Raw genomic sequence first — 57386 nt, forward strand, 5'->3', positions numbered from 1 at the left:
GCGTGCCGAAGCGTCCGGCATCTTCGAGTCCGTCCGCGGACTGATCGATGAGCACCGGCAGGTCGAGCTCGAGCTCAACGACCCGGCCGTCCACGCCGACGCCGCACGCGCCAAGCGCGTCAACCGGCGGTACGCCGAACTGAACCGCATCGTGCACGCGTACGAGGCCTGGGTCTCGGCATCCGATGATCTGGTTGCCGCCCGCGAGCTCGCCCGAGAAGACGAGGCGTTCGCCGACGAGGTTCCGGGGCTGGAGGGGCGGGTCGCCGAGACGCAGGAGCGTCTGCGGCGCCTGCTCATCCCGCGCGACCCCGACGACGCGCGCGACGTGATCATGGAGATCAAGGGCGGCGAGGGGGGAGCGGAGAGCGCGCTCTTCGCGGCCGACCTGCTGCGGATGTACCTGCAGTACGCGGCATCCATGGGGTGGAAGACGGAGCTTCTCGAACGCACCGAGTCCGACCTCGGCGGCTACAAAGACGTCCAGGTCGCGATCAAGGGGTCGTCGAGCGACCCCGCGCAGGGCGTGTGGGCCCACCTGAAGTACGAGGGCGGCGTGCACCGCGTGCAGCGCGTGCCGGCGACCGAGTCGCAGGGGCGCATCCACACCTCGACGACCGGGGTGCTCGTCTTCCCCGAGGTCGACGAGCCCGAAGAGGTCGCGATCGATCCGAACGACCTCAAGATCGACGTCTTCCGCTCGTCGGGCCCCGGCGGGCAGTCGGTGAACACGACCGACTCGGCCGTTCGCATCACCCACGTGCCGACGGGCATCGTCGTGTCGATGCAGAACGAGAAGTCGCAGCTGCAGAACCGCGAGGCCGGCATGCGCGTCCTGCGCGCCCGCCTGCTCGCCAAGCAGCAGGAGGAACGCGATGCCGTCGCCGCCGACGCGCGCCGGTCGCAGATCCGCGGCATGGACCGCTCGGAGCGCATCCGCACGTACAACTTCCCCGAGAACCGCATCGCGGATCACCGCACCAGCTACAAGGCCTACAACCTCGACCAGGTGATGGACGGCGCCCTCGGCCCGATCATCGAGTCGGCGATCAGCGCCGACGAAGAGGCCCGCCTCGCCGCCCTCGCCGACGGCTGACCTCGCCGCGCCCCCGCTCCCTCCCTCCGCCCGTCGCGCTCGCTCCGCCCGTCGCGCCTGCTTTGCCCGTTGCGCTCGCTCCGCCCGTACGGTGACCTGCGCCTCGTGGTCGCGGGGGTGCGGCTTCGCCGGGCATACGCCGCGAGTCATCGGGGGTAGAGCGCGGGTTCTCCGGTGACTTGCGTCTTGTGGTGGCGGGGGTGGGGCTTTCGCGGGCATTGGCCGCGAGTCATCGGGGGCAGAGCGCGGGTTCCCCGGTGACTTGCGTCTTGTGGTCGCGGGGGTGCGGCTTTCGCGGGCATAGGCCGCGAGTCATCGGTGGCGGTGTGCGGTTTTCTCGGTGGCTTGCGTCTTGTGGTTGCGGGGGTGCGGCTTTCGCGGGCGGAGGCCGCGAGTCATCGGGGGCGCACGTCACAGGACGACGGGCGGGGCTGTGGACAACGGGAGCGGCGCGCGAGCGGTCGGCAGCAAGATATCGGGATGCCGCTGACTTCCTCACGCGTTTCTCTCGGCGGAGGCCCGCCGAGCCGGGGCGACGCGGCGATTCGTCGACGCGGCGGAGTGGGACCGGCCTTTCCGCGGAGTTCGGATGCCGCGATCGGACCCCGACCCGGCTCTGCACCCGGCCCAGCAGCGCGAGCACAGCATCCTTGCGAAGGTGGACGCATACCGCACGATCATGGGTGGCGGCGCGTTCTTCTCGCACACCACGGCCGCGTTGCTGTGGGGGCTTCCTCTCCCGCCGCTGGCGGACGAAGATCTGCACGTCGCCGTACCGCATCCCGCTCGAGCACCCGAGGGACGCGGGGTTCGTGGGCACCAACTGCACTCCCGAGGTGTTTCCATCGTCTCGTCGGAGTCCGGCGTCCGTCTCACCGACCCGGCGACCACCTGGACACTCCTCGGCTCGACGCTCCGGCATCCCTATGACCTCATCGCCGTCGGGGATGCGGTCGTGTCGCCCATCCGCGTCGCAGGGCCGCACGGACGTATCGTCCGCGAGGCGTTCGCCTCCGTCGCCGACGTGAGCCGCGTCGTCGAGGCGGTCACCAAGCGTCGCGGTATCGTCGCGGTCCGCGAGGCGCTTCCGCGTGTGCGCTCGGGCGTGCGGTCACGACCCGAATCGTGGACGAGGCTCACCCTCGTCGATGCCGGACTCCCGGAACCCGAGCTCAACCACGACGTCTACGACGCCGCCGGATTCGTGGCGTGTGTCGACCTCGCCTATCCCGATCGCCGCGTCGGGGTCGAGTACGAGGGCGATCAGCATCGCACGGACGCCGCGCAGTGGCAGCGCGACATCGAGCGCTATGAGCGGCTCGCCGTCGCCGGGTGGCGGATGGTTCGCGTCACGCGCGACATGCTCTTCCAGCGCCCCGCGCACGTAGCCCGCCTGGTGGCGGACGCTATGGGTCGTTAGGGCCCGGATGCCATGAGGTGCGGCTCATGTCCGCTCGAGGGGCTGTCGGTGGTGCAGAGGGCGCAAGCCACCGGGGGAGGAGAAGACGAAGGAGCGCACGCCGAGGGCGGGAAGAGCGGGGAGGAGCGTTAGGCGTCCAGGCCGGAGGGGGAGAGACGGTGGCGCGCACGCCGAGGGCGGGGAGAGAGAGGAGGAGCGTCAGTCATCCCAGGCCGGAGGGGGGAGAGACGGTGGCGCGCACGCCGAGGGCGGGGAGAGAGAGGAGGAACGTCAGTCATCCCAGGCCGGAGGGTGGGGGAGAGGGCCACGGCGCTGCTCGAGGTGCGCGGCCACCGACAACAGGGTCGCCTCGCCGCCGGGACGGCCGACGAGTTGCACCGACACAGGGTGTCCAGTGGCATCCGTCGTCACGGGAAGCGTCAGCGCCGGCAGGCCGGCGACGTTGACGAAGCTCGAGTAGGGGGCGTACTCGACCTGCATCGCGAACGTGCGCCCCGGCGAGTGACCCGCGTACGCGCCCACCGGTTGCGGGGCCTGCGCCAGAGCCGGCGTGAGCACGACGTCGAAGGCCGCGAAGTCGGCGATCGTCCGTCGCTCGAACGCCCGGGCCGCGGCCAGCCCGTCGAGCACGTGCAGAGCAGACAACCGTCGCCCCTCCTCGACGAGCCAGGCGGTGAGGGGCTCGACGAGGGTCGCGTCCTCCTGGGTGAGCGGGATCCGCGCGGCGCTCGCGCGCCACAGCACGTGGAACAGCGCGGCGTAGCCCCGTGGATGCCATTCGGCATCCGTCACGGCGTGTCCGGCGTCGTCGAGCCAACCGCGCGCCGTCTCGAAGGCCGCACGGTGAACGGAGTCGAGGCGGATGTCTTCGTCGTCGTCCCACGGCGACACCGTCGTCGTGCCGACCCGGAGCGGCGCGGAGGTGCGACGGGCCGCGTCGACGAAGGGCCCCGATCCCGGCGCCGCCGTCGCGTAGGTGAACGGGGCCAGACCGACCAGCGCGTCGAGGAGGAATCCGGCGTCCTCGACGGAGCGGGCGATCGGACCGGTCACCGACAGACCGTCGGGGGAGTCGAATCCGGAGCCGATCGGTAGGCGTCCGCGGGAGGGCTTGAGCCCGACGACACCGACGGTGGCCGACGGGATGCGGATCGACCCGCCGCCGTCGGAGCCCACGGCCGCGGGAAGCAGACCGGCCGCCACCGCGACGGCCGCTCCACCGCTGGACCCCCCGGCGCCGGCCGAGAGGCGCCACGGATCGCGGGCGGGGGCGTGGATGAGCGGTTCGGTGAAGCCGGTCAGACCGAACTCCGACGTGCTCGTCTTGCCCACGTTGACAGCACCGGCGGCGTCCATCGCCTCGGCGAGAGGGTCGGATGCCGTCGGCACATGGTGCACGCGGGACCGCGAGCCGTAGCGGGTGGGGACTCCCGCGCGGGCGACGAGGTCTTTGTCGGCGAGCGGGATGCCCCACAGCGGGCCACGCGGCGGGTGCTCCTCGAGCTCCGCGACGCGGCGCGCCGCGTCATCCGGAGTCACCGCGGCGAAGGCGCCGAGGTCGGCGTGGCGCTCGATGCGGTCGAGGTAATGGCCGACGAGCTCACCGGGCGCGAGGCGGCCGGCGCAGAGTTGCGCCACCTGCGCGGCCAGAGTCACATCGTGCAGCCGCGTCATCCCTCGAGCCTAGGCGTCACGACGCCGACGAGACCCCCGGTAGCCCCAGTCGCGCGAGGGGCCGCCGGGCCGAGGGTCAGATCCAGTACTCCGGCGTCGTCAGCAGGGCACGGGTGTCTTCGCCGGCGCGCCGCGTGCGCGCCTTCGCCGGCACCCCGACGAGCACGCTGTCAGCCGGTGCGTCGCGCGTGACCACGGCGTTCGCACCCACCACGGTCCCCGCCCCCAAGGTGATGGGGCCGAGGATCTTCGCGCCGGCGCCGACGGCCACGCCGTCGTGCAGGGTGGGATGCCTCTTGCCCCCCTCGCGCTGACGCCCACCGAGGGTGACGCCGTGATACAGCATCACGTCGTCTCCGACCTCGGCCGTCTCGCCGACGACGACACCCATGCCGTGGTCGATGAAGAAACGGCGGCCGATCGTCGCGCCCGGGTGGATCTCGACGCCGGTGAGCCATCGGGTCACCTGCGACAGGGCCCGCGCGGGGAAGCGCAGGCCCCGTCGCCAGAGGCGATTCGCGATGCGATACGACCAGACGGCGTGCAAGCCGGGGTACAGCAGGGCGATCTCCAGCCCGCCGCGCGCCGCGGGGTCGCGGAGCTTGGCGGAGGAGATGTCTTCGCGGATACGGGAGAGGACCCCCACCGTCAGTCTTCGCGCAGGTGCTCGTACAGCGCGGTCGACAGGTAGCGCTCGCCGTAGGACGGGATGATCACGACGATGTTCTTGCCCGCGGCCTCGGGGCGACGGGCGACCTCGAGGGCGGCCCAGATGGCGGCACCCGACGACATGCCGACGAGGATGCCGTCTTTGGCGGCCGTCTCGCGGGCGAGGCGGATGGCGTCGTCGAACTCGACGTCGATGACCTCGTCGAGGATGTCGCGGTCGAGGATCTCGGGGACGAAGTTGGGACCGATGCCCTGGATCTTGTGGGGGCCGGGGTGGCCCTTGGTGAGGATGGGCGAGTCGGCGGGCTCGACCGCGACGATCTGCACGCCCGGGACGCGCTCCTTCAGCACCTGGCCGACGCCGGTGATGGTGCCGCCCGTGCCGATGCCGGCGACGAAGTAGTCGACCTTGCCCTCGGTGTCGCGCAGGATCTCTTCGGCGGTGGTCTTGCGGTGGATGGCCGGGTTGGCCTCATTCTCGAACTGGCGGGCCCAGACGGCACCGGGGGTCTCGGAGACGATGCGCTTGGCCTCGTCGACGGCGAGCTTCATGCCCTTGGTGGGGTCGGTGAGCACGAGCTCGGCGCCGAAGGCCTTCAGCAGGATGCGGCGCTCCTTCGACATCGACGCGGGCATGGTGAGGATGACCTTGTAGCCGCGCGCCGCGCCGACCATGGCGAGGGCGATCCCGGTGTTGCCGCTGGTGGACTCGACGATCGTGCCGCCCGGCTTGAGCTCACCCGATGCCTCGGCTGCGTCGACGATCGCGATACCCAGGCGGTCCTTGACGCTGGAGGCCGGGTTGTAGAACTCGAGCTTCAGCAGGATCTGGGCCTCGGTGCCCTCCGCGACGCGGTTCAGCCGCACGAGAGGGGTGTCGCCGAACGCGGAGGTGATGTCGGAGTGAATGCCGGGCATGGGGCGCCTTTCGCCGTCGATCAGAACGTGATGATCCTAGGGGAGGCCTCCGACACCGGTTCTTGTATGACGTTGCGCTACTAAACTGGCTCTTCGTCATGCCCGAGACGCTCTCGCCCCCGCCTTCCCCCGCTCTCGTCAGCGACCTCGTCCGCGACACCGCCCGGCGCTTCGCCGCGGCCGGAGTCCCCGACGCCCAGGTCGACGCCGAGCTGCTCGTCGCACACGTGCTCGAGACCTCGCGCGGAGGCGTGCAGGCCGCGGCCGTGCGCGGCGACCGGATGCCGGATACCGCCGCCACCGCTCTCGCCCCCCTCGTCGACCGGCGGTGCCAGCGCGAGCCGCTCCAGCACCTGACCGGTGTGGCGCCGTTCCGCTCGCTCGAGCTCGCCGTCGGACCGGGCGTGTTCGTGCCCCGACCCGAGACCGAGATGGTGGCCCAGCTCGCGATCGACGCCCTGCGCGCCGTGGCATCCGACTCTCCGATCGCCGTGGACCTGGGAACGGGGTCGGGCGCGATCGCGCTGGCGATGGCGACGGAGGTGCCGCACGCGCGCGTCTTCGCCGCCGAGAACTCCGTCGACGCCTTCATCTGGACCAAGCACAACGTCGCGCGTGTCGGCGCGGACAACCTCACCCTCGCCTTCGCAGACCTCGCCGTGGCGTTCCCGGAGCTGGACGGCACGGTGTCGGTCGTGGCATCCAACCCGCCCTATGTTCCCGACGACGCGATCCCGCGCGATCCCGAGGTGCGGCTCTACGACCCGCCGGCCGCACTGTACGGCGGACCGGACGGTCTGGATGCCGTGCGCCGGCTCAGCGAGGTCGGCCTGCGCCTGGCCCACCCCGGCGGCACCATCGTGATCGAACACGGCGAGTGGCAGGGGGCGGCGATCCGCGAGATCCTCACGGCCGACGGGTGGCGCTCGGCGGCCACGCACCAGGACCTCACGCTCCGCGATCGCGCGACCGTCGCCGTCCGCCCCTGATCACGCACCCCGCGCCGCCCGGCTAGACTGGCGCGCGACATGTCACCCGTCTACGACTGCCGTGACGAGTCGCAGCTGCTGTCCGGGATGCGCCACGCGCGTCAGGCGATCGGCCGAGGCGAACTCGTCGTGCTCCCCACCGACACCGTCTACGGAATCGCCGCCGACGCGTTCAACGCGCGCGCCGTCGCGGGCCTCCTCGAAGCGAAGGGGCGGGGCCGCCAGCAGCCACCGCCCGTCCTCGTGGCCGGCGTCGCGACCCTTCGCGCCCTGGTCGCCGAGATCCCGCCCGCGGTCGATGACCTGGTGCGCGAGTTCTGGCCCGGCGGCCTGACCATCGTCCTGCCCGCACAGCCCTCGCTGTCGTGGGATCTCGGCGACACCCACGGCACGGTGGCCGTGCGCATGCCCGCGCAGAAGCTCACCCTCGAGCTGCTGGAGGAGACGGGCCCGCTCGCCGTCTCGAGCGCGAACCTCACCGGCATGGCGGCCGCCGTCGACATCGACTCCGCGCGCGACATGCTGCGTGACAGCGTCGCCGCCTACCTCGACGCCGGCCCCAGCGAGACGGGGATCGCCTCGACCATCGTGGATGCCACCACTCTCGTGGGCGGTGCGGAGCCGCAGGTGCGCGTGCTGCGCGAGGGCGCCATCTCGCGCGCGCAGCTGCGTGCGGTGCTCGGCGACCTGCTCGAGCCCGACCCCGTCGACGACACCGTCGCCCCCGCCGAGCCATCGATCGCGCCGACACCGGATGCCGAGGCGCCGGGTCCGTGACCCAGTATCTCCTCATCATCCTCTTCACGGCGGCGGTCACGCTCGCGCTGTCGTGGGTGGTGTGGAAGCTCGCCCTGCGCTTCAAGCTGTATCCCGGCATCCGGGATCGCGACGTGCACCAGACGCCCACACCGCGCTTGGGGGGAGTGGCGATGTTCCTCGGCGTCGTCGCCGCCTTCGCCCTCTCCAGCAGGAATCCGTATTTCGCGATCCTCTGGGCCGATCCCGTCCCGGTGCTGTCACTGCTGGGAGCGGTGCTGCTCATCGTCCTCATCGGTGTGGCGGACGACCTCTGGGATCTCGACTGGATGATCAAGCTCGGCGCGCAGTTCGTCGCCGCAGGCATCATCGCGTGGTTCGGTCAGCTGCAGATCCTGTCGCTGCCCATCGGGGCGCTGACCGTCGGCTCCAGCTGGGTGAGCTTCCTCCTCACCGTGTTCGCGCTCGTGGTGGTCATGAACGCGGTCAACTTCATCGACGGTCTCAACGGTCTCGTCGCGGGCGTCTGCCTCATCGCCAACGGCGTCTTCTTCGCCTACTCGTACCTGCTCGTGCGAGACACCGGAGCGAGCACCTACTTCAACCTCGCATCCTTCATCGCCGCGGTGCTGATCGGTGCCTGCCTCGGCTTCCTGCCGATGAACTGGACCCCGGCGAAGCTCTTCATGGGCGACGCGGGCGCGCTGATGCTCGGCCTGCTCATGGCCAGCTCGGCGATCGCGATCACCGGACAGCTCGACCCGGCCGTGCTCGACCCCGAGAAGATCGGCCGCTCGCAGCTGCTCGGTGCGTTCATCCCGATTCTGCTGCCCGTGGTGATCGTGCTGCTGCCGCTGCTCGACTTCGGACTGGCCGTGGCACGTCGGCAGTGGGCGGGCCGATCGCCGTTCTCGCCCGACCGCAAGCACCTGCACCACCGCATGCTCGACATGGGGCACACCGATCGCGACGCGGTGCTCATCTTCTACAGCTGGACCGCGGTGGTGAGCCTGGCGTTCCTGCTGATGTACATCGGCACCCAGCAGAGCTGGCCCGGTGACTACGCCATCGGCATCGTCTTCGGCGCGACCGGAGTGGCCGCGTGCGCCGTCCTGACCCTCCTTCCCTCACAGCATCGTCTGCGGCGCTTGTCCCGCCGCGTCCGACCGACCCGACCGGAGACCCCCTCATGAGCAGTACCGCTCCCGACGCCCGCCGTCCCCTCTCGAGTACGCCGGTGCTTCGCACCGCGCTGGTGTGGGGCGGTATCGTCACCGTCGTCCTGCTGGTGATCGGCGCCGTCGTCGGCTTCCTGATCGGGGGAGCGCCCGGTCTCGGCAGTGCGCTCGCCGGCGTCGCCGTCAGCGCGATCTTCCTCGCGGTCACCGCGACCAGCATCCTCGTCGCGAACCGGTGGTACGGCGACGCCCTGTACGTTCCGATCTTCTTCGGAATCGTCCTCGGCGGATGGCTGCTCAAGCTCGTGCTGTTCATCGTCGCCATCGCCGTGCTGCGCGGGCAGGACTGGGTCGACCTCGTCGTCTTCTACGTGGCGCTCGTGGTGAGCGTCCTCGCGTCGCTGGCGGTCGACGTCGTCGTGCTCATGAAGATGCGCGTCCCCAGCGCGAGCGATGTGACCCTGCCCACCGACCCGGAGGTCGGCGATCGGCGCGCGTGAGAAGCCGCGCATAGCCGACCCGCGTGCGCGTCCCCGCACGTTAGTCCGGCGCCGAGACGATCGCTCCGCCGGACGCATGGACAGCCTGGGAGTTTGATAGGGTGGCATAAGTACCCACCCGCGATAGGAACTCTCCTCCAGGTCTGCACATCGGGTACCATCACCGACCATCGTCGCAACGGTTCATACCGATGCCCCGAAGCTGGAGCCAGCGCTGACTACTCAAGCTGCGACCCTGATCACGAACTTCGCGTCCGCGGGTGCCGAGTTCCACCCGCCGTCCATCTCGGAGTTCTTCCCCGACGCGGTGCTGTTCGAGGGCACGATCTTCGCGATCACGCGCATCAACCTCACGCAGATGCTGGCGACGCTGGCCCTCGTGCTCTTCCTCGTGCTCGGCACGCGTCGCATGAAGGTCGTCCCCGGTCGCTTCCAGAGCGTCGCCGAGATGGGCCTCGACTTCGTCCGCGTCAACATCGCCGAAGACATCCTCGGGCGCAAGGACGGCAAGCGCTTCCTGCCGATCCTCACCACGATCTTCTTCATGGTGCTGTTCATGAACATCACGGGTGTCATCCCGTTCCTGAACATCGCCGGCACGAGCGTCATCGCCGTGCCCATGCTGCTCGCGATCGTCGCCTACGTCACCTTCATCTACGCCGGCATCAAGAAGAGCCCCGGTGGCTTCTTCAAGAACGCGCTGCTGCCCTCGGGCGTGCCGTGGCCGCTGTACATCATCATCGTGCCGCTCGAGTTCCTCTCGACCTTCATCATCCGCCCCGTCACGCTGACGCTGCGTCTGCTGATGAACATGGTCGTCGGCCACCTGATGCTGGTCCTGTTCTTCTCGGCGACCCAGTTCTTCGTCGTCGACCTCGGCGGCTGGTGGACCGCGCTCGGCGCCGGCTCCCTCGCCTTCGGCTTTGCCTTCACCCTGTTCGAAATCTTCGTCGCCTTCCTCCAGGCGTACGTCTTCGCGATCCTCACCGCGGTCTATATCCAGCTCGCGGTCGCAGAAGAGCACTGAGCGGCCCGGCGCACGCCGAGCCACCCAACGAAAGGAAAAAACCCGTGGACGCAACTACGGTTCTCGCCCAGGTCACCGGTAACGTCGCCACGATCGGCTACGGCCTCGCCGCCATCGGCCCCGCCATCGGTGTGGGCATCGTCGTCGGCAAGACGATCGAGGGCGTCGCCCGTCAGCCCGAGCTCGCGGGCCGCCTGCAGGTCCTGATGTTCATCGGTATCGCCTTCACCGAGGCGCTCGCCTTCATCGGTATCGCGACCGGCTTCATCTTCACCTGATCCGGCCGCTCTCGACTCACTGTAAGGAGACAGGATGCTGAACGCTCTTGTCACACTCGCCGCGGAACCCGCGGGGGAGGCGGCGCACAACCCGCTGATCCCGGCGTGGTACGACATCATCTGGTCGGCCGTGTGCTTCGTCGTCATCGCCCTCGTGGTGTGGCGCGTCGCGCTGCCGCGTATGGCGAAGCTGCTCGACGAGCGCAGTGCGGCCATCGAGGGCAACATCGCCAAGGCCGACGAGGCCCAGCGACAGGCCGAGGCCGCCCTCGAGCAGTACACCGCTCAGCTCGCCGAGGCGCGCCGCGAAGCCGGTGAGATCCGCGAGTCCGCCACCCAGGACGGTCGCAAGATCGTCGCCGAGGCGCGCGAGAACGCTGCCGCGGACGCCGCGCGCATCACCGCATCCGCCCACGCGCAGATCGAGGCGGAGCGTCAGACGGCCCTCGTCCAGCTGCGCTCCGAGGTCGGTACCCTCGCGGTCGACCTGGCCGGCAACGTGATCGGCGAGACCCTGACGGACGACGCCCGCGCGAACGCCGTGGTCGACCGCTTCCTCGCCGAGCTCGAGGCATCCGAGAAGGCGGCCAAGTAATGGGCAGCGCGACCACTCAGGCCCGGACCGCGACGTCGGAGGCCCTCGCCTCCACGTCCGGCGTCGATCTCGACGTCGCGCGCGAGCTGTTCGCGGCCGTCGCCGCCGTGAGCGGATCGTCGCAGCTGAGCGGCGCGCTGTCCGACTCGTCGGTGCCGGCCGACGCCCGGGCAGGGCTGGTGTCGGCGGTCTTCGGCCCGTCGTACAGCCCCGTCACCGTCGGACTGCTGAGCGACGCGGCACGGCAGCGCTGGTCCAGCGCAGCCGAGTTCGTCGAGGGCCTCGAAGAGCTCGCCGTCCGCGCGACCGCGGTCGCCGAGACGGGCGACATCGAGGCGGAACTGTTCTCGTTCTCCCGCACCGTGGCCACCAACGGCGAGCTCGAGCTCGCACTGGGCGGCCGCATGGGCGGCGCCTCGGCCAAGGGCACCCTGGTCTCGACGCTGCTCGACGGCCGCGCGAGCGCCGGCACCGCCCTGATCGTGTCGTCGCTCGTGGAGCACGCCCGCGGCCGTCGTGTCCGCGCACTGCTGCGCCGAGCCGAGCGGCTCGTCGCCGACCAGCGTTCGCGCATCGTCGCGACGGTGTCGGCGGCCGCGCCCCTGAGCGCGGAGCAGCAGACCCGTCTGCAGAACGCTCTCAGCGCCCGTTACGGTTCAGCGGTCACGCTGAACACCGTCATCGACCCGACGGTGGTCGGCGGACTGCGCGTGCAGGTCGCAGACGACGTCATCGACGCGAGCGTGTCCGCACGTCTCGCGGATCTCCGCCAGCGGATCGCAGGCTGAAGACTTTCCGCCCGTCAGGGTGTGGATCTGGGGGCCATGAGCCCCACGAACGAAGGAAGACAATGGCAGATCTCTCTATCAGCCCCGACGTCATTCGTGACGCGCTGAAGGACTTCGTCACCGCCTACGAGCCCACCGGCGCTGCGGCGACCGAGGTCGGCGCCGTCGTCGACGCGGCCGACGGCATCGCTCACGTCGAGGGCCTTCCCGGCGTCATGGCCAACGAGCTCATCCGCTTCGCGGACGGCACGCTCGGCCTCGCGCAGAACCTCGACGAGAACGAGGTCGGTGTCGTCGTACTGGGCGAGTTCTCCGGCATCGAAGAGGGCCAGAGCGTCACCCGCACGGGCGAGGTGCTCTCGGTCGGCGTCGGCGACGGCTACCTGGGCCGCGTCGTCGACCCGCTCGGCAACCCGATCGACGGTCTCGGCGAGATCGCGACCGAGGGCCGTCGCGCCCTCGAGCTCCAGGCTCCGGGCGTCATGCAGCGCAAGAGCGTGCACGAGCCCCTGCAGACCGGCATCAAGGCGATCGACGCCATGATCCCCGTCGGCCGCGGCCAGCGCCAGCTCATCATCGGCGACCGCCAGACCGGCAAGACGGCCATCGCGATCGACACGATCATCAACCAGAAGGCCAACTGGGAGTCGGGCGACGTCAACAAGCAGGTGCGCTGCATCTACGTCGCCATCGGCCAGAAGGGCTCGACCATCGCCTCGGTGAAGGGCGCCCTCGAGGACGCCGGTGCGATGGAGTACACCACCATCGTCGCGGCCCCCGCGTCCGACCCCGCCGGCTTCAAGTACCTCGCCCCCTACACCGGTTCGGCCATCGGCCAGCACTGGATGTACGGCGGCAAGCACGTCCTCATCATCTTCGACGACCTGTCGAAGCAGGCCGAGGCCTACCGCGCCGTGTCGCTGCTCCTGCGCCGCCCGCCGGGCCGCGAGGCGTACCCCGGCGACGTGTTCTACCTGCACTCGCGTCTGCTCGAGCGTTGCGCGAAGCTGTCCGACGAGCTCGGCGCCGGCTCCATGACGGGTCTCCCGATCATCGAGACCAAGGCCAACGACGTCTCGGCGTACATCCCGACCAACGTGATCTCGATCACCGACGGCCAGATCTTCCTGCAGTCCGACCTGTTCAACGCCAACCAGCGTCCCGCGGTCGACGTGGGTATCTCGGTCTCGCGCGTGGGTGGCGACGCCCAGGTGAAGTCGATCAAGAAGGTCTCGGGAACCCTGAAGCTCGAGCTCGCGCAGTACCGCTCGCTCGAGGCGTTCGCGATGTTCGCCAGCGACCTCGACGCCGCCTCGCGTCGTCAGCTCGCCCGCGGTGCACGTCTGACCGAGCTGCTCAAGCAGCCGCAGTACTCGCCGTACCCGGTCGAGGAGCAGGTCGTCTCGATCTGGGCCGGCACCAACGGAAAGCTCGACACCGTCGAGGTGTCGGACGTGCTGCGCTTCGAGCGCGAGCTGCTCGACTACCTGCGTCGCAACTCGACCGTGCTCGACACGCTGCGCGAGACCAACGTGCTCGGTGACGACACGCTCGCGGAGCTCGAGCAGAAGATCGATGCGTTCGCCAAGGAGTTCCAGCCCGGCAAGGACCAGAGCGTCGTCGGCGCCGAGAAGGTCGACGCCGCCGAGGCGGAAGACGTCAACCAGGAGCGGATCGTCAAGGGCCGTCGCTGATAGCGACGACACGAGAACGGAATCATGGGCGCACAACTGCGGGTCTATAAGCAGAAGATCAGTTCTGCTCAGACGACCAAGAAGATCACGAAGGCGATGGAGCTCATCGCGGCCTCGCGCATCCAGAAGGCGATGGCGCGTGTGCGCGCGGCATCGCCCTTCGCGCGGGCCGTCACGAACGCCGTCTCCGCCGTGGCGACCTACTCGACCGTCGACCACCCGCTGACGACCGAGCGCGAGAACATCCGCCGTTCGGCCGTGGTCATCTTCACCTCCGACCGCGGCCTCGCGGGCGCGTTCAACTCGCAGATCCTCCGTGAGGGCCTCGAACTGAGCGAGCTGCTGCGATCGCAGGGCAAAGAGGTCGTCTACTACCTCGTGGGTCGCAAGGCCGTCGGATACTTCCAGTTCCGTCGCATGCCGAGCGCCGCGCAGTGGGTGGGCGACACCGACACCCCGCAGTTCTCAACGGCGGAGGAGATCTCGGATGCCGTGCTCGAGGCGTACCGCGCGGGTGGCGAGAACGACGGCGTCGACGAGATCCACCTCGTCTACAACCGCTTCGTCAGCATGATGACCCAGTCGCCCGAGTCGATCCGCCTCCTCCCTCTCGAGGTCATCGAGGCGGATGCGGCACCGGCGCAGTCGGAGGTCTACCCGCTGTACGAGTTCGAGCCCGACGCCGAGACCGTGCTCGACGCGCTCCTGCCGACGTACGTGCAGAGCCGCATCTTCAACGCCCTCCTGCAGTCGTCGGCCGCGAAGCACGCCGCGACCCAGAAGGCCATGAAGTCGGCCAGCGACAACGCCGACAAGCTCATCACCGACTACACCCGTCTGCGCAACAACGCGCGTCAGGCGGAGATCACGCAGCAGATCGCCGAGATCGTCGGCGGCGCCGATGCCCTGGCATCCGGCAAGTAAGTTCCCAAGGAGAGAAGAAGCCATGAGCCTCACCGCCGAGAAGACCGACGCGGCCGTCGTCGGACGCGTCGCGCGCGTCACCGGCCCGGTCGTCGACATCGAGTTCCCGCACGACGCGATCCCCGAAATCTACAACGCGCTGAAGACCACCATCACGATCGGTGACGAGTCGACCGAGATCACGCTCGAGGTCGCACAGCACCTCGGTGACGACCTCGTGCGCGCCATCGCGCTGAAGCCGACCGACGGCATCGTCCGCGGCCAGGACGTGCGCGACACCGGCGGCCCCATCTCGGTGCCCGTCGGCGACGTCACCAAAGGCAAGGTCTTCGACGTCACCGGCGAGGTGCTCAACGGCGCCCCCGGCGAGACGATCGAGGTCACCGAGCGCTGGGGCATCCACCGCAAGGCGCCGAGCTTCGACCAGCTCGAGTCCAAGACCGAGATGTTCGAGACCGGCATCAAGTCGATCGACCTCCTCACCCCGTACGTGCAGGGTGGAAAGATCGGCCTGTTCGGCGGTGCCGGCGTCGGCAAGACCGTCCTCATCCAGGAGATGATCCAGCGCGTCGCGCAGGACCACGGTGGTGTGTCGGTGTTCGCCGGTGTCGGCGAGCGCACCCGTGAGGGCAACGACCTCATCGGCGAGATGGAAGAGGCGGGTGTCTTCGACAAGACCGCCCTCGTGTTCGGCCAGATGGACGAGCCGCCGGGAACGCGTCTGCGCGTCGCCCTGTCGGCCCTGACGATGGCGGAGTACTTCCGCGACGTGCAGAAGCAGGACGTGCTGTTGTTCATCGACAACATCTTCCGCTTCACGCAGGCCGGCTCCGAGGTCTCGACGCTGCTCGGCCGCATGCCGTCCGCCGTGGGGTACCAGCCGAACCTCGCCGACGAGATGGGTGTGCTCCAGGAGCGCATCACCTCGACCCGCGGTCACTCGATCACGTCGCTCCAGGCCATCTACGTGCCCGCCGACGACTACACCGACCCGGCCCCGGCGACCACGTTCGCCCACCTCGACGCCACCACCGAGCTCTCGCGCGAGATCGCGTCGAAGGGTCTGTACCCCGCGATCGACCCGCTCACCTCGACGAGCCGCATCCTCGACCCGCGCTACATCGGTGCCGACCACTACCGCGTGGCCACCGCCGTGAAGCAGATCCTGCAGAAGAACAAGGAACTGCAGGAGATCATCGCGATCCTCGGTGTCGACGAGCTCTCCGAGGAAGACAAGATCGTCGTGTCGCGTGCCCGTCGTATCCAGCAGTTCCTCTCGCAGAACACCTACATGGCAAAGAAGTTCACCGGCGTCGAGGGCTCCACGGTCCCGATCAAGGAGACGATCGAGTCGTTCGACGCGATCGTCAAGGGCGACTTCGACCACGTCGCCGAGCAGGCGTTCTTCAACGTCGGCGGCATCTCCGACGTCGAGGCCAAGTGGGCGCAGATCCAGAAGGAGAACGGCTGACATGTCGTTGCGCGTGAGCCTGGTGTCGGCAGACGCCGAGGTGTGGACGGGGGAGGCCTCGCTCGTCGTGGCCAAGACCGTCGAAGGTGAGATCGGCTTCATGCAGGGGCATGAGCCGGTGCTCGCGATCCTCGCCCAGGGCGAGGTGCGCATCACCCGCACCGACGGCACGAAGATCCTGGCCAACGCCGAGGACGGCTTCCTGTCGATGGCGAACGACGAACTCACCATCGTCGCCGGAAACGCAGCTCTCGTCTCCTGACGCCGCTTCATCGCCGACGCGCGTCGCCCGGTTCTCCGGGCGGCGCGCGTCGTTCTTTTCCCGGAGATCGCATGCTCGTTCTGCTTCCCCCGTCCGAGACGAAGCGCCCCGGGGGCGACGGCGCGCCGCTCGATGTCGCGGGCCTGACGTTCCCCACGCTCAGCGCTCCGCGCGACGCCGTCATCGACGCCCTCATCGCGCTGTCGGCCGACGCGGAGAACGCGGCGCGGGTGCTCAAGCTCAGCGCCAAGCGTCGACACGAGGTTGCCGACAACGCCGCGCTCCGCACCGCGGCGACGACGCCCGCGATCGACCGGTACACCGGCGTGCTCTTCGACGCCCTCGATGCGGCAACCCTCGACGCCGACGCGCGGTCATGGATCGGCGCGCACGTGGCGATCCACTCGGCGCCCTTCGGTCCCGTCGGTGCGCTCGACGGCATCCCGGCGTATCGGTTGGCGGCGGGGACGTCGCTTCCGGGCGTGCCGGCCCTTCGGCGCGTCTGGGCCGACGCCGTGGCCTGCGCGTTCGCGGAGGCCGCGCCCGGTTTCGTCCTCGACCTCCGCTCGGAGGCGTACGTTGCTCTCGGTCCGCTCCCGTCGAGCGTCCGCTCGGTCTACGTGCGTGTCGTGACCGACACGGAGGAGGGAGCGGTGCGCGCCCTCAACCACTTCAACAAGCACGCGAAGGGGGCTTTCGTTCGCGCGCTCGCCCGCGACAGGCCCACGGTCGAAGGTCTCGCCGATCTGCGTGCGTGGGCCGATTCCGCCGGCTGGAGGCTCATCGACGGACACGAGGGTGAAATCGCTCTGGTCGTGTAACGAGAAAGCCCGAGCTTTCAGGATTCTTTCAGCCTCGCTACCATGTGAGCGCACGGGGCGCACGGACGCTTCGTCGCGCACTCGTCGGGAAAGGAATCCACATGAGTGATTCGTCTTACACGTACGACGACGGAAGCGGGCTCGCCGCCCTCGCCTTCCTCATCGTCCTGCTGCCCCTCTTGCTCATCAGCCTCTTCGCGGGCTACATCATCTCGTCGTTCTTCCTCCTGAAGATCTTCGAAAAGGCCGGCGTGCAGGGCAAATGGCGCGCCTGGGTGCCCATCTACAACACGCTCGTGGCGGCCAAGCTCGGCGATGTCTCGCCCTGGGCCTACCTCATCGTCGTCGTCGGCGCGAGCGTGCTCAGCAACATCCCCGTCATCGGCTTCGTGTTCGGGCTCGTCGCCGTCGCGGCGAGCGTCGTCGTCGCGTGGCGGATCGGGCTGAAGTTCGGCAAGGACTGGCCGCTGCTGCTGCTATGGCTCATCCCGGGCGTCGGAACGCTGATCTGGCTCGGCATCCTGGCCTTCGGCTCCGCGCGCTGGAACCCGGCCATCGCCCCGGCACCGTGGGCGAACACCGTCGCGGCCGACAAGACGGTCTGGGACGGCGTCCCGGTGCAGCCGGGTCAGCAGGTCAGCGGTCCCGGCTACGGGGGACCCGGCTACGGCGGGCCCGCAGCTCCGCCCGCATCCGGCATGACGCCCCCGCCGGCGCCCGGCACCACGCCGCCGCCGCCCGCACCGCCGCAGTACTGATCGAGCCGAGGGCCTCCCGTTCCGATGGGAGGCTCTCCGCGTCGGTCGCGGCCGGGAGCCCGTGGCATCCACGGGGGTTACCGTGGGGGGATGACGTCTGCGCCGCTTCCTCTTCGTCCGGTGGGCCGGTCCGGTCTGCGCGTGTCCGCTGTCGGTCTCGGCTGCAACAACTTCGGCCGGACGGGTACCGTCACCGAGACCCTCGACGGCACCCGTGCGGTCCTCGACGCCGCCATCGAGGCGGGGGTGACCTTCCTCGACACCGCCGACATCTACGGCAAGTCGTTCGGGCTGTCCGAGACGCTGATGGGGGAGGCGCTGCTCGGTCGCCGTGACGAGGTGGTGCTGGCCACGAAGTTCGGGCATTCCGACCTCGCCCCCGCCCTTCCGGGTGGAGCGAAGGGTTCCCGCGCGCACGTCCGTCGTGCGGTGGAGGAGTCCCTCCGACGCCTGCGCACCGACTGGATCGACCTGTATCAGCTGCACACGCCCGATCCCACGACCCCCGTCGACGAGACCCTGGACGCGCTGGGCGACCTGGTCCGCGAGGGGAAGGTGCGCTACGTCGGTCACTCCAACTTCTCGGGCTGGCAGATCGCCGAGGCCGATGCGGCCGCGTCGGGCGTGCGCTTCGTGTCGGCGCAGAACCAGTACAGCCTGCTCGCCCGCGCCGCGGAGCGCGAGGTGCTGCCCGCGGTCGAGCACTTCGGGCTCGGCTTCCTGCCCTTCTTCCCCCTCCACAACGGGCTGCTCACCGGCAAATTCACACGTGAGGGCGGGCCGGACGGCAGTCGCATCATGCGCCAGCGTCCCCATCTCTGGAGGGACGCCCCGTGGGACGCGCTGGAGCGGTACCGCGACTTCTGCGACGCACGTGGCATCACCATGCTCGAGGCGACCTTCGGGTGGTTCCTCGCGGATGTGCGCGTGTCCAGCGTGATCGCCGGCGCAACGACCGCGGAGCAGGTGCGCGCGAATGCCGCGGCCGCGACCGCCTGGACTCCGGATGCCGCGGACCTCGCAGCGATCGACGGCATCCTGGGTCTTCCCGCCGACCCGGCGGCGGGCTGACGATGAACCCGGGTCGCGCGCGGGCGTCTACTAGGATGACAGGGCCGCGCGCTTCCGCCGGCGCAGTCGTCGGCCAACCGGAGGATCGTACGTGCCCGAGGTGACCACCCATACGCGCAGCGTCCCGCTGGGTCGGACGACGCTCGAGTTGTCGTGGGCCGCCGGCACCGACACCGGCCGTCGGCGCGAGGTCAACCAGGACGCCCTCCTCGCCGAGTTCCCCCTCTTCGTCGTGGCCGACGGCATGGGCGGGCACCTGGGCGGCGAGATCGCCAGTGCCAGCACCGTCGATCGCCTGCGTGCCGTCGTCGACAGCGGCGCGGTGTCGACGAAGAACATCGAGAAGGCGCTGTCACGCGCGGTGAAAGACATCGTCTCCCACCCCGAGACGACCGACGAGGGCACGGGCACCACCCTCACCGGCGTCTACCTCGAGACCCACACCGAAGAGCCGCACTGGGTGACGTTGAACATCGGCGATTCGCGCGTCTATCTGTTGCGCGACGACGAGATCGTGCAGGTCACCACCGACCACTCGGTCGTGCAGGAGCTCATCGCCGCCGGGCGCCTGAGTCCGGAAGAAGCCGAGAACCACCCGTACGGCAACGTCATCACCCGCGCCGTCGGACCCAGCGACAGCGTCAAGCCCGACTATCTGCGACTCGACGTGCTCGACGGCGACCGCTTCGTCATCTGCTCCGACGGCCTCACGAAAGAACTGACCGATTTCGGCATCCGTCACTTCCTCGAGGCGAATGTCGACCCCGCCGCCGCCGTCGAGTCGATGATGGCCGCGGCCCTCGAGAACGGCGGGCGCGACAACATCACCATCGTCGTGCTCGACGTCTCACGCAGCGACGCCTGACCGCAGGAGCCCCCGCGGGCGGAAGCGCCGCTTGACCGCGACGCGGCCCGAATCCTACGTTCGGCACATGACTGCTGCACCCGAACGCACAGCCGGCAAGGGCCTCGCCACCGGAACGCTGGGACTCTGGGGCTCGACCGTGATCGGTCTGGCATCCACCGCCCCGGTTTACTCCCTCGTCGCGACACTCGGCTTCGTCGTGCTCGCCGTGGGGGCCTCGGCTCCGATCGCGTTCATCATCGCCTTCATCCCCATGCTGTTCATCGCCTTCGCGTACCGCGAGCTGAACAACGCCGTCCCCGATTGCGGCACGACGTTCACCTGGAGCACCAAGGCGTTCGGACCGTGGATCGGGTGGATGGGCGGCTGGGGCGTCGCGGTCGCGGGAATGGTGGTGCTGGCGAACCTGTCGCAGATCGCGGGCGTGTACCTGTGGTCGCTGGTCGGCGACGGCTCGCTCGCCGAGAACGCCCCTCTCGTCACCGTCACCGGAGTGGCCTTCATCGCCGCGATGACCTTCATCAGCTACCGCGGCGTCGAGATCGGCGAACGGGTGCAGAACATCCTGCTGGCCGTCCAGTACCTCGTGCTGGCGCTGTTCGTCGTGCTGGCCCTGTGGAAGTTCTTCGACGGAACCGCCCCGAACCCCACCCCCTTCGACATCGGCTGGTTCAACCCGTTCGGCTTCGACGACTTCAGCGGCTTCACCGAGGCGGTGCTGCTGGCCCTCTTCATCTACTGGGGATGGGACACCTGCCTCGCCCTCAACGAGGAGACGAAAGACCCCACGCGCATTCCGGGCCGTGCGGCGCTGCTCACCACGGTGATCCTGCTCGGCACCTACGTCACGGTGACGGTCGCGGCGATGATGTACGCCGGCGTGGGCGAGGACGGTGCGGGGCTGTCGAACCCCGACAACGCGGAGGACGTGTTCCTCGCCCTGAAAGACGGACTGTTCGGACCGTTCGGCTGGGTGCTCGTCGTGGCCGTGCTCATCTCGGCGGTGTCGTCGACCCAGACGACGATCCTCCCCACCGCCCGCGGCACGCTGGCGATGGCGGCGTACAAGGCGCTGCCCGCGCGCTTCCGCAGCGTGCACCCGCGGTACCGCACTCCGTCGTTCTCGACGCTGGTCATGGGCGTCGTCGCCAGCGTGTACTACGTCGGCATGACGATCATCAGCGACGACATCCTGCAGGACTCGATCCTGTCGCTGGGGCTCGCGATCGCCTTCTACTACGCCCTCACCGGCTTTGCGTGCGTGTGGTTCTACCGCCGCGACCTGTTCACCTCCGCGAAGAACCTGCTCGTGCGCGGCATCCTGCCCCTCCTCGGCGCGGTCATGCTCACCCTCGCCTTCGTGCAGTCGGCGATCGACATGTACGACCCCGAGTACGGCAACACCGTGCTGCTCGGGGTCGGGGGCACCTTCGTCGTGGGCATCGGGGCGCTCGCCATCGGCGTCGTCCTCATGCTGATCTGGTTCGTCTTCCCCGGGGCGAAACCCTTCTTCCGCGGCGAGAGCCTGAACCGCGACACCGCCGTGCTCGTCCCCGACGAGCCGATCGCCTATCCGCGATCGGTGGACGGCGGGATCTGAGGAGTCCTCAGACCGCGGCGCGGATCGCGCCGACCTCGACGCCTCCGCCGAGGACCGACAGCGGCAGGTGCGCCACCGTGTCGGCCACCGCCTCGGCCGTGAGCGCGCCGGCGCGCTCGAGAAGCCGAAGGGCGACGACGTGACCGGCGCGGTTCGACCCGTCGAGCATCTTCAGCGCGACCGTCGTGCCGTCGGGGGCCGTCATGACCTGCACACCCTCGGCACCCATCTTGCTGAACACGCCCAGGCGCTCGATCACGACGGTGTCGGGGCGGCCCGGGCCGTCGATCGTCCAGGGGTGCTCACGCACGGCGCGCACGAGGGTGCCGGCGCTGCGGTGCAGAGCGAAGGGGGAGCGCTCGGACGACGTGGCGATGCGCTGGATCGCACGGGCCAGCCCCACCAGGCTCATCGCGTAGACCGGGGCGCCGCAGCCGTCGATCGCGGTCGTGGTCAGCCGCTCGCCGACGAGCCGCTCGATCACCTCGCGGATGTGCACCTGCAGCGGGTGCTGCAGGTCGAGGTAGTCCCCGGTCGGCCACCCGTTCGCCACGCACGTCAGCAGCATCGCGGCGTGCTTGCCCGAGCAGTTCATGCGCAGCGGTGACGGTCCGCCGTGATCGCGCACCAATTCGTCGCGAGACGCCGTGTCGGTCGGCCATGCGGCCGGGCACCCGAGGTCGTCTTCGGTCAGGCCCGCCGATTGCAGGATGCCGCGGGCCACCTCGGCGTGCCGGTCGGTGCCGCAGTGGCTCGCCATCGAGATCGCAAGACGCTCGTCGGCGAGGTCGACGCCGGCCGACAGACAGGCCAGCGCCTGCAGCGGTTTCATGCTCGATCGGGGGAGGAACGGGGCGGACGGGTCGCCGAGAGCGAGCGTCTCGGACCCGTCGGGGGCGAGCACGACCGCGACGCCGTGGTGCCGTGACTCGATGAATCCGTTGCGGTCGACGACAGCGAGCTCGGCGAATGCGGGGGGCGTGGGCATCCCTCCATGGTATCCCGGCGGTCGTGCGACGACGGGGTGGGACTGCCTCGCGCGGCGCCCCGCCCGGGCGCGGCACGGGGCAGACTGAGGGGATGAACGGAGAGCATCACTACCGCCTGCGCTCGACCTGGACCGGCGATCGGGGGAGCGGCACGAGCGGCTACCGCGACTACGACCGTGCCGTCACGCTCGAGGTCGACGGCAAGCCCGCGATCGCGGCATCCGCTGACAAGCCCTTCCGCGGCGATCCGGCCAAGTGGAACCCCGAGGAGCTGCTGCTCGCGGCTCTCAGCGAATGCCATCTGCTGTCGTACCTGCACGCCTGCGTCACGACCGGTGTCGTGGTGACGGCGTACGAGGACGACGCGAGCGGCACGATGCAGGAGGACGGCAACAGCGGTGGTGCCTTCACCGAGGTCGTGCTGCGTCCCCGCGTGCGCGTGGCCGAGGAGTCGATGGTGGAGGCGGCGCGGGCGGCGCACCGGCAGGCGCGGGAGTGGTGCTTCATCGCCAACTCGGTCAACTTCCCCGTGCGTCACGAGCCGGAGATCACGGTCGGCTGAGGGCACGCGGCATCCGGGTGCCGCGAGCTCGGGCGTCCGGCGGGTGACCAGCCCCTCGGGAACGGGAAACCCCGCCGGCAGGGGGCCGGCGGGGTTTCGTTCGTGCTGCGGTGCTCAGCGCACGTCGTCGTCGATCCAGTCCATCGACTTGGTGACGGCCTTCTTCCACAGACGGAGCTCGCGCTCGCGCTCGTCGGCGTCCATGCGTGGCTCCCAGCGCTTGTCCTCCTGCCAGTTGGCGCGCAGGTCGTCGAGGTTGTCCCAGAAACCGACGGCCAGGCCCGCGGCGTAGGCGGCACCGAGCGCGGTGGTCTCGGCGACGACCGGACGCACGACCGGCACGCCCAGGATGTCGGCCTGGAACTGCATCAGCGCATCGTTGGCGGTCATGCCGCCGTCGACCTTCAGCTCCTCCAGGTCGACGCCCGAGTCGGCGTTGACCGCGTCGAGCACCTCGCGGGACTGGAAGGCGGTGGCCTCGAGAGCCGCGCGGGCGATGTGGCCCTTGTTGACGTAGCGCGTCATGCCGACGATCGCGCCGCGGGCGTCGGAACGCCAGTAGGGCGCGAACAGGCCCGAGAACGCCGGCACGAAGTACACGCCGCCGTTGTCGTCGACGCTCGATGCCAGGGCCTCGACCTCGGGGGCCGAGGAGATGATGCCGAGCTGGTCGCGCAGCCACTGGATGAGGGACCCTGTGACGGCGATCGATCCCTCGAGGGCGTAGCGGGCGGGCTGGTCGCCGAGCTTGTACCCGAGGGTCGTCAGCAGGCCGTTCTTCGAGTGGACGATTTCTTCGCCGGTCTGGAAGATGAGGAAGTTGCCCGTGCCGTAGGTGTTCTTGCTCTCGCCCGGGTCGAAGGCCGCCTGGCCGAACGTCGCGGCCTGCTGGTCGCCCAGGATGCCGGCGATCGGGGTCTCGCGCAGCAGGGACGAGGACTCGACGGTGCCGTAGACCTCGGACGAGGAGCGGATCTCGGGGAGCATCGAGGCGGGGACGCCGAAGTCGGCGAGGATGTCCTCGCGCCACGACAGCGTCTCGAGGTCCATGAACAGCGTGCGGCTGGCGTTTGTGACGTCGGTGGCGTGCACGCCGCCGTCGGTGCCGCCGGTGAGGTTCCACAGCACCCAGGTGTCGGTCGTGCCGAACAACAGGTCGCCGGCCTCGGCCTTCTCGCGGGCCCCGTCGACGTTCTCGAGGATCCAGACGATCTTGGTGCCCGAGAAGTAGGTCGCGAGCGGCAGGCCGACGATGCTCTTGTAGCGCTCGGGATCGCCGTCGGCGAGACGGTCGACGATGGACTGCGTGCGCGTGTCCTGCCAGACGATGGCGTTGTAGACCGGCTTGCCGGTGTTCTTGTCCCACACCACCGCGGTCTCGCGCTGGTTGGTGATGCCGACGGCGGCGATGTCGTGGCGGGTGATGTCGGCGCGGCTGAGGGCCAGGCCGATCACCTCCTGGGTGTTGCGCCAGATCTCGAGCGGGTCGTGCTCGACCCAGCCCGCGCGGGGGAAGATCTGCTCGTGCTCCTTCTGTCCGACGGAGACGACGCTCCCGGACTTGTCGAAGATCATCGCGCGCGTCGAGGTCGTGCCCTGGTCGATGGCGAGGACGTAGTCGGCCATGGATGGACTCCTTTGTCTTATGGGAAATGGGGAAGGGTGAAGCGAAGGGCGGGGGCGGCGGGAATCGGTCCGAGCCCGACGCCCCCGAGGAGAGTTCTGCGTCAGATTCCCAGCAGGACCGGGGCCAGCAGACCCGCCAGCAGACCGCCGACGAGGGGCCCGGCGACCGGGACCCAGGAGTATCCCCAATCGCTGCCGCCCTTGCCCTTGATGGGCAGGATCGCGTGGGCGATGCGGGGGCCGAGGTCGCGGGCAGGATTGATCGCGTAGCCCGTCGGGCCACCGAGGGAGGCGCCGATGCCGACCACCAGCAGGGCGACGGGAAGGGCGGAGAGGCCGCCGATTCCCTGCGGGACGCCGACATCCGCCACGCCGTAGGAGCGGAAACCGAAGATCACGAAGACCAGGACGAAAGTGGCGATCACCTCGGTGAGGAAGTTGAAGCCGTAGGAGCGGATGGCGGGGCCGGTGGAGAAGACGCCGAGCTTGGCGGCGGGGTCGGGCTCGTCATCGAAGTGCTGCTTGTAGGAGGCCCATGCGAGCACAGCGCCGATGATGGCACCGACCATCTGACCGGCGACGGCCACGATGAACTGGAGGAACGAGATGTCCTGATGCACGAGCAGGCCGATCGACACGGCCGGGTTCAGCTGCGCTCCCGAGTAGAAGGAGACGATGACACCGGCGAAGACCGCCAGGCCCCATCCCCAGTTGACCATGAGGGTGCCACCGGCATTGCCCTTGGTCTTGGCGAGAGCCACGTTGGCGACCACGCCGCAGCCCAACAGGATGAGCATCGCGGTGCCGACCACCTCCGAGAGGAAGTACAGCCCCAGGTTCACTTCTTGCATGTCGTCATTGACCTTTCTTCGGTCACCCGGTCAACTTCGGCGCGGGTGATGTTATGCGGCTCAGTGATCTGAACCTACGACCGGCGTGCGGGCGCGCAACAGATGGCGCGCCCGCACGTTCTCTCAGATTCGAGCGACCCCGGCCTGGGCCAGATCGACGCGGTGCGACGCGCGGAGGATCTCGGTCGTGCGGGAGACCTCGTCGTCGACGCGCTCGGCGTCCCAGCCGAGGGGCCCTGCGACGGCCTCCGCGACCTCCCGCAGCGTGCGGTCGGTCATGCCACCCACGAACGCGAGGTGCGTCCGGCGCAGAAGCACGTCGATCAGGTGAACGACCTGTTCGTTCTCGGCGATCCAGGCGAGCTCCTCGCGGTAGTAGCCGGGAGCGTCGGGGACCGGCGTCGGCTCGGTGGGGAGTGCGGCGAGGATCGCGTCGGCGCGCGTGCCGTAGCGCTCGAGCATGGCATCCACGAGCTCGGTGCTGTGCGCATTCGTGCGCGTCGAGACCCAGCGGCGGCGCTGCTCGGGCGAGGCGGGGAATCCGGCGCCGCCGCCGATCGGCAGGCCCTGCGTGCTCACGCGGTGCGGGCGACGCAGCTTCTGCAGCGTCTTCATGCTGAGGTGCTCGGCGAGGGCGCGGAAGGTCGTCCACTTGCCGCCGACCAGGCTCAGGGCGGGGACGCCGGCGATCTCGTCCTCGACGATGCGGTAGTCGCGCGACACGAACCCGGGGGCGGTGTCGTCGTGGCGGGGGAGCGGACGGATGCCGGAGAACGTGTAGACGATCTGCGAGCGGTCGACCTCGATGCTCGGGAAGACGTGGCCGATGAGGTCGAAGAAGTACGCGATCTCGTCGTCGGTGCACACGACCGGCTTCGCGGGATCGGCGTCGATGTCGGTCGTGCCCACGAGGACGCGGTCCTTCAGGGGGTAGATGAGCACGATGCGGCCATCGGAGTGCTCGAAGAAGATCTCGCGTCCGCCCGTCGCGGCCAGCAGCTCGGGGTTGTCGAGCACGATGTGCGAGCCCTTGGTGCCGCCCATGAACTGCGTCTTCAGGCCCATCGCCGCGTTGGCGAGGTCTGTCCACGGGCCGGCGGTGTTGAGGATCACCTTCGCCTTGACGCTGAACTCCTCGCCGGAGACCTCGTCGCGCACGCGCACACCGTTCGCGTCGGCGCCGACGGCCGAGACGTAGTTGACGGCCTGGGTGCGGCCGGCGCCCGCCTCGATGCCGTCGCGCAGCACATCGAGGGCGATGCGCTCGGGGTCGTGCATCGAGGCGTCGAAGTAGGTCGCGGTGTACGCGAGGTCGGGGTTGAGCTGGGGCAGCTCGGCGAGCGACTTCTTCTTGCCGAGGAACTTGTGCCGGGGGACCGAGCCGCCGTCGCGCGAGAAGGTGTCGTACATGATCAGGCCGACCTTGATCAGCAGAGCGCCGCGCTCGTTCGGCTTGCCGCGGCCGTGGGTGACCAGCAGGCGGAAGGGGGCCGAGAGGATGCCGGAGAACGTCTTGTAGATCGGGATCGTCGTCTCGAGCGGCTTGACGTAGTGCGGCGCGGTCTTCAGAAGATCGTTCCGCTCGGTCACGGCTTCCTTCACGAGGCGGAACTCGCCGTTCTCGAGGTAGCGGATGCCGCCGTGCACCATGTGGCTGGAGGCGGAGGACGCACCGGAGACGAAGTCGCCGCGCTCGACGAGGGCGACCCGCACGCCCTGCAGGGCGAGGTCGCGGAGGGTGGCGAGGCCGTTGATGCCCCCGCCGATGATCAGGACGTCGAGGTCTTCGGCGTCGCGGAGCGCCTGCACATCGGCGCGGAGCGGAGTTGCGGGGGACGACATGTCGACTGCGACCTTTCGTTGTGGATACCCGTCGAGGATGCGCCTGTCTGCACGTTGTTGCAAGCCCCTTGAACAAACGTGCAGAATGATGTCCATGAAGGCGACGACACGGTGACGACGCAGGCGGAGGAGCGCTCCCGCGACGCCCTGCGGGCCGCGCAGCTCTACTACATGCAAGACCTGACGATGGATGCCATCGCGCACGAGATGCGCGTCTCGCGCTCATCGGTCTCGCGGCTGCTGCAGCACGCTCGCGATGTGGGGCTCGTCACCATCTCGATCAGTCCGCCCGACGACGCCCGCGGGCAGATGGCGCAACGCATCGCCGACCGGTTCGGCATCACGGCGCACGTCGTGCCCACGCCCGCCCGCACGTCCGAGGCCGAGCGGCTCGAGCGCACGGCCCTGACCGCGGCGCGCATCCTCGCCGAGCGCGTGGAATCGTCGATGACAGTCGGGGTGGCGTGGGGGTCGACCCTGTCGGCCGTCGCCCGGCACGTGCCGCTGAAGGACGTGCACGACACCCACATCGTGCAGATGAACGGCGCTGCCAACGTCCGCACTTCCGGCATCCCCTACGCGGGTGAGATCCTCACGAAGTTCGGTTCGGCATGGTCGTCGTCGGTGCACCAATTCCCGGTGCCCGCCCTCTTCGACGACCCGCGGACCAAGCAGGCGATGTGGCGCGAACGTTCGGTGCGCTCGGTGCTCGAGATCCAGCAGCGCGTCGGGCTGTTCGTCTTCGGGCTGGGCTCACCCCACGCCGACGTGCCCTCGCACGTGTACAGCGGGGACTACTTCGACGAGCGCGACCGCGCCGTCATCGAGCGGGAGGGTGTGGTCGGCGACTGCGCGACCGTGTTCTACCGCGCCGACGGGTCGAGCGACATCCCGGAGCTCAACGCCCGCTCCAGCGGGCCCGACCTCGACACCGTCCGCCGCATCCCGCGGCGCTTCTGCGTCGTGTCGAGCCTGTCGAAGCTCGACGGCCTGCGCGGGGCGCTGGCCGCGGGTCTGGTCACGGAGCTCGTCGTCGAGGAAGCGCTGGCACGTCGCCTGCTGAGCGTCACCCGCTGACGCCCCGTCGCATGGGCCCGTCAGGCGGTGACCCGCCGTCCCCCGTGGCGCCCTTATCGCTCGCCGAAGCCGTCGTCGATGAGCGCTCGGAGGTCGTCGAGGGCCTGCCGAGCCTGCGGGCCGGACGCGCTCACCCTGACCCGCGCTCCCGGTCGGATGCCGAGAGCCATGAGCGCGAGGAGGCTGCGCGCCGACACCTCGTCGGAGCCGGCGTCGAGATCGGCGATGCGCACCTCGGCGTCGTATCGCGACGCCGCCTTCACGAACGTCGCCGCGGGGCGCGCGTGCAGGCCCGACGGATTGACCACGACCGTCTCGAACGACAGTGCGTCGCCGACGACTCCGGATGCCGCGGGGACCGCGCTCGACGTCGCCGAGCCGCGGGCGTCGCCGGGGGATGCCGGTGCCTCGGCGTCGCCGAGCTGCCGTCGCTTCGCATCGCCCGCACCGCGGACCTCGGCGGCGACGGCGTCGACGTCGGCACCGCCGGCGGCGGTGACCACGGCGGCGACCAGCCCCTCGACGAACGGCGCCGAGCTCAGCCGGACACGTTCCGGGGCGGCGACGAACTCGAGCGCCGTCTCGGCGCTGAGGATCGCCGAGCCCAGGTCCATGAGCACGAGCACACCGTCGCCGGAGTCGGCCTCGTCGACGGCTGCGGCGATGGCGACGGCATCCGTCCCGAGGTCGCCGTCGGGCCCGCCCGCCGCCACGCGGATCGTGGGCGGGCGGGCTCCCGCCATCTGCAGGGCGAGCTCGACGGCCGCCTCCGCGAGGGCGCGACTGTGCGAGACGGCGACCAGACCGATCACGCGGTGCCCGCCAGGGTGTCGCGCAGCGCCTCGAGGAGGAGGGTCGCCGACGTCGCGCCGGGATCCAGGTGTCCGGCGCTGCGCTCCCCGAGGTAGCTGGCGCGTCCCTTGCGCGCGACGAGCGGCTCGGTCGCATCACGACCGCGCGCAGCGGCCTCGGCGGCTGCGCGGGCGGCCGCGGCGAAACCCTCGCTCGCCGCCGCATCCCACGCGTCCAGCGCGGGGGAGAGCGCGTCGATCATCGTCTTGTCGCCGAGCTCGGCCTTGCCGCGGGCGATCACGCCGTCGACCCCGGCCCGCAGCGCCGCGCCGAGGGTCTCGGCATCCACCTCATCCGAGGCCAGCGCCGGGCCCATCCGCAGGAACAGCGTGCCGTACAGGGGGCCGCTGGCGCCGCCCACCGACGACACGAGGGTCATGCCGACCGTCTTGAACAGCTCGGACGCGCTCGCCGGCGCGGGGTTCAGCGCGGCGACGACGGCATCGAGCCCTCGCGCCATGTTGGAGCCGTGGTCGGCGTCACCGATCTCGGAGTCCAGTCGCGTCAGCTCGTCTTTGTGTCGGTGAACGGCGTCACGGAATGCGCGGATCCACGCGACGAGATCGTCGATCGAGACGGCGTCGCTCATGCGCCCCACCGCAGGCCCGCGGTGACCACCGGGGCGTCCCACAGGCGGAGCATCTCGTCGTCGGCCTTCACGACCGTCAGGGAGGCGCCGGCCATGTCGAGGCTGGTGATGTAGTCGCCGATGAGCACCCGCTGCACATCGACGCCGGCGTCTGCCAGCAACGGTGCGATCTCGCCGTAGAGCAGATACTGCTCGATGAGCGGCGTGCCGCCCAGCCCCGACAGCAGCACGATCGCCGGCCCCACCGGGTCGCCGAAATCGTGGACGATCGGGTCGACCATGAGCTTCGCGATCTCGCGAGCGGATGCCAGCTTCACGCGCGAGCGGCCGGGCTCGCCGTGGATGCCGACACCGACCTCCATCTCGTCGTCGGGGAGCTCGAAGGTGGGGCGGCCCGCGGCGGGCACGGTGCAGCTGGTCAGGGCCACGCCCATCGAGCGGCCCGCGCCGGACACGCGCCGCGCCAGCTCGGCGACAGCGGCGAGATCGGCTCCTTCCTCGGCCAGGGCGCCGGCGATCTTCTCGACGACGACGGTGGTGCCGGTTCCGCGGCGTCCGGCGGTCCAGGTGGAGTCCTGCACGGCGACGTCGTCGGCGACGACGACCGACTCGACCCGCACGCCGGCGGCTTCGGCGAGCTCGGCGGCCATCTCGAAGTTCAGCACGTCGCCGGTGTAGTTCTTCACGATGTGCAGCACCCCGGCGCCCGAGTCGACGGCCTGCGTGGCGGCGAGCACCTGATCCGGGGTGGGGGAGGTGAACACCTCGCCCGCGGCCGCGGCGTCGAGCATGCCGCGACCCACGAAGCCGCCGTGCAACGGCTCGTGACCTGACCCTCCCCCCGACACCAGCGCGACCTTGCCCGCACGCGTCGGCTCCGCTCGCGAGATGACGCGGTTCTCGGCATCCACCCTGAGATCGGGGTGGGCGACGGCGATGCCCCGCAGGGCCTCGGCCAGCACGTCATCGGGGTCGTTCACGAACTTCTTCACGCTGCCTCCTCGTCGTGGCATCGACGGCGGGGGCCGTCGCACCCCCGACGATGCTCGCCGGTGGGCGCCGCGTCAAGAGCGCGCGGCGTGCGTCAGAGGCGTTCGTGGGGGAGGACCTGCTTGATGCGCTCGATCGGGTTCTGCGCGGGGGCCTCGTTGTACGCGTTCGCCAGTTCCTGCTCGCTGAGGGCGTGGATGGCGGCCATGATCTCGTCGGTGGCACCCCGACGGGCACGGCCGGACGACGCCGGACCGTGAGGCGACAGGTCGAGCGGCGTGCCGAAACGCACCGTGATGCGCGGTGACGTGCTCGGGAACTTCGCGCCGACGGGCATGACCTCGTCGGTGCCGAGCAGGCCCACGGGGACGACCGGCGCGCCCGTCTGCAGGGCGAGGAACGCGACACCGGTGCGTCCTTTGTACAGGCGGCCGTCGAGGGAACGGGTGCCCTCGGGGTAGAGCGCGACGGCGCGGCCGTCGTCGAGGAACGCCCGCTGCTGGTCGAGCGCGTCCAGCGCCTTCTGGCCCGCTCCGCGTTCGACCGGGATCGCACCGATGGCGGTGAAGAACTGCCGCGACGCCCACTTCTCGAAATAGGCCGCTTTGGCCATGAAGTGCACGGGACGCGGGGCGGCGACGGGGATCGCGATCGAATCGATGAACGACAGATGGTTGCTGGCGAAGATCACGGGACCCGTGCGCGGGACGTTGTCGCGGCCCTCCACGCGCGGGCGGTAGATCGCGCGGGCGAGCGGCGCGATCAGGGACCGACCCAGGACGTACGTGGCGCCCATCTGCTGCGGCCGTGCTGCGGGGGTTTCGGCGGGCAGGTCGGAACTCACCCGACGAGGTTACTCGTCGCCGCATACCCGCGCGCGCATGACCGGCGCCGACGCGCGAAAGGCGCGCCGCGGTGGGACTCTCAGGCGCGGCAGAGCGGAATGCGCGAAGATGGGATCTTCCCGACTCCCTTCGAGAGGTCTCCCGTGCGCTTCCGCCCGATCGCTTCCCTGTCCGTCGCCGCCGCCGCGGCGTTGCTGCTGGCGGGGTGCTCCGGTTCGCCCGACCAGGCGCAGTCCCCGGATGCCGCGACCCAGTCGCCCGACGCCGGCCAGTGCCAGGCCCCGCTCGCCGACGCCCCCGCGCCCGACGGGCTCACCGTCTCGGGAGACTTCCAGGCGAAGGTCGACGTCACCCTTCCCGACGCATACGCGCCGACCGATCTCCAGCGCACCACCCTCATCGAGGGATCCGGCGAGCAGGTGCAGGCCGGCGACGTGCTGAAGGCCAACTTCACCCTCATCGACGCGGCGAGCGGCGAGGTGCAGCTTCAGTCGATCGACTCCGCGCCCGACGGTATGGACACGCTCATCTCGTCGCAGCAGATCTTCGGCGCCTCGCTCCAGTGCGCGACCATCGGCTCGCGCACGGTGTCGTCGTTCCCGGCCGGCGCTCTCGGCGACGGCTCGCCCGCCTTCGTGCTCGTCGCGGATGCCATCGAGGAGCTTCCCACGCGCGCCGAGGGCACCGAGGTCGCTCCCGTCGCCGGTATGCCGACGGTGACCTTCGCCGACGACGGCGCCCCCACGATCACGGTGCCCAGCGACCCCGCCCCCAGCGAGACGCGCATCGAGAACCTGCGCCGCGGCGACGGTGACGTCGTCAACCCCGGCGACACCGTGATCGTGCAGTACACCGGCGTGCTCTACGACGGCGGCACGGTCTTCGACTCGTCGTGGCAGAGCGGAACCCCCGCGCAGTTCTCGACCACCGGTGTCGTGCCCGGCTTCAAGAAGGCTCTCGAGGGCCAGACCGTCGGCTCCCAGGTCGTCGCCGTCATCCCCGCGGCCGACGGGTACGGCGACCAGGAGGCCGGCAGCATCCCGCCGAACTCGACGCTCGTCTTCGTCATCGACATCCTCGGCGTGCAGCACGCCCCCGAAGCCGCTCAGTAGGCTGACGGAATGCGCCGCGTCCTCATCCTCGGTTCCACCGGTTCGATCGGGACGCAGGCGCTCGACGTCGTCCGCGCCAACCCCGGCCGCTTCGACGTGGTCGGGTTGGCGGCGGGTTCCGACCGTGTCGGCGTCGAGGCGCAGGCCGCCGAGTTCGGTGTGGAGCACGTCGCGCTCGGCGCCGTCGAGGCCGAGCAGCTCGTCCGCGACGTGGAGGCCGACGTGGTGCTGAACGGCATCACCGGGTCGGTGGGGCTGGGCCCGACGATCGCCGCGCTCGAAGAGGGCCGTACCCTCGCGCTGGCCAACAAGGAGTCGCTGATCGTCGGCGGCGACCTCGTCACCGCGCTGGCCGCGCCGGGGCAGATCGTGCCGGTCGATTCGGAGCACTCCGCCATCGCGCAGGCGCTCCGCTCCGGCGAGGCGCACGAGGTGCGTCGGCTGGTGCTCACGGCATCCGGGGGCCCGTTCCGCGGTCGCAGCCGTGCCGAGCTCGCCGACGTCACCCCCGCGCAGGCCCTCGCGCATCCCACGTGGGACATGGGCCGGGTTGTGACCACCAATTCGGCGACCCTGGTGAACAAGGGCCTCGAGGTGATCGAGGCGCACCTGCTCTTCGACGTCGCCTACGACCGCATCGACGTCACCGTTCACCCGCAGTCGATCGTGCACTCGATGGTCGAGTTCGTCGACGGGTCGACCATCGCGCAGGCTTCGCCCCCCGACATGCGTCTGCCCATCTCGCTCGGGCTCGACTGGCCGCACCGCGTCGGGGGCGTCGGCGCACCGCTGGACTGGACGCGCGCGTCGCAGTGGACCTTCGAGCCGCTCGACGAGGAGGCCTTCGGGTCGGTCGCGCTCGCCAAGCGCGTCGGACGGGCGGGGGCGACGTTCCCGGCCGTGTTCAACGCCGCGAACGAGCAGGCGGTAGACGCCTTCCACGAGGGACGCCTGGGCTTCCTCGACATCGTCGAGCTCATCGAGCGCGTCGTCGATCGGCACGAGCCGCCTGCGGCGCTCACGCGCGAGTCGCTCGCCGAGGCCGAGGCCTGGGCGCGCCGCACCGCCGACCAGATCATCGCCGCTCGCTGAGCGGCCGCGGGCGCTGCACAACTCCTGCACGAGCGTCGCTGACCGCGGTTTCCGCGGCGTGCGGGGCGGCTGTGCAGGAGTTGTGCCGTGCCGGCGGCGGTGCGGCGCTACCGGCGCTCGGCGCTGCGCGCGAGTGCGGTCGCGGCGGCTGCGGGGTTGGGGCGGGCGCTGCACAACTCCTGCACGAGCGTCACTGACCGCGGCTTCCGCGGTGTGCGGTGCGGGCGTGCAGGAGTTGTGCCGTGCCGACGGCTTTCCGGCGTGATCCGTCGCCGACCCGCCGGAGAACCTCAGGCGGGGAAGTCGACCGGGCGCTCGGGGTCGGACGACGGCGTCGAGTCGGCCGGATACGGCACCGGCCACTGCGGGTCGGGCACGGCCCAGCCCGCGGCGCGCAGCGCACGGCGCGACAGCTCGCGCGCCGAGTACGGCGTGCGCACCCCGCGGATGTCGCGGTAGTCCTGGTGGCCGGGGCCGGCCCACAGGATCGCGTCTCCCTCGCCGACGAGCTTCACGGCCTCGAGGATCGCGCGCTCGGGCGGCGTGAAGGCGTGGATCTCGGCGTCGGGTCGCGCTCGGCGTGCACCCTCGACGAGCACCTCGCGGATGGCATCCGGATTCTCGTGGCGGGGGTGGTGGTCGGTGACGATGAGGATGTCGCTGCCTTCGACGGCCGTGCGGCCCATGTCGTGGCGCTTCGTGGCGTCGCGGTCGCCGTCGGCGCCGAAGAGCATGACGACTTTGCCGGGAGTCACGCGCCGCACCGCGGCGAGCGTCTTCTCGAATGCGTCGGGGGAGTGTCCGAAGTCGACGTACACCGCCGGCCCCTCGGAGCCCGACACCAACTGCGTGCGGCCGGGGAGGGAGGCGTCGATGCGCGCGCCGTCGAGCGCGGCGACCAGGCGGTCCCACGCGTACCCCGCCTCGAGCAGCATGACGATCGCGAGTCCCGCGTTGGCGGCCATGTGCCGTCCGATCACCGGCACCACGGTCGTGAGCGAGCGACCGTCGCCCGATCGCAGCGTGAACTGCGTGCCCTCCTGTCGCTCGTCGACGATCTCGACGGCCCAGTCGGCGGTCGCCGTGGGGTCGTGGGCGATGGCCGGGGTGACGATCGTGACGACGGGGATCTCGGCCCGCGCCGCGATCTCGGCACCGGCGGGGGAGTCGAGGCACACGACGCCGCGGCGCGCGCGGTCGGCGCGGAAGAGGGGCAGCTTCGCCTCGAAGTACTCGCGCATGTCGGCGTAGTCGTCGAGGTGGTCGTGCGTGAGGTTGGTGAAACCGGCGACGTCGAACATCAGTCCGTCGACGCGGTGACGGGTGAGGGCTTGGGCACTCACCTCGACCGCGACGGCTTCGACGCCCCGCTCGCGCATGAGGGCGAGCAGCGCGTGGAACTCGGAGGCCTCGGGCGTCGTCAGACGCGACACGATGACCTCGCCGGCGATGTGGCGCTCGGCGGTCGACGACAGGCCCGTCACGACCCCCAGCTGGCCGAGGATGCCCTCGAGCAGGTGCGAGACGCTCGTCTTGCCATTCGTGCCGGTGGTGGCCAGCAACGTCGGCAGATCGTCGTCGGCGCCGGTGCCGTAGACCCAGGCCGACAACTCGCCGAGGAGCGCGCGGGGGTCGTCGACCACGACGATGGGCAGACCCGCGGATGCGGCGATCTCCGCTCCGTCGGCGTCGGTGATGACGGCGACGGCTCCGCGTTCGGCGGCGGTGGTCGCGAAGTCGGCGCCGTGACGGTTCACGCCGCGGATCGCGACGAAGGCCTCGCCGGTGCGCAGGTCGGCCGTGGCGAGGGTGATCCCGGTCAGGGTCGTCCCCTCGACGTCGCCGACGCTGCGCACGCCGAAGCGTCGGGCCAGTTCCGCGAGGTCGCGGTGGGGCGGTCGCTCCGGCCGGAGCACGGGCGGGAGGTTCGAGGGCACGTCGGTCGGCATCCCGTCCATTGTCTCACCCGGGGTCGCACAGACACCGCATCGGCGCCGCACGGGCGGTTCAAAGCCGGGCGGCGGTATCGTCGCCGGGTGACCGCGATCGCCTTCCTCATCGGCGTGCTCGTGCTCGTGATCGGCCTGGCCGTCTCGATCGCCCTGCACGAGGTCGGGCACCTGCTGCCCGCCAAGCTCTTCGGCGTGCGCGTCGGCCAGTACATGATCGGGTTCGGACCCACGCTGTGGTCGAAGCGGGTCGGCGAGACCGAGTACGGCTTCAAGCTCCTGCCCCTGGGCGGCTTCATCTCGATGGCGGGCATGTATCCGCCGGCCCCCGAGGGGGAGAAGCCGTCGAAGCGTCGCTCGCGGTTCTTCGCGACGATGGTGCAGGACGCCCGGGATGCCAACGCCGAGACCCTCGTCGAGGGCGACGACCGCGTGTTCTACAAGCTCCCCGTGTGGAAACGCGTCGTCGTGATGCTCGGCGGCCCGGTCATGAACCTGCTGCTGGCTTTCGTCCTGTCGGCGGTCGCGGTGAGCGGGATCGGCGTCGCGGTCGCCACCACCACCGTCGCGTCGGTGTCGGAGTGCGTCATCCCCGCGAGCGAGAACCGCACCGACTGCACTTCGGGCGACCCGGTCGCGCCGGCGGCCGCCGCCGGCATCCGACCCGGCGACGTGATCGTGTCGATCGACGGTCAGGCGGTGTCGACGTTCGCCGAGGCGGCGGCGATCATCCAGGACGCCCCCGGCCGCGCCCTGCCGGTCGTGATCGAGCGCGACGGCACGCAGCAGACCGTCACCATCACCCCGCAGCGGAGCGACCGCGCCGTCACCGACGCTCAGGGGCAGCCCGTGCGGGATGCCGCGGGCCAGCCCGAGTACGAGACGGTGGGCTTCGCGGGTCTGCGCCCCCAGCAGGGGCTCGAACCGCAGCCGATCTGGGTGGGGCCGGAGGCGACGATCCAGCAGGTCGGCGCGGTCGCGCAGATCATGACGCAGCTGCCGGTGCGCATCTACGATACGGCCGCCGATCTGGTGACCGGTCAGCCGCGCGACCCCGATGGGCCGCTGAGCGTCGTGGGCGCGGGGCGCCTCGCCGGCGAGTACGCCGCGGTCGATGCCCCCATCCTCGCGCGCGTGCAGTCGATCATCGGCCTGCTCGCCGGGTTGAACATCGCCCTGTTCGTCTTCAACCTCATCCCGCTGCTGCCCCTCGACGGCGGACACGTCGTGGTGGCCCTGTGGGACGGCATCAAGCGCGCCGTCGCGCGCCTGCGGGGCACGGTCGCGCGGCCGGTGGATGCCACGCGCCTCGTGCCCGTGACGTTCGTCGTCGTCGTGCTGCTGATCGGCATGGGCGGCGTGCTGTTCCTCGCCGACATCTTCAACCCGGTGCAGTTGCTGTAGCCGGACGGGCGCGGTACGACGTGCGTCTGTCGAACGGTCCAGGCGCTGTGCGGGGCCCGGGGCTTCGACAGGCCCAGCCACCTCGGGGGGAGCGCAGCCACCTCGGTGGGGAGGCCCCTGAGCCCGTCGAAGGGGCCGGGCCCTACAGCGCGTGGGCGATCAGCCGCTCCAGGGTGCGCATGCCGTCGCGCGAGAGGATCGACTCGAGGTGGCCCTGCACGCTCGCGAAACCGGGTCCGCGCAGGGCGTAGACGTCGCCGGTCGTCGAATCCGCGGCGACGTCGATCTCGGAGCCGCTGACGGGAGCGTCAGGCCCGTAGGAGATGCCGCGACGGTCGCCCGGGTTCACCCGCGCGGTGAAGGTGTTGTAGAACCCGATCGACGCGTCCTCGCCGAAGACGTCGACGCTCTTCTGCAGACCCTGGTGCGGCCGGTCCAGCGGCATGAGCTCGATGCCGAGCGCGTCGGCCAGGATCTGGTGGCTCAGGCACACGGCGAGCAGCGGATCGCGGCGAGCGGTGCGCCGGCCGACGACGTGCCGCATCGCCTCCATGCGCGGGGTGTCGTCGCGCGGGTCGCCCGGGCCGGGGCCCGAGACGACGAGGTCGGCGGCATCCAGGTCGGCATCCGTCACCTCCGACCAGTGCACGATCCGGGTGTCGAGTCCGAGGTGGCGCAGCTGGTGGGCGAGCATGGTGGTGAAGCGGTCCTCGGCGTCGACCACGAGCGCCGTGCGGCCGGCGAACGGGCCGGAGCCGTCGGGGTCCTGCGGGTTCATCCAGAACGGCGCGAGGCGGTCGTTGCGGGATGCCAGCAGTTCGGCGATCGCGGGATCCTCGCCCAGAGGGCGGCGTGGGGCGGTCGGTGCGTCGGGGTCGGCCGCCGGGGGAGCCGCCGGCGCGTCGCGGGGGATCGCGCCGATCGCGCCGAGCACTCCCGCCGCCTTGCCGTGCGTCTCGCCCACTTCGCCGTAGGGGTCGGAATGGCGCACGAGCGTCGCGCCGACGGGCACGCGCAGGCGCCCGTCGACGAGGTACGCCGTGCGGATGAGGATGGGCGCGTCGAGGTCGTGCGTGGCCCCCTCGGCCGCGCCGTTGGGGGTGAACAGCGCCGCGACGCCGGAGTAGTACCCGCGGGGGGCGGTCTCGTGCCGGGCGATGACCGTGCACGCGTTCTGCATGGGGGAGCCGGTGACGGTCGGGGCGAACATCGTCTCGCGCAGGATGTCGCGCGGGTCGAGGTCGCTGCGTCCGCGCAGCATGTACTCGGTGTGGGTCAGCCGCGACATCTCTTTGAGGTGCGGGCCGGTGATGCGTCCGCCGTCGCTGCAGACGGCGCTCATCATCTTCAGCTCTTCGTCGACGACCATGAAGAGCTCCTCGGTCTCTTTGGTCGAGCGCAGGAACTCCGCGAGCGTCTCGGCGGTCGCTCCCCCTGCGGGGTGGCGGAAGGTGCCCGAGATGGGGTTCATCGTGACGATGCCGTCCTGGGCGCTGACGTGCGCCTCGGGGCTCGCGCCGACGGCGATGTGCCCGTCGGTGACGACGGCGAACGTCCAGTAGGCGCCCTTCTCGTGTTCGAGGAGCGCGCGGAACCACGTCAGCGCGGCGACCCGCGGATCGGTGTCGACGCCCGCGACGAAGTCACGACGGATGACGAAGTTCGCCCCCTCGCCGCGGCCGATCTCGTCGGCGATCACCCGCCGCACGATGTCGGCGTACTCCTCGTCGGCGATGTCGAACCCGGCGTCGGTGAGCGGCACGGGGGAGGAGGGGAGGGATGCCATGACCTCGGCCCGCGGCAGGGCGACGCGCTCGTCGATCACGAGGCAGCGCAGCGGTGCTCCGTCGTCGTGGCAGACGAAACCGCGCTCGCGCACCTGGCGGTACGGCACCAGGGCGAGGACCTCGCGCGCGGTGCCCGCGGCATCCGTCAACGGGATGTCGGCGAGCAGCTCGACGTCGACGATGTCGCCGGTCAGCACCTCGACGGTGGCGCCGTCACGGGCGATCAGCGCGAAGGGAGCGCTGCCGCCGGCGAGGTCGGCGAGCAGGGAGGAGGGGTCGGGCGCGGTCATCGAGGAATCTTTTCGTCTGTGAGGGAGGGTCCGAGGCGGCCGCCGAAAACACGAAGACCGCCCGGGTTCCCCAGGGGGAGGGCGGTCTGTTGCATGCGTGCGCACCGCCTAGACGGTGAGCCACCAGGATGTGTACGCGCGCATGGCGCCGAACCTACCACAGGGCGTCCTCAGCCTCCGTGCGGGGGCTGAGGCGTAGGCTGATCGGCGTGCCTGCAGTGAACATCGGGATGCCCCGCGTGCCGGAGGTCCTCGCGCCTCGTCGTAAGACCCGTCAGATCAAGGTCGGCAAGGTGCTCGTGGGCGGCGACGCCCCCGTGAGCGTCCAGTCGATGACGACGACGCCGACGACCAACATCAACGCCACGCTCCAGCAGATCGCCGAGCTCACGGCATCCGGATGCGAGATCGTGCGCGTGGCCGTTCCGTCGCAGGACGACGCCGACGTGCTGCACATCATCGCCAAGAAGAGCCAGATCCCGGTCATCGCCGACATCCACTTCCAGCCGAAGTACGTCTTCCAGGCGATCGACGCCGGGTGCGGCGCGGTGCGCGTGAACCCCGGCAACATCCGCAAGTTCGACGACCAGGTCGGTGCGATCGCCGCGGCCGCGAAGGCGGCGGGGGTGTCGCTGCGCATCGGCGTCAACGCCGGGTCGCTCGACCGGCGCCTGCTCGAGAAGTACGGCAAGGCCACGCCCGAAGCGCTCGTCGAGAGCGCCGTGTGGGAGGCCTCGCTGTTCGAGGAGCACGACTTCCACGACTTCAAGATCTCGGTCAAGCACAACGACCCGATCGTCATGGTCAAGGCCTACCGGCTGCTCGCCGAGCGCGGCGACTGGCCCCTGCACCTCGGCGTGACCGAGGCCGGCCCCGCGTTCCAGGGCACGATCAAAAGCGCCACCGCTTTCGGCATCCTGCTCTCCGAGGGCATCGGCGACACCATCCGCGTCTCGCTGTCGGCGCCGCCCGCCGAAGAGGTCAAGGTCGGCCACCAGATCCTGCAGTCGCTGAACCTGCGCGAGCGCAAGCTCGAGATCGTCTCGTGCCCGTCGTGCGGTCGCGCGCAGGTCGACGTCTACACCCTCGCCGACGACGTCACCGAGGGTCTGAAAGACATGACCGTTCCGCTGCGCGTGGCCGTCATGGGCTGCGTCGTGAACGGTCCCGGCGAGGCACGCGACGCCGATCTCGGTGTCGCTTCGGGCAACGGCAAGGGCCAGATCTTCGTCAAGGGTCAGGTCATCAAGACCGTGCCCGAGTCCGAGATCGTGCAGACCCTGATCGAGGAGGCGAACCGCCTCGCCGACGAGATGGGCCCCGACGCCGCTCCCGGTACCGCGCAGGTCATCACGGCCTGAGCGCGGCGGGCGGTCCGCGCGCGAGCGATCGGACCGCCGTCCGTCGGCTTTTGTTCCGATAACGTCGGAAGTCTCATGACCGAGACTCCCGCCGCATCCCTCGCCCGTCCGCTGATCGCCGGGGTCGTCACCGCCCTCGTCGGCTTCACCAGCACCTTCGCCGTCGTCCTGACGGGCCTGCGCGCCGTCGGCGCCACCCCGGAACAGGCGGCGAGCGGCCTGCTCGCGATCACCCTCGTCGTCGGTGTCGGCTGCGTGCTGCTGGCCGGTCGCTATCGCATCCCGATCACCGTCGCGTGGTCGACGCCCGGTGTGGCGCTGCTCGCGGCGACCGGCGCCGTCGACGGAGGGTGGCCGGCCGTCGTCGGCGGTTTCCTGGTGTCGGCGGTGCTCATCCTCTGCACCGCGCTCTTCCCGCCGCTCGGGGCGCTCATCGCGCGCATCCCGCCGTCCATCGCCCAGGCGATGCTCGCGGGGGTGCTGCTCCCGCTGTGCGTGGCGCCGTTCGTCGGTGTGGTCGAAGACCCGTGGGGCGTCGCGCCCGTGCTGATCGTGTGGCTGGTGGCATCCCGTCTCCTGCCGCGCTGGGCGGTGCCGTTGGCCTTCGTCGCGGCGATCGCCGTCGTGGCGGTGGAACTGTCGCGCACGGGTGCGCAGATGGATGCCGCGGCGCTCGTGCCGCGCCTGGAGTTCACCGTTCCGACCCTCACCGTGGGCTCGGTGATCGGTATCGCCCTGCCGCTGTTCATCGTGACGATGGCGTCGCAGAACGTCCCGGGCGTTGCCGTGATGCGCAGCCTGGGCTTCACGATCCCGTGGCGGCCCGCGATGCTCGTCACCGGGCTGGGCACCGCCGCGGCGGCCGGCTTCGGCGGTCACGCCATGAACCTCGGTGCCATCAGCGCCGCGATCGCGGCGGGGCCCGATTCGCACCCCGATCCGAAGCGGCGGTGGGTCGCCGGCGTCTCGGCGGGCGGCACGTACCTCGTGCTCGGCGCGCTATCGGCGGCGTTCGCCGCGATCGTCCTGCTGGCGCCTGCGGGCGTGATTCCCGCCGTGGCCGGCGTTGCGCTGTTCGGAGCCTTCGGCTCGGCCGTGCAGCAGGCGATCGATGATCCGGGGGAGCGGGTGCCCGCGGTGGTGACGTTCCTCGTCGCCGCATCCGGGATCGCGGTGCTCGGCGTCAGCGCGGCGTTCTGGGCCCTCGTGGCCGGTCTGCTGGTGCGGACGGTGCTGCACGTGGGCCGCGCGCGACGGTGACGGCGGCCATCGCACGGTACGACCGGCTACCGACATGTCGCGCCCGTGACGATGTCATACGACCCGTCGATGCAGACCGCCGGGGCGAACGACAACGGCAACACGGCCGTCACGCCTGAGACCGTCAGTGCGGTGCGCTGAGGCCCGGCATCCACTCGGCGTCGTCCCCCGCCTTAGACTCGTCTCTCGTGGTCACCCGTCTGTCGAACTTCTTCCTCCGCACGCTTCGCGAAGACCCCTCGGATGCCGAGGTCACGAGCCACCGCCTGCTCGTGCGCGCCGGGTACATCCGCCGCAACGCGCCCGGCATCTTCGCGTGGCTCCCGCTCGGGCTGAAGGTCGAGGCCAAGATCGAGACGGTCGTGCGCGAGGAGATGGCGAACGCCGGTGCCTTCGAGGTGCACTTCCCGGCGCTGCTGCCGCGTGAGCCGTACGAGGTCACGGGCCGCTGGGAGGAATACGGCGACGCGCTGTTCCGCCTGCAGGACCGCAAGGGCGCCGACTATCTGCTCGCGCCCACGCACGAGGAGATGTTCACGCTCCTGGTCAAGGACCTCTACTCGTCGTACAAAGACCTGCCGCTGACGATCTACCAGATCCAGGACAAGTACCGCGATGAGGCGCGTCCGCGTGCGGGCCTGCTGCGCGGCCGCGAGTTCACGATGAAAGACGCGTACTCGTTCGACGCGACGGATGCCGGGCTCGACGCCTCGTACCAGGCGCAGCGCGACGCCTACGAGCGCATCTTCACCCGTCTGGGCCTCGAATACGTCATCGTCGCCGCCGACGCGGGCGCGATGGGCGGCTCGAAGTCCGAGGAGTTCCTGCACCCGACCCCCATCGGCGAAGACACGTTCGTGCGTTCGGCCGGCGGGTACGCCGCCAACGTCGAGGCGTTCACCACCGTGGCCCCCGACGCGCTGCCGATCGCCGGACAGCCCGAGGCCGTCATCTTCGATTCGCCGAACACCCCGACGATCGCGACCCTCGTCGATCATTCCAACGCGCACCTCGACGCCCCGGCGCCCGGCATCGCCGGACCCGCCACGGACGAGGCGACCGCGTGGACCGCCGCACACACGTTGAAGAACGTCGTGCTCGCCCTCACGCACCTCGACGGCACGCGCGAGCTCGTCGTGGTGGGACTGCCCGGCGACCGCGACGTCGACGACAAGCGCGTCGAGGTCGCCTTCGCGCCCGCCGAGGTCGAGGCCGCCACCGAGGCGGACTTCGCGGAGAACCCGCTGCTGGTCAAGGGATACATCGGTCCGTGGTCGCCGACCGGCGCCGTGCTGGGTGAGGAGTCGGCGACGAAGATCCGCTACTACCTCGACCCCCGCGTGGTCGACGGCACCGCGTGGATCACGGGCGCCAACATCGACCAGAAGCACGTGCACTCCCTCGTCGCCGGTCGCGACTTCGTCGGCGACGGCTTCGTCGAGGTCTCCACCGTGCGCGCCGGTGACCCCGCGCCCGACGGCTCCGGCCCGGTGGAGCTCGCACGCGGCATGGAGATCGGCCACGTCTTCCAGCTCGGGCGCAAGTACGCCGAGGCCCTCGGCTTGAAGGTGCTCGACGAGAACGGCAAGCTCGCCACCGTCACCATGGGCTCCTACGGCATCGGCGTCACCCGCATCCTCGCGATCATCGCCGAGCTCAACAACGACGACAAGGGACTCATCTGGCCCGCCTCGGTCGCCCCGTTCGACGTGCACGTGGTGGCCACCGGCCGCGACCAGGCGGCGTTCGAGCTCGCGGCATCCGTCTCCGACCAGCTCGAGGCCGCCGGCCTCGACGTGCTCTACGACGACCGCCCCAAGGTGTCGCCCGGTGTGAAGTTCGGCGACGCCGAGCTCGTCGGCATCCCGCGCATCCTCATCGTCGGCCGCGGCGCCGCCGAGGGTCAGGTCGAGCTGTGGGACCGCCGCACGGGCGAGCGCGAGACTGTCACGGTCGCCGACGCCGTGGCGGCGCTGACGCGCTGACGTCTCACTCCGCCGTTGCGGCGCCTCCACCCCGAGGTTGCGGCTCGCCGACATGTCGGTTGCACCCTGCAACCGCTTCGTCGGCGAGCTGCGGTCTCCCGGTCTGCGCACGAGCGCGCAGGCCCGCGGTGAGCGGGGGCGCGCCGGGGGAGACCGGTCAAGAGGCGCCGGGAAGGGCCGTCGCATGGATAGCGTGGATGCCATGATCTCGGCCCCCCGCCTGTCGCTGTCCGACGGCTCCACGATTCCCCAGCTCGGTGTCGGCACGTACAAGGTGCCGGCCGACATCACCGCCGGCCTCGTGGAGGGGGCGCTCGCCGCGGGCTACCGCCACATCGACACCGCCGCCCTTTACGGCAACGAGGCCGAGGTCGGCGAGGGACTCCGTGCCTCGGGGCTCGACCGTGACGACGTCTTCATCACCACCAAGGTCTGGAACGACGACCAGGGCTTCGACGAGACGCTGCGCGCCTTCGATGCGAGCGCGGCCCGACTCGGTCTCGACCGCGTCGACCTCTACCTCATCCATTGGCCCATCCCCAGCGCCGACCGCTACGTCGACACCTGGCGCGCACTCCTGCGTCTGCAGCAGGAGGGGCGCGTGACCTCGGTCGGCGTGAGCAACTTCGCCATCGCGCACCTCGAGCGCCTGCGCGACGAGACGGGCGTGCTGCCGGCGGTGAACCAGGTCGAGCTGCACCCGCGTTTCCCCCAGAACGACCTGGTCGACTGGCATGCCGCGAACGGCATCGTCACCGAGTCGTGGGCGCCGCTCGCCCGCGGCGGTCTGCTCGCCGAGCCGGTGCTCGCGCGCATCGCCGAACGCCACGGCAAGACCCCCGCCCAGGTCGTCGTGCGCTGGCACCTCGACCGCGGGTTGGTCGTGTTCCCGAAGTCGGTGTCGCTCGACCGCATCCGCGAGAACGGCGAGGTGTTCGACTTCACCCTCGACGCCGACGACCAGACCGCCCTCGCCGCGCTCGACACCGGAGAACGGACCGGCCGCGACCCCTCGCTCGACTGACCGCACGGGTCTCCGCCGGAGTCGACAGGCGACGGTGTGCACGCCGCAGGAGATCCGATGATCGTCGGGCGGTCACACGGGCCCGTCGGCGACCAGCGGACGCCGATCTCCTGCGCTGTGCTCGGACCGGGCGGGCGCGGCGCCGGCCATCACACGTCGAGGCGGGCGTAGCGTGCGCGGAAGACGGTGAAGACGCCGTAGGCGAGGAACCCCAGCCCGACCAGGAAGGCCAGGAAAGGCCCCGCGGGCAGAGCGATGAGGGCCGAGATCGCGCCGTCGAGCCCGCCCGCGGTGTCGGGTTCGATCTTCGCCGCCGCCACCACCAGCAGTACCCCGACGATGGCCAGCGCGACACCCTTCGCCAAGAACCCGAAGACGCCGAGCGCGCTGAGGACGTGGCCGACGACTCCGGCGGGCAGGTGCACCTTCGAACGGAACGAGCGACGCGCGCCCATCCACACGAACCCGACACCCACTCCCGCCACGGCAAGGCCTGTGGCGCCCAGAACGGCCCCGCCGATCGGCAGCGTGAGCACGGCTTCGCTGGCGTCTTCGGCGGCCTGCTCGGCCCGCGGCCGGGCGCCGAGGGCGACGGATGCCGAGAGCACGCCGATCACGACGAAGACGATGCCCTGCGGAGCCTCGGCCAGCACCCGTGCCAGTCGCTTCCACCCCGACAGGCCCCGAGGGGCCACCGCCTGCAGCAGATGCCAGCACCCCAGTGCCACGAGCCCTACGGCGAGGGCGCCGAGCGCCGCCGCTCCGAGCGGGATCGCGGCCAGCGCGCGGAAGGCGCCCGTCTGGTCGGTGTCTTCGGCCGCTCCGAAACCGACGGCGAGCACGAGCCCGCCCACGAGCAGGTGCAGGATGCCGTTGGCGACGTACCCCGCGCGAGCGGCGACGCGGAAGACGGGGTTCGCCTCGGCCTCGCGTGCGGCGGAGCGGGCGGAGGACGGCATCCCGGCACCGTATGCCCTCTGCACACACCGCGCCAATCCGTTGCGGTCGCACGGCGCGTCGGCTGGTGCGCGGGCGAAGCGTCCTGGGGGGTTCCTGCGAGGAATACGGCAAACGGGTGAAGATCATGTGTCATGGCCGTTGCCGTCTTGGCAGTGCGGCGCGGGACTCATTACGGTCGGATGGTGCCCGAGAACACCTCAGAGCTGCGTCCCACCCACCCGTTGGCCATCGCGCCCGTCGTCGCCCCCGCGGCATCCGTCGACGGCTTCGCCAAACAGTTCCTGCAGAACCTGAACTTCGACCAGGGCGTGACGCTGTCGACCTCCGACGTCAACGATCAGTACCTGGCCCTGGCGTACACGGTCCGCGACTACCTCATGGCGCGGTGGTTCGACGACCGGGCGAAGCAGAAGACGCAGCAGGCGAAGACCGTGTGCTACCTCTCCGCCGAGTACCTGCTGGGCCGCCAGCTCGACAACAACCTGCTCGCTGCGCGACTGACCGACATCGCGACCGAGGCGCTCGCCCAGTGCGGCATCGACATCGACGACCTCCGCCAGGTCGAGATCGAGCCCGGGCTCGGCAACGGCGGCCTCGGTCGCCTGGCCGCGTGCTTCATCGACTCGCTCGCCACCATGAGCGTGCCCACGATCGGCTACGGCATCCGCTACGAGTACGGCATCTTCCGCCAGGCCTTCGCCGACGGGCAGCAGGTCGAGCAGCCCGACGCGTGGCTGCGCATGGGCTCGCCGTGGGACTTCGCCCACCCCGAGGCCGCGCAGACCATCTCGTTCGCCGGCACCACCGAGACCTACGACGACGACGGCGTCGAGCGCACCCGCTGGGTCCCCGAGTGGAACGTGCTCGCGGTGCCCTACAACATGATGGTCCCCGGCTACCACAACGGCCGGGTCAACACCCTGCGCCTGTGGCGCGCGGTGGCCACGAACGCCTTCGACCTGCACACCTTCAACTCCGGCGACTACGTCCAGTCGGTGCGCGCGCAGACCTTCGCCGAGAACATCTCGAAGGTGCTCTACCCCGAGGACTCCACGCCCCAGGGCAAGGAGCTGCGTCTGCAGCAGCAGTACTTCTTCGTCGCGGCATCCATCGCCGACTTCATCGAGAACGTCCTGCCCGACGACTTCGACCTCGACGACCTGCCCGAGCGCGTCATCTTCCAGCTCAACGACACGCACCCGGTCATCGGCGTACCCGAGCTCATGCGCGTGCTCGTCGACGAGAAGAAGCTCGAGTGGGATGCCGCGTGGGCCATCACTCAGAAGTGCTTCGCGTACACGTGCCACACGCTGCTTCCCGAGGCCCTCGAGGTGTGGTCGGTCGACCTGCTCGGACGACTCCTGCCGCGCCACCTCGAGATCATCTACCGCATCAACGACGAGTTCCTCCTCGAGGTGCGCGAGCGCTTCGGCGACGACGAGATGCTGATCCGCAACATGTCGATCATCGGCGAGCACCCGTACCGGTCGGTGCGCATGGCCTACCTCGCCACGGTCGCCGGGTCGAAGGTCAACGGCGTCGCCGAGCTGCACTCGCAGCTGCTGCGCGACAACGTGCTCAAGGACTTCGCCGAGATGTGGCCCGACAAGTTCACCAACGTCACCAACGGCGTGACGCCCCGCCGCTTCCTGCGTCTGGCCAACCCCGAGCTGTCGAGCCTCATCACCGAGGCTCTCGGCGCGGGCTGGACCGTCGACCTCGAGCGCTTGCGGGGGCTTGAGGCCCTTGCCGACGACGCCGATTTCCGCGAGAGGTTCGCCGCCGTGAAGGCCTCGAACAAGCGCCGCCTGAGCCGTGTGCTCGAAGCGCGCGGTGAGGCTCCGCTCGACGACGGTCACCTGCTCGACGTGATGATCAAGCGTCTGCACGAGTACAAGCGGCAGACGCTGAAGGTGCTGCACATCGTCAGCACCTACGAGGGCATCGTCTCGGGCCGGCTGGACGTCGACGACGTGCAGGCGCGCACCTTCCTCTTCGGTGCCAAGGCCGCCCCGGGCTACGGCATGGCCAAGCGCATCATCCACCTCATCAACGCCGTCGGCGAGGTCGTGAGCGCCGACGAGCGCGTCAAGGGCAAGCTGAAGGTGCTGTACCCGGCGAACTACAACGTCACCCTCGCCGAGAGCATCATCCCGGCCGCCGACCTGTCGGAGCAGATCTCGCTCGCCGGCAAAGAGGCATCGGGCACCGGCAACATGAAGCTCGCCCTCAACGGCGCGCTCACCATCGGCACCGACGACGGCGCGAACGTCGAGATCCGCAAGCTGGTCGGCGACGACAACTTCTTCCTGTTCGGTATGAGCGAGCCCGAGGTCGAAGCCCTCTGGGCCGAGGGCTACCGCCCCGCCGACTTCTACCAGGAAGACGACGACCTGCGCCGCGCGATCGATCTCATCGCGTCCGGCGCGTTCTCGAACGGCGATCGCACGGTGTTCGAGCCGCTGGTGTCGAACCTGCTCTACGACGACCGGTTCATGGCGCTCGCCGACTTCCGTTCGTACCTCGACGCGCAGGACCGGGTCGACGCGGCCTACGCCGATCAGGACGCGTGGGTGCGCTCGGCGATCCTCAACGTCGCGCGCAGCGGCTACTTCTCCTCCGACCGGGCGATGCGCGACTATCTCGACCGCATCTGGCACGCCACCCCGGTGAGCTGACGCGGTTTCCGGATGCCGCGACCCGGGCGCTCGCCCGAGGTCGCGGCATCCGTCGTTCTGGCAGGAACACGGCGCAGCCTGGCGCTCGCCCACCTGCCGCGCGGCGACGCGCCGCGCGAGAGTGGGGGTCCGACCGATCCCGGAGGCCCCGTGCGCATCAGCGACTTCCCCGTTCCCGACACCCTCGCCGCCCGTGGCGCGCTCGCCCTGGCCGAGCAGTACCAGTCGCCCGCGATCACCGCCCACGCGCTGCGGTCGTGGTTGTGGGCCGAGGCATTCGCGGTGGTCGACGGCATCCGGAACCTCGACCGTGAGCTGCTGTACGTCGCGGCGGTGCTGCACGACATCGGCGCGGTGGGGGAGTTCGACAACCACAGGCTCTCGTACGAGCACGCGGGTGGGCACGTCGGCGTCGCGCTCACGGCGGGCGCGGGCTGGGAGCAGTCCCGACGAGAGCGCGTGCTCGAGGTGATCGTGCGGCACAACTGGCCGAGCGTGGATTCGACGATGGATGCCGAGGGGTACCTGCTCGAGATCGCCACGGGTCTCGACATCTCCGGCGCCCGCCCCGACGCACTGCCCGAGGATTTCCGTCGCGAGGTGCTCGCCGCTCACCCGCGCGGAGCGCTCGCCGCCGAGTTCGGCGCGTGCGTCGTGGATTAGGCGGCGCGCAAGCCCGACACCGCCGCCCGGCGCCTCGTCGAGGGGGGACTGGTGGCCAAGCTCGCCGCGAACCCGCTCGAGTCCCTCTGATGCTCGGCGCCGCGGCATCCGGAATCGCCCGCCGAGGTGCGAGGGGGAGCGCATCCCGGGTATCGTAGGAGGGTTGTCGGCGCCGGTCGCGTCGACGAAAGCTGAACAACGGAGGGCCTTGTGGACATCGATCTCGCACTTCTGAAGACGATCGAACGCGAGAAGGAGATCCCCTTCGACGAGCTCGCGCGCATCATCGAGCAGGCGATCCTCACCGCCTACGCCAAGCACATCTCGCCCAGCGGCGAGATTCCGGCGGGCGCACGGGCGTCGCTCGACCGCAAGACCGGTCACGTGGGCATCTTCACCCCCGTCACCGACGACGAGGGCGCGGTCATCGGCGAAGAGGAGCAGGCCCCCGACGACTTCGGTCGCATCGCCGCCTTCGCCGCGAAGCAGGTCATCAGCCAGCGTCTGCGCGACATCGCCGACGACGCGGTGCTGGGGGAGTTCCGCGGCAAAGAGGGCGACATCGTCGCCGGCGTCGTGCAGCAGGGACCCAACCCGCGCATGGTGCACGTCGACCTGGGAACGGTCGAGGCCATCCTGCCGCCCGAGGAGCAGGTGCCCGGCGAGAGCTACCCGCACGGTTCGCGCCTACGTGTGTACGTCACCAGCGTCGCCAAGGGCAACAAGGGGCCGCAGATCACCGTGTCGCGCACCCACCCCGGGCTCGTGCGCAAGCTCTTCGCGCTCGAGGTGCCCGAGATCGCCGCGGGTCTGGTCGAGATCGTGTCGCTCGCCCGCGAGGCGGGGCACCGCTCGAAGATCGCCGTCAAGGCCAACGACCCGACGGTCAACGCGAAGGGCGCCTGCATCGGCGAGCTCGGCCGCCGCGTCCGCGCGGTGACCGAAGAGCTCGCGGGCGAGAAGATCGACATCATCGACTACGACGCCGAACTGCCGCGCTTCGTCGCGAACGCGCTGTCGCCCGCGAAGGTGACCTCGTCGTTCGTGCTCGACGCCTCGACGAAGGCCGTGCGCGCCCTGGTGCCCGACTACCAGCTGTCCCTCGCCATCGGCAAAGAGGGGCAGAACGCGCGCCTGGCCGCCAAGCTGACCGGCGCGAAGATCGACATCCAGCCCGACAGCATCCTCGAAGACAACTGAGCGTCCGTCGTCCCGGTGGCGGCGAGGTGTACGATGGAACCAGTACGAACGTGCGTCGGATGCCGCGCACGCGCCCCCCGATCATCGCTTCTGCGCGTGGTCGCCGACGGATCGATCCTCGTCGCTGACGAGAAAGCGGTCCTGCCGGGCCGGGGAGCGTGGGTGCACGAGACGGACGCGTGCGTGGGGAAAGCCCTCACGCGTCGCGCCTTCGTACGAGCATTGCGTGTGTCAGGCCCGCTTGACACGCAGACCTTCGAATCAACCCTCCAGCGAAAAGGCTGAACGGCTATGGACACGAAGTGAACGGCTCGAAATGAGACCCGTCCGCAACTAACGGTCTGCCCTGTCCGGGGTAGGCCCCTCAGACAGGAGAATTGTGGCAAAACCACGCGTGCACGAGATCGCTTCCGAGCTCGGCGTCGACAGCAAGGTCGCGCTTGCGAAGCTGAAGGAGCTCGGCGAGTTCGTCAAGAGCCCGTCATCCACGATCGAGCCCCCCGTGGCTCGTAAGCTCCGCGCCGCCCTCGCGGCCGAGAGCTCTTCGGGATCCTCGGATGCCAAGCCCGCCGCTCCCGCGGCGCGGCCCGCGTCCGGCGCCCGCCCCGGCCCGGCGCGTCCCGCCGCGACCCCCGGTGCCCGTCCCTCCGGCCCCACGCCCGGACCCGCGAAGCCCGCCGCTCCGGCCGCGCCCGCGGCCGCCCCCGCACCGGCAGCGCCGGCGCCCGCGGCATCCGCCCCCGCTCCCGCGGCCCCGGCGGAGAAGACCGCTGCGCCCGCGCCGAAGACCCCGTCGTCGCCGCCGAGCCCCGGCTCCGTCGCCCCGACCCCCGGTGCCGGTGCCCCCAAGCCCGGCCCCAGCGCGCCCCCGCGCCCGGGCGGTGCCCGTCCGGGCAACAACCCCTTCGCGTCGTCACAGGGCATGGGCCAGCGCCCCTCGGGCCCGCGTCCCGGCAACAACCCCTTCGCCTCGGCGCAGGGCATGGGCCAGCGCCCGACGCCCGGCAACATCCCGCGTCCGCAGGCTCCGCGTCCGGGTGCCCCGCGTCCCGGCGCTCCGCGTCCCGGTGGCGCGGGCCGCCCCGGTGGCGGCGGTCGTCCCGGCGCTCCGTTCCAGCAGCGTCCCGGCGGTCCCGGTCGTCCCGGCGGCGCCGGTGGCGGCTTCCAGCGCCCCGGTGGCGCTCCCGGTGCTCCGGGCGGCGGCGGTTTCGCCGGTCGTCCCGGCGGTGGTGGCGGTCGCGGTCGCGGCCCCGGCGGTGGTACCGCGGGTGCCTTCGGCAAGGGCGGCGGCAAGAGCAAGCAGCGCAAGTCGCGTCGGGCGAAGCGGCAGGAATTCGAGATGCGGTCGGCGCCGGTCGTCGGCGGCGTCAACGTCTCGAAGGGCAACGGCGAGATCATCCGCCTGCGTCGCGGTGCGTCCATCGCCGACTTCGCTGACAAGCTCGAGGCCCTGCGCGGCTACAACGTGCAGCCCGGCACGCTCGTGACCATCCTGTTCAACCTGGGCGAGATGGCCACCGCGACCGAGTCGCTCGACGAGGCCACCTTCGAGGTGCTCGGTGCCGAGCTCGGCTACAAGATCCAGATGGTCTCGCCCGAGGACGAAGACAAAGAGCTCCTCGAGGGCTTCGGTCTCGACCTCGATGCCGAGCTCGAGGCCGAGAGCGAGGACGATCTCGAGATCCGTCCTCCCGTGGTCACCGTCATGGGCCACGTCGACCACGGTAAGACGCGACTGCTCGACGCCATCCGCCAGACCAACGTGGTCGCGGGCGAAGCCGGCGGCATCACGCAGCACATCGGTGCGTACCAGATCTGGACCGAGCACGAGGGCATCGAGCGCGCGATCACCTTCATCGACACCCCGGGTCACGAGGCGTTCACCGCCATGCGTGCCCGCGGTGCGCAGGTGACCGACATCGCGATCCTCGTGGTCGCGGCCGACGACGGCATCATGCCGCAGACGGTCGAGGCGCTGAACCACGCCCAGGCGGCGAACGTGCCGATCGTGGTCGCGGTCAACAAGGTCGACAAGCCCGACGCCAACCCCGCCAAGGTGCGCCAGCAGCTCACCGAGTACGGTCTGGTCGCCGAGGAGTACGGCGGCGACGTCATGTTCGTCGACGTCTCGGCCCGACAGAACCTCAACATCCAGGCCCTTCTGGATGCGGTCCTGCTCACCGCCGACGCCGGTCTCGACCTCACGGCCAACCCGAACAAGGCGGCCCGCGGTGTCGCGATCGAAGCGAAGCTCGACAAGGGTCGTGGTTCGGTCGCCACGGTGCTCATCCAGTCCGGAACGCTGCGCGTCGGCGACGCGATCGTCGCGGGAACGGCGTACGGCCGCGTCCGCGCGATGATGGATGAGAACGGCGAAGCGGTCGAAGAGGCCTACCCGTCGCGTCCCGTGCAGGTGCAGGGTCTCAACTCGGTCCCCCGAGCCGGCGACGTGTTCATCGTCACCGAAGAAGACCGCACCGCGCGTCAGATCGCCGAGAAGCGCGAAGCCGCCGAGCGCAACGCCCAGCTGGCCAAGGCCCGCAAGCGCATCTCGCTCGAGGACTTCACCCGCGCTCTCGAAGAGGGCAAGGTCGAGTCGCTCAACCTCATCATCAAGGGTGACGTCTCGGGTGCCGTCGAGGCGCTCGAGGAGTCGCTGCTCAAGATCGAGGTCGACGACAGCGTGCAGCTGCGCATCATCCACCGCGGTGTGGGTGCGATCACCGAGTCGGACATCAACCTGGCCACGATCGACAACGCGATCGTGATCGGCTTCAACGTCCGCCCCGACACGAAGGCCCGCGAGCGTGCCGCCCGCGAAGGCGTCGACGTGCGGTTCTACTCGGTCATCTACAACGCGATCGACGACGTCGAGCAGTCGCTCAAGGGCCTGCTCAAGCCGGAGTTCGAAGAGGTGCAGTCGGGTGTCGCCGAGATCCGCGAGGTGTTCCGCTCCTCGAAGTTCGGCAACATCGCCGGTGTCATCGTGCGGTCGGGAACGATCACGCGCAACGCCAAGGCCCGCGTCATCCGCGACGGTGTCGTGCTGGCCGACGGCCTGGCCATCGAGTCGCTGCGCCGCTTCAAGGATGACGTCACCGAGGTCCGCACGGACTTCGAGTGCGGTATCGGCCTGGGCAAGTTCAACGACATCCAGGTGGGTGACGAGATCGAAACGACGGAACTCGTCGAGAAGCCGCGAGGCTGATCCACTGGGCGGGGGTCGCGTCTTCGGGCGCGGCTCCCGCTTCGGCCTGCGGGGGTGTGCATTCCCCCGAGCAGAGCGGGGCCCCTACCCCGATGCTCGGAGGAATGCACACCCCCTCCGGCCTACGCTGGGTGCGGCTCCCTCCTCGGGACGCCCGCCCGGCGGATGAGCCACGGGGGCACTCGTACTCGCGGCGGTATAGGAAGAGAAGGAGAAGGTTGTGGCAGGAGAGCGACAGGCACGGGTGGCGGACCGCATTCGCGTGGTGCTCGCCGAGCGGCTCGAGAAGGGGCTGCGCGACCCGCGGCTCGGATTCGTCACCATCACCGACGTGCGGGTCACCGGTGACCTGCAGCGCGCCTCGGTGTTCTACACCGTGATGGGCGATGAGGCACACCGCAACGACACCGCCGCGGCGCTGAAGTCGGCGACCGGCATGCTGCGCAGTGAGGTCGGCAAGAACCTCAACACGCGCCTCACGCCGACGCTCGAGTTCATCCTCGACGCGATCCCCGAGAACGCCGACCACATCTCGGCGCTCCTGCGCGAAGCGCGCGAGCGCGACGAGTCGGTGGCCGCGACGGCCGCGTCCGCGGCGTACGCCGGCGACGCCGACCCGTACGTCAAGCCGCGCGAGCACGACGAAGACGACGACCTCGACTCCGACGAGGACGACGCCCGGGCCTGAGCCCGCGCACACCGACGGCCGGATGGCGCCCCGAGCGGGTGGCATCCGGCCGTCCGTCGTTTCGCGCGCTGGGGCGACACGGGCGGCGTGCCGGGCTCCGGAGAATTCGCACGGATTCCCGGTGACGCGGGCTTACCGCGGGCGGAGACCCCCGCTCCTCCGGAGCCGCGGACGGCGACGCGCGCACAAGTGCGCGCTGCGCGCAGCGTGCTCTGAGCCGCGCTGCGTGCGGGGTTCCGGAGTTCGGTCGCGTCGGCGAAGCTTCAGGGGTGGACGCGCGGGCGATCAGCGCCCTTTCTCCGGAGTCACGCACGGCCGATGCGGCCGGTCCACCCCCGGCGCCTCGCAGCCGAGGTCGACGGTGAGAAGCTGGCCGTCAGGATGCCGGGTGGCCCGGCAGACGCAGCACGTCGTCGATCGCCTCGGCCAGGCCGTCGGAGACCAGCGAGTCGATCGCGCGATCCCGCTGCGCGGCATCCGGCCAGTCCGGGAGCACCGCGAACAGCGGGACAGGGGACGGTGCGGCGTCGCGGAGGGTCTTCAAGACGGCACCGCGTGCCTGCCGGTCGCTTCCCTCGTACGTCGCTTGCCGGCGACGGCGGTCCTCCGACTCCGGGTAGCCCGCGGCGCGCCAGGCGCAGAGGTCTGCGAGTGGGCAGACGGCGCATTTCGGCGACCGTGCGGTGCATACGATCGCGCCGAGCTCCATCGCCGCAGCGTTGACGACCGCCGCCTCCGCGATGCCGTCGGGGAGTTCGGCATCCATCCGCTCCAGGTCGCGGCGGTGCGGGGGACCGGGCTGCGCGCGGCCCTCGACGGCGCGGGCGAGCACGCGGCGGGTGTTCGTGTCGACGACCGGATGCCGATCCCCATAGGCGAACACCGCGACGGCGCGCGCGGTGTAGTCGCCGATGCCGGTCAGCGCGAGCAGCGCGTCGACGTCGCGGGGCACCACTCCGTCGTGCCGGTCGCGGATCTCGACCGCCGCCCGATGCAGCCACAGCGCACGCCGCGGGTAGCCCAGGTTGGCCCACTGGGTCACGGCGTCGCCGGGAGGGGAGGCTGCCAGGTCGGTCGGGCTCGGCCATCGTGCGAGCCAGGCCTCGAGGTGAGGGATGACGCGGGTCACCGGCGTCTGCTGCAGCATGAACTCGCTGACGAGGGTGCCCCACGCCCCGAATCCCTCGCGGCGCCAGGGGAGGTCGCGCGCCGCGTCGCGGTACCAGGCGATGAGCGGGGCGGCGAGTCCGGGCATCCGTTCAGCCTACGGTCGCCGGCGCGGGGCGGGCGTCGCGCCAAAAACGCCGTTCGCGCGCAGAAACGTCGGGAGGAGGCGTTTCTACGTGTGGATCGCGTTTCTCACAGGGCGAGGCGGGTCTCGGGCCCGGCCGCGGAGCGTCCGCGGGGGCCGTCCGGCGGGGCCCATAAACGCCGTTCGCGCGCAGAAACGCGGGGAGGAGGCGTTCCTGCGTGCGGATCGCGTTTCTCGCCGAGGGGGGCACCGACTCCGCGATAGGTGGCTGGTCGCGAAAGTAGGCTGGAGGCATGTCCAGCGAGCACGACGTCGAGACCCTGCAGCGGAGCCTGCGCGACCTTCTTCGGCAGAACGCCCGCGCGGGACGGGTGATCGTCGCCGTCGACGCGCTGGATGCCGAGGAGGCAGGGCGTTTCGCCGATGCCTTCGCCGCGGTGCTCGGCGAGGACGGCACGGCCGTCTTCCGGGCGAGCGTGGCAGAGACGGCCGATGTGCGCGGCGACCTCGTCCAGCCGTTCCGCGCCGGGGAGCCTTTCGGTCCCGGCCGCGACACGGCCCCCGCCGACGCGGTGCTCGTCGTCTCCGGACGCTTCCTCCACACCCCCGAGGTGCGGGGCCTGTGGAACTACTCGATCTGGCTCGAGAGCAACCCGCCGATCGGTGCGCCCCGCCCCGACCTCCCGGATGCCGAGAAGCACTACCTCCGCACGTCGCGGCCGAAGGCGGCGGCGTCGGCGATCGTAGAGAACTCCGACCCGGCCCACCCCGTGCAGGTGTTCGGGGACTTCTGCTGATGGTGCGTCCCGGCATCCTCCTGGTCGACAAACCGGGAGGCATCACCAGCCATGACGTGGTGTCGCGGGCGCGGCGCGCGCTCGGCACCCGCAAGATCGGGCACGCGGGAACCCTCGACCCCATGGCGACGGGGCTGCTCGTGCTCGGCGTCGAGGGCGCGACCCGATTGCTCACCTACATCGTCGGCGCCGACAAGACCTACGAGGCGACGATCCTGCTCGGGGTCGCCACCGACAGCGACGACGCCGACGGTGTCGAGACCGCGCGGGCGGATGCCACGGAGGTCACCGACGAGGCCATCGCCTCGGGCATCGCCGATCTCACCGGCGAGATCGAGCAGGTGCCGAGCACGGTGTCGGCGATCAAGGTCGCCGGGCGCCGCGCGTACGACCTCGCGCGTGCGGGCGAGCAGGTCGAGCTGAAGGCGCGGCGCGTGACCGTCTCGCGCTTCGAGGTGCGCGAGACCCGCCGCGGCGAAGGCGTCATCGAGCTCGACGTCGTCGTGGACTGCACGAGCGGCACCTACATCCGCGCCCTCGCGCGCGACCTCGGTCGCGCTCTCGGAGTCGGCGGACATCTGACGGCTCTGCGCCGCACCCGCATCGGATCGTTCGACGTCGCCGCCGCGGCACCCGTCGACGACATCGCCGAGGAGCGCCTCGTGAATCCCGCGACCGCCGCCTCGGTCGTGGTGGGCGCCATCGCCGTCGGCGCCGACGAAGCGCGCGACCTGCGCCACGGCAAGCGCATCGACGGCGGGGGACGCCTCACGGGATCCGTCGCCGCCGCGATCGACCCGGACGGGCAGCTGGTGGGCATCGTCGAGAAGCGCGGGGCGCAGCTCAAGAGCGTCATGAACATGCCCGAGGAGGCCGCCCGATGATCCTGTGGTTCACGCTCGCGCAGGTCGGCGTCGCCGTGCTCGCGGGCCTCGTCGCGATCACTGCGGGCCTGATCGGCCGTCGTCCCGGAGACGTGACGGTCGGTTCGCTCGCGCTGATCGAGCTGCTGCTGATCGCGCAGATCGTCGTCGCGATCATCGCGCCGTTCGCGGGCAACCCGCCGACGGGCAGCCTGCTGGAGTTCTGGACCTACCTC

General features: G+C 70.4%; 52 protein-coding genes (1 of these 52 cut by a window edge). 37 read left to right on the top strand and 15 right to left on the bottom strand.

Translation table 11 applies throughout. The features are described 5' to 3' along the window. Positions 1 to 19: 19 nt before the first annotated feature. Entirely contained in the window at positions 20 to 1096 is a 1077-nt protein-coding gene (prfA, locus tag AS029_RS08700; protein ID WP_058232473.1) for a peptide chain release factor 1, read from the top strand. 589 nt (positions 1097 to 1685) lie between these two features. Beyond that, positions 1686 to 2516 (top strand): hypothetical protein, encoded by an 831-nt coding sequence (locus tag AS029_RS08705; RefSeq protein WP_058232200.1) that lies wholly within the window; start codon positions 1686 to 1688, stop codon positions 2514 to 2516. Between the two features lie 270 nt (positions 2517 to 2786). On the opposite strand, the gene AS029_RS08710 is transcribed toward AS029_RS08705, so the two are convergent. The 3 genes from AS029_RS08710 to cysK form a co-directional block, all read right to left on the bottom strand. After that, positions 2787 to 4190, bottom strand: a complete 1404-nt coding sequence (locus AS029_RS08710; RefSeq protein ID WP_058232201.1) for an amidase — start codon at positions 4188 to 4190, stop codon at positions 2787 to 2789. Between the two features lie 76 nt (positions 4191 to 4266). Next, the gene (gene epsC / locus AS029_RS08715) at positions 4267 to 4836 is read right to left on the bottom strand and encodes a serine O-acetyltransferase EpsC (protein WP_058232202.1); all 570 of its coding nucleotides are present in this window, start codon (positions 4834 to 4836) and stop codon (positions 4267 to 4269) included. Between the two features lie 2 nt (positions 4837 to 4838). After that, complete coding sequence (cysK, locus tag AS029_RS08720; protein WP_058232203.1) at positions 4839 to 5777, bottom strand: cysteine synthase A; 939 nt, start codon at positions 5775 to 5777, stop codon at positions 4839 to 4841. A gap of 98 nt (positions 5778 to 5875) precedes the next feature. On the opposite strand from cysK, the gene prmC reads away from it, so the two are divergent. From prmC to AS029_RS08805, 17 genes are all read left to right on the top strand, one after another. Beyond that, complete coding sequence (gene prmC, locus AS029_RS08725; protein WP_058232204.1) at positions 5876 to 6766, top strand: peptide chain release factor N(5)-glutamine methyltransferase; 891 nt, start codon at positions 5876 to 5878, stop codon at positions 6764 to 6766. Positions 6767 to 6805: 39 nt separating this feature from the next. Continuing rightward, positions 6806 to 7543, top strand: coding sequence for an L-threonylcarbamoyladenylate synthase (locus AS029_RS08730; protein WP_058232205.1), 738 nt, complete (start codon positions 6806 to 6808; stop codon positions 7541 to 7543). Continuing rightward, on the top strand, positions 7540 to 8715 hold the full coding sequence (locus AS029_RS08735; RefSeq protein WP_058232206.1) for an MraY family glycosyltransferase: 1176 nt from the start codon (positions 7540 to 7542) through the stop codon (positions 8713 to 8715). Before AS029_RS08730 ends, AS029_RS08735 begins: the two co-directional genes overlap by 4 nt. Continuing rightward, the gene (locus AS029_RS08740; RefSeq protein ID WP_058232207.1) at positions 8712 to 9200 is read left to right on the top strand and encodes a Cg1360 family ATP-synthase-associated protein; all 489 of its coding nucleotides are present in this window, start codon (positions 8712 to 8714) and stop codon (positions 9198 to 9200) included. Before AS029_RS08735 ends, AS029_RS08740 begins: the two co-directional genes overlap by 4 nt. Positions 9201 to 9507: 307 nt before the next feature. After that, positions 9508 to 10227 (top strand): F0F1 ATP synthase subunit A, encoded by a 720-nt coding sequence (atpB, locus tag AS029_RS08745; protein ID WP_414683038.1) that lies wholly within the window; start codon positions 9508 to 9510, stop codon positions 10225 to 10227. A 44-nt stretch (positions 10228 to 10271) separates the two neighbouring features. Next, on the top strand, positions 10272 to 10505 hold the full coding sequence (atpE, locus tag AS029_RS08750) for a F0F1 ATP synthase subunit C (RefSeq protein WP_043360904.1): 234 nt from the start codon (positions 10272 to 10274) through the stop codon (positions 10503 to 10505). A gap of 34 nt (positions 10506 to 10539) precedes the next feature. Further along, a complete protein-coding gene (locus AS029_RS08755) occupies positions 10540 to 11100 on the top strand; it encodes a F0F1 ATP synthase subunit B (RefSeq protein WP_058232208.1) in 561 nt (186 codons plus the stop codon). Further along, the gene (locus AS029_RS08760) at positions 11100 to 11888 is read left to right on the top strand and encodes a F0F1 ATP synthase subunit delta (RefSeq protein ID WP_058232209.1); all 789 of its coding nucleotides are present in this window, start codon (positions 11100 to 11102) and stop codon (positions 11886 to 11888) included. Before AS029_RS08755 ends, AS029_RS08760 begins: the two co-directional genes overlap by 1 nt. A gap of 62 nt (positions 11889 to 11950) precedes the next feature. Beyond that, complete coding sequence (atpA, locus tag AS029_RS08765; protein ID WP_058232210.1) at positions 11951 to 13582, top strand: F0F1 ATP synthase subunit alpha; 1632 nt, start codon at positions 11951 to 11953, stop codon at positions 13580 to 13582. Between the two features lie 24 nt (positions 13583 to 13606). After that, complete coding sequence (locus AS029_RS08770) at positions 13607 to 14506, top strand: F0F1 ATP synthase subunit gamma (RefSeq protein ID WP_058232211.1); 900 nt, start codon at positions 13607 to 13609, stop codon at positions 14504 to 14506. A gap of 22 nt (positions 14507 to 14528) precedes the next feature. After that, on the top strand, positions 14529 to 15977 hold the full coding sequence (atpD, locus tag AS029_RS08775; RefSeq protein WP_058232212.1) for a F0F1 ATP synthase subunit beta: 1449 nt from the start codon (positions 14529 to 14531) through the stop codon (positions 15975 to 15977). Between the two features lies 1 nt (position 15978). Then, positions 15979 to 16239: a F0F1 ATP synthase subunit epsilon gene (locus tag AS029_RS08780; protein ID WP_058232213.1), complete on the top strand. Its 261-nt coding sequence runs from the start codon at positions 15979 to 15981 to the stop codon at positions 16237 to 16239. 71 nt (positions 16240 to 16310) lie between these two features. Next, positions 16311 to 17060, top strand: a complete 750-nt coding sequence (locus AS029_RS08785) for a YaaA family protein (protein ID WP_058232214.1) — start codon at positions 16311 to 16313, stop codon at positions 17058 to 17060. A gap of 101 nt (positions 17061 to 17161) precedes the next feature. After that, positions 17162 to 17818: a hypothetical protein gene (locus AS029_RS08790; RefSeq protein WP_058232215.1), complete on the top strand. Its 657-nt coding sequence runs from the start codon at positions 17162 to 17164 to the stop codon at positions 17816 to 17818. A gap of 90 nt (positions 17819 to 17908) precedes the next feature. Beyond that, entirely contained in the window at positions 17909 to 18889 is a 981-nt protein-coding gene (locus AS029_RS08795) for an aldo/keto reductase (protein ID WP_058232216.1), read from the top strand. 91 nt (positions 18890 to 18980) lie between these two features. Then, the gene (locus AS029_RS08800; RefSeq protein ID WP_058232217.1) at positions 18981 to 19754 is read left to right on the top strand and encodes a PP2C family protein-serine/threonine phosphatase; all 774 of its coding nucleotides are present in this window, start codon (positions 18981 to 18983) and stop codon (positions 19752 to 19754) included. Between the two features lie 67 nt (positions 19755 to 19821). Next, complete coding sequence (locus AS029_RS08805) at positions 19822 to 21354, top strand: APC family permease (protein ID WP_058232218.1); 1533 nt, start codon at positions 19822 to 19824, stop codon at positions 21352 to 21354. Between the two features lie 7 nt (positions 21355 to 21361). Here the strand turns inward: AS029_RS08805 and AS029_RS08810 are convergent, their stop codons facing one another. Then, complete coding sequence (locus AS029_RS08810) at positions 21362 to 22342, bottom strand: asparaginase (RefSeq protein WP_058232219.1); 981 nt, start codon at positions 22340 to 22342, stop codon at positions 21362 to 21364. A gap of 92 nt (positions 22343 to 22434) precedes the next feature. Between AS029_RS08810 and AS029_RS08815 the strand changes: the two genes are divergently transcribed. Continuing rightward, positions 22435 to 22905, top strand: a complete 471-nt coding sequence (locus tag AS029_RS08815) for an OsmC family protein (protein WP_058232220.1) — start codon at positions 22435 to 22437, stop codon at positions 22903 to 22905. A gap of 114 nt (positions 22906 to 23019) precedes the next feature. On the opposite strand, the gene glpK is transcribed toward AS029_RS08815, so the two are convergent. From glpK to AS029_RS08830, 3 genes are all read right to left on the bottom strand, one after another. Next, the gene (gene glpK, locus AS029_RS08820; RefSeq protein WP_058232221.1) at positions 23020 to 24531 is read right to left on the bottom strand and encodes a glycerol kinase GlpK; all 1512 of its coding nucleotides are present in this window, start codon (positions 24529 to 24531) and stop codon (positions 23020 to 23022) included. Positions 24532 to 24632: 101 nt separating this feature from the next. Beyond that, positions 24633 to 25382 carry an MIP/aquaporin family protein gene (locus AS029_RS08825; RefSeq protein ID WP_058232222.1) on the bottom strand — a complete coding sequence of 250 codons (750 nt, stop codon included), beginning with the start codon at positions 25380 to 25382 and terminating at the stop codon, positions 24633 to 24635. Between the two features lie 123 nt (positions 25383 to 25505). Continuing rightward, positions 25506 to 27224: a glycerol-3-phosphate dehydrogenase/oxidase gene (locus tag AS029_RS08830; protein WP_058232223.1), complete on the bottom strand. Its 1719-nt coding sequence runs from the start codon at positions 27222 to 27224 to the stop codon at positions 25506 to 25508. Between the two features lie 111 nt (positions 27225 to 27335). On the opposite strand from AS029_RS08830, the gene AS029_RS08835 reads away from it, so the two are divergent. Then, entirely contained in the window at positions 27336 to 28301 is a 966-nt protein-coding gene (locus AS029_RS08835; protein ID WP_058232475.1) for a sugar-binding transcriptional regulator, read from the top strand. A 53-nt stretch (positions 28302 to 28354) separates the two neighbouring features. Here the strand turns inward: AS029_RS08835 and dhaM are convergent, their stop codons facing one another. The 4 genes from dhaM to AS029_RS08855 all read right to left on the bottom strand — a co-directional run bounded on the left by dhaM (position 28355) and on the right by AS029_RS08855 (position 31528). Then, positions 28355 to 29113 (bottom strand): dihydroxyacetone kinase phosphoryl donor subunit DhaM, encoded by a 759-nt coding sequence (gene dhaM / locus AS029_RS08840; RefSeq protein ID WP_058232224.1) that lies wholly within the window; start codon positions 29111 to 29113, stop codon positions 28355 to 28357. Beyond that, positions 29110 to 29742, bottom strand: a complete 633-nt coding sequence (gene dhaL, locus AS029_RS08845; protein ID WP_058232225.1) for a dihydroxyacetone kinase subunit DhaL — start codon at positions 29740 to 29742, stop codon at positions 29110 to 29112. Before dhaL ends, dhaM begins: the two co-directional genes overlap by 4 nt. After that, complete coding sequence (dhaK, locus tag AS029_RS08850; RefSeq protein WP_058232226.1) at positions 29739 to 30734, bottom strand: dihydroxyacetone kinase subunit DhaK; 996 nt, start codon at positions 30732 to 30734, stop codon at positions 29739 to 29741. The genes dhaL and dhaK overlap by 4 nt, the downstream gene beginning before the upstream one ends. 92 nt (positions 30735 to 30826) lie before the next feature. After that, positions 30827 to 31528 (bottom strand): lysophospholipid acyltransferase family protein, encoded by a 702-nt coding sequence (locus AS029_RS08855; protein WP_228375921.1) that lies wholly within the window; start codon positions 31526 to 31528, stop codon positions 30827 to 30829. A gap of 192 nt (positions 31529 to 31720) precedes the next feature. Between AS029_RS08855 and AS029_RS08860 the strand changes: the two genes are divergently transcribed. After that, positions 31721 to 32689, top strand: coding sequence for an FKBP-type peptidyl-prolyl cis-trans isomerase (locus AS029_RS08860; RefSeq protein WP_074615912.1), 969 nt, complete (start codon positions 31721 to 31723; stop codon positions 32687 to 32689). 9 nt (positions 32690 to 32698) lie between these two features. Then, a complete protein-coding gene (dxr, locus tag AS029_RS08865; protein WP_058232229.1) occupies positions 32699 to 33781 on the top strand; it encodes a 1-deoxy-D-xylulose-5-phosphate reductoisomerase in 1083 nt (360 codons plus the stop codon). Positions 33782 to 34071: 290 nt separating this feature from the next. On the opposite strand, the gene AS029_RS08870 is transcribed toward dxr, so the two are convergent. Continuing rightward, the gene (locus AS029_RS08870; RefSeq protein WP_058232230.1) at positions 34072 to 35730 is read right to left on the bottom strand and encodes a Mur ligase family protein; all 1659 of its coding nucleotides are present in this window, start codon (positions 35728 to 35730) and stop codon (positions 34072 to 34074) included. An 87-nt stretch (positions 35731 to 35817) separates the two neighbouring features. Between AS029_RS08870 and AS029_RS08875 the strand changes: the two genes are divergently transcribed. Further along, positions 35818 to 37134 carry a M50 family metallopeptidase gene (locus AS029_RS08875; RefSeq protein WP_058232231.1) on the top strand — a complete coding sequence of 439 codons (1317 nt, stop codon included), beginning with the start codon at positions 35818 to 35820 and terminating at the stop codon, positions 37132 to 37134. A 142-nt stretch (positions 37135 to 37276) separates the two neighbouring features. Here AS029_RS08875 and AS029_RS08880 read toward each other — a convergent pair whose 3' ends face one another. Beyond that, entirely contained in the window at positions 37277 to 39211 is a 1935-nt protein-coding gene (locus AS029_RS08880; RefSeq protein WP_058232232.1) for an anthranilate synthase family protein, read from the bottom strand. A 209-nt stretch (positions 39212 to 39420) separates the two neighbouring features. Here AS029_RS08880 and ispG point away from each other — a divergent pair, with 209 nt between their 5' ends. From ispG to AS029_RS08900, 4 genes are all read left to right on the top strand, one after another. Further along, a complete protein-coding gene (gene ispG / locus AS029_RS08885) occupies positions 39421 to 40572 on the top strand; it encodes a flavodoxin-dependent (E)-4-hydroxy-3-methylbut-2-enyl-diphosphate synthase (RefSeq protein ID WP_175456644.1) in 1152 nt (383 codons plus the stop codon). A 75-nt stretch (positions 40573 to 40647) separates the two neighbouring features. After that, positions 40648 to 41832, top strand: coding sequence for a benzoate/H(+) symporter BenE family transporter (locus AS029_RS08890; RefSeq protein ID WP_058232233.1), 1185 nt, complete (start codon positions 40648 to 40650; stop codon positions 41830 to 41832). A gap of 188 nt (positions 41833 to 42020) precedes the next feature. Further along, positions 42021 to 43817 (top strand): proline--tRNA ligase, encoded by a 1797-nt coding sequence (locus tag AS029_RS08895; RefSeq protein WP_058232234.1) that lies wholly within the window; start codon positions 42021 to 42023, stop codon positions 43815 to 43817. Between the two features lie 202 nt (positions 43818 to 44019). Beyond that, complete coding sequence (locus AS029_RS08900) at positions 44020 to 44841, top strand: aldo/keto reductase (RefSeq protein WP_058232235.1); 822 nt, start codon at positions 44020 to 44022, stop codon at positions 44839 to 44841. Positions 44842 to 44990: 149 nt separating this feature from the next. On the opposite strand, the gene AS029_RS08905 is transcribed toward AS029_RS08900, so the two are convergent. Further along, a complete protein-coding gene (locus tag AS029_RS08905; protein ID WP_058232236.1) occupies positions 44991 to 45800 on the bottom strand; it encodes a DUF1206 domain-containing protein in 810 nt (269 codons plus the stop codon). A 180-nt stretch (positions 45801 to 45980) separates the two neighbouring features. Here AS029_RS08905 and AS029_RS08910 point away from each other — a divergent pair, with 180 nt between their 5' ends. The 6 genes from AS029_RS08910 to rbfA all read left to right on the top strand — a co-directional run bounded on the left by AS029_RS08910 (position 45981) and on the right by rbfA (position 54238). Further along, on the top strand, positions 45981 to 48479 hold the full coding sequence (locus AS029_RS08910; RefSeq protein ID WP_058232237.1) for a glycogen/starch/alpha-glucan phosphorylase: 2499 nt from the start codon (positions 45981 to 45983) through the stop codon (positions 48477 to 48479). A gap of 12 nt (positions 48480 to 48491) precedes the next feature. After that, entirely contained in the window at positions 48492 to 49142 is a 651-nt protein-coding gene (locus AS029_RS08915) for an HD domain-containing protein (protein WP_323339489.1), read from the top strand. A 210-nt stretch (positions 49143 to 49352) separates the two neighbouring features. Then, positions 49353 to 50342, top strand: coding sequence for a transcription termination factor NusA (gene nusA, locus AS029_RS08920; protein WP_058232238.1), 990 nt, complete (start codon positions 49353 to 49355; stop codon positions 50340 to 50342). Between the two features lie 33 nt (positions 50343 to 50375). Then, positions 50376 to 50627, top strand: coding sequence for a YlxR family protein (locus AS029_RS16910; protein ID WP_074615898.1), 252 nt, complete (start codon positions 50376 to 50378; stop codon positions 50625 to 50627). Positions 50628 to 50721: 94 nt separating this feature from the next. Further along, positions 50722 to 53550, top strand: a complete 2829-nt coding sequence (infB, locus tag AS029_RS08925) for a translation initiation factor IF-2 (protein ID WP_175456645.1) — start codon at positions 50722 to 50724, stop codon at positions 53548 to 53550. 220 nt (positions 53551 to 53770) lie between these two features. After that, complete coding sequence (gene rbfA / locus AS029_RS08930) at positions 53771 to 54238, top strand: 30S ribosome-binding factor RbfA (protein WP_058232240.1); 468 nt, start codon at positions 53771 to 53773, stop codon at positions 54236 to 54238. Positions 54239 to 54614: 376 nt separating this feature from the next. On the opposite strand, the gene AS029_RS08935 is transcribed toward rbfA, so the two are convergent. Beyond that, positions 54615 to 55493: an HhH-GPD family protein gene (locus tag AS029_RS08935; RefSeq protein ID WP_058232241.1), complete on the bottom strand. Its 879-nt coding sequence runs from the start codon at positions 55491 to 55493 to the stop codon at positions 54615 to 54617. 290 nt (positions 55494 to 55783) lie between these two features. On the opposite strand from AS029_RS08935, the gene AS029_RS08940 reads away from it, so the two are divergent. The 3 genes in view from AS029_RS08940 to AS029_RS08950 are tightly spaced (each overlapping or abutting the next) and all read left to right on the top strand, a layout consistent with a single transcriptional unit that may run on beyond the window. Then, entirely contained in the window at positions 55784 to 56287 is a 504-nt protein-coding gene (locus AS029_RS08940) for a nucleoside/nucleotide kinase family protein (RefSeq protein ID WP_058232242.1), read from the top strand. Further along, the gene (gene truB, locus AS029_RS08945) at positions 56287 to 57171 is read left to right on the top strand and encodes a tRNA pseudouridine(55) synthase TruB (protein WP_058232243.1); all 885 of its coding nucleotides are present in this window, start codon (positions 56287 to 56289) and stop codon (positions 57169 to 57171) included. Before AS029_RS08940 ends, truB begins: the two co-directional genes overlap by 1 nt. Further along, positions 57168 to 57386, top strand: partial view of a hypothetical protein gene (locus AS029_RS08950; protein ID WP_058232244.1) — the 5' portion only. The gene runs 150 nt beyond the window's last position; only the first 219 of its 369 coding nucleotides appear in the window; the start codon lies at positions 57168 to 57170; its stop codon lies off the right edge, out of view. Before truB ends, AS029_RS08950 begins: the two co-directional genes overlap by 4 nt.

The organism is Microbacterium enclense (assembly GCF_001456955.1).
GTDB classification, from domain to species: domain Bacteria; phylum Actinomycetota; class Actinomycetes; order Actinomycetales; family Microbacteriaceae; genus Microbacterium; species Microbacterium enclense.

Coding starts and splice junctions, on each gene's coding strand:
- AS029_RS08705 (WP_058232200.1), top strand. CDS start 1,686: ATGCCGCGATCGGACCCCGACCCGGCTCTGCACCCGGCCCAGCAGCGC.
- AS029_RS08710 (WP_058232201.1), bottom strand. CDS start 4,190: ATGACGCGGCTGCACGATGTGACTCTGGCCGCGCAGGTGGCGCAACTC.
- cysK (WP_058232203.1), bottom strand. CDS start 5,777: ATGCCCGGCATTCACTCCGACATCACCTCCGCGTTCGGCGACACCCCT.
- prmC (WP_058232204.1), top strand. CDS start 5,876: ATGCCCGAGACGCTCTCGCCCCCGCCTTCCCCCGCTCTCGTCAGCGAC.
- AS029_RS08730 (WP_058232205.1), top strand. CDS start 6,806: ATGTCACCCGTCTACGACTGCCGTGACGAGTCGCAGCTGCTGTCCGGG.
- AS029_RS08740 (WP_058232207.1), top strand. CDS start 8,712: ATGAGCAGTACCGCTCCCGACGCCCGCCGTCCCCTCTCGAGTACGCCG.
- AS029_RS08755 (WP_058232208.1), top strand. CDS start 10,540: ATGCTGAACGCTCTTGTCACACTCGCCGCGGAACCCGCGGGGGAGGCG.
- AS029_RS08760 (WP_058232209.1), top strand. CDS start 11,100: ATGGGCAGCGCGACCACTCAGGCCCGGACCGCGACGTCGGAGGCCCTC.
- atpA (WP_058232210.1), top strand. CDS start 11,951: ATGGCAGATCTCTCTATCAGCCCCGACGTCATTCGTGACGCGCTGAAG.
- AS029_RS08770 (WP_058232211.1), top strand. CDS start 13,607: ATGGGCGCACAACTGCGGGTCTATAAGCAGAAGATCAGTTCTGCTCAG.
- atpD (WP_058232212.1), top strand. CDS start 14,529: ATGAGCCTCACCGCCGAGAAGACCGACGCGGCCGTCGTCGGACGCGTC.
- AS029_RS08780 (WP_058232213.1), top strand. CDS start 15,979: ATGTCGTTGCGCGTGAGCCTGGTGTCGGCAGACGCCGAGGTGTGGACG.
- AS029_RS08785 (WP_058232214.1), top strand. CDS start 16,311: ATGCTCGTTCTGCTTCCCCCGTCCGAGACGAAGCGCCCCGGGGGCGAC.
- AS029_RS08790 (WP_058232215.1), top strand. CDS start 17,162: ATGAGTGATTCGTCTTACACGTACGACGACGGAAGCGGGCTCGCCGCC.
- AS029_RS08795 (WP_058232216.1), top strand. CDS start 17,909: ATGACGTCTGCGCCGCTTCCTCTTCGTCCGGTGGGCCGGTCCGGTCTG.
- AS029_RS08805 (WP_058232218.1), top strand. CDS start 19,822: ATGACTGCTGCACCCGAACGCACAGCCGGCAAGGGCCTCGCCACCGGA.
- AS029_RS08810 (WP_058232219.1), bottom strand. CDS start 22,342: ATGCCCACGCCCCCCGCATTCGCCGAGCTCGCTGTCGTCGACCGCAAC.
- AS029_RS08815 (WP_058232220.1), top strand. CDS start 22,435: ATGAACGGAGAGCATCACTACCGCCTGCGCTCGACCTGGACCGGCGAT.
- glpK (WP_058232221.1), bottom strand. CDS start 24,531: ATGGCCGACTACGTCCTCGCCATCGACCAGGGCACGACCTCGACGCGC.
- AS029_RS08825 (WP_058232222.1), bottom strand. CDS start 25,382: ATGCAAGAAGTGAACCTGGGGCTGTACTTCCTCTCGGAGGTGGTCGGC.
- AS029_RS08830 (WP_058232223.1), bottom strand. CDS start 27,224: ATGTCGTCCCCCGCAACTCCGCTCCGCGCCGATGTGCAGGCGCTCCGC.
- dhaL (WP_058232225.1), bottom strand. CDS start 29,742: ATGAGCGACGCCGTCTCGATCGACGATCTCGTCGCGTGGATCCGCGCA.
- AS029_RS08855 (WP_228375921.1), bottom strand. CDS start 31,528: ATGGGCGCCACGTACGTCCTGGGTCGGTCCCTGATCGCGCCGCTCGCC.
- dxr (WP_058232229.1), top strand. CDS start 32,699: ATGCGCCGCGTCCTCATCCTCGGTTCCACCGGTTCGATCGGGACGCAG.
- AS029_RS08870 (WP_058232230.1), bottom strand. CDS start 35,730: ATGCCGACCGACGTGCCCTCGAACCTCCCGCCCGTGCTCCGGCCGGAG.
- AS029_RS08880 (WP_058232232.1), bottom strand. CDS start 39,211: ATGACCGCGCCCGACCCCTCCTCCCTGCTCGCCGACCTCGCCGGCGGC.
- AS029_RS08890 (WP_058232233.1), top strand. CDS start 40,648: ATGACCGAGACTCCCGCCGCATCCCTCGCCCGTCCGCTGATCGCCGGG.
- AS029_RS08900 (WP_058232235.1), top strand. CDS start 44,020: ATGATCTCGGCCCCCCGCCTGTCGCTGTCCGACGGCTCCACGATTCCC.
- AS029_RS08905 (WP_058232236.1), bottom strand. CDS start 45,800: ATGCCGTCCTCCGCCCGCTCCGCCGCACGCGAGGCCGAGGCGAACCCC.
- AS029_RS08910 (WP_058232237.1), top strand. CDS start 45,981: ATGGTGCCCGAGAACACCTCAGAGCTGCGTCCCACCCACCCGTTGGCC.
- AS029_RS08915 (WP_323339489.1), top strand. CDS start 48,492: ATGCCGCGACCCGGGCGCTCGCCCGAGGTCGCGGCATCCGTCGTTCTG.
- AS029_RS16910 (WP_074615898.1), top strand. CDS start 50,376: ATGGAACCAGTACGAACGTGCGTCGGATGCCGCGCACGCGCCCCCCGA.
- AS029_RS08935 (WP_058232241.1), bottom strand. CDS start 55,493: ATGCCCGGACTCGCCGCCCCGCTCATCGCCTGGTACCGCGACGCGGCG.
- AS029_RS08940 (WP_058232242.1), top strand. CDS start 55,784: ATGTCCAGCGAGCACGACGTCGAGACCCTGCAGCGGAGCCTGCGCGAC.
- truB (WP_058232243.1), top strand. CDS start 56,287: ATGGTGCGTCCCGGCATCCTCCTGGTCGACAAACCGGGAGGCATCACC.